Origin of the sequence: Citrobacter sp. CK188 (assembly GCF_030333525.1) — a bacterium.
In the GTDB taxonomy this organism is placed as follows: Bacteria; Pseudomonadota; Gammaproteobacteria; order Enterobacterales; family Enterobacteriaceae; genus Citrobacter_B; species Citrobacter_B koseri.
This window is the reverse complement of the sequence record NZ_JAOWFU010000033.1, coordinates 57,672-114,740: the sequence shown is the minus strand read 5'-3', so window position 1 is coordinate 114,740 and position 57,069 is coordinate 57,672. Positions and strand designations below refer to the sequence as shown.

56 protein-coding genes and 1 tRNA gene (2 of these 57 running past the window's edge) are annotated in these 57,069 nt (G+C 54.2%); 19 read left to right on the top strand and 38 right to left on the bottom strand.

Going from position 1 to position 57,069, the window contains the following annotated elements:
* The 14 genes from agp to OGV67_RS11995 all read right to left on the bottom strand — a co-directional run.
* Positions 1-807: the 5' portion of a bifunctional glucose-1-phosphatase/inositol phosphatase gene (gene agp / locus OGV67_RS12060; protein WP_115614872.1), read on the bottom strand. It extends 435 nt beyond the left edge of the window; only the first 807 of its 1,242 coding nucleotides appear in the window; the start codon lies at positions 805-807; the stop codon falls past the left edge of the window.
* A 121-nt stretch (positions 808-928) separates the two neighbouring features.
* Entirely contained in the window at positions 929-1,414 is a 486-nt protein-coding gene (locus tag OGV67_RS12055; RefSeq protein ID WP_000874189.1) for a hypothetical protein, read from the bottom strand.
* A gap of 24 nt (positions 1,415-1,438) precedes the next feature.
* Positions 1,439-1,924 carry a TlpA family protein disulfide reductase gene (locus OGV67_RS12050; protein WP_012132911.1) on the bottom strand — a complete coding sequence of 162 codons (486 nt, stop codon included), beginning with the start codon at positions 1,922-1,924 and terminating at the stop codon, positions 1,439-1,441.
* Positions 1,911-2,606 carry an ABC transporter ATP-binding protein gene (locus OGV67_RS12045; protein ID WP_000117262.1) on the bottom strand — a complete coding sequence of 232 codons (696 nt, stop codon included), beginning with the start codon at positions 2,604-2,606 and terminating at the stop codon, positions 1,911-1,913. The genes OGV67_RS12050 and OGV67_RS12045 overlap by 14 nt, the downstream gene beginning before the upstream one ends.
* Positions 2,607-2,610: 4 nt before the next feature.
* Positions 2,611-3,741 carry an ABC transporter permease gene (locus tag OGV67_RS12040; RefSeq protein WP_115614873.1) on the bottom strand — a complete coding sequence of 377 codons (1,131 nt, stop codon included), beginning with the start codon at positions 3,739-3,741 and terminating at the stop codon, positions 2,611-2,613.
* Positions 3,731-5,014: an ABC transporter permease gene (locus OGV67_RS12035; RefSeq protein WP_115614874.1), complete on the bottom strand. Its 1,284-nt coding sequence runs from the start codon at positions 5,012-5,014 to the stop codon at positions 3,731-3,733. The genes OGV67_RS12040 and OGV67_RS12035 overlap by 11 nt, the downstream gene beginning before the upstream one ends.
* Positions 5,015-5,016: 2 nt before the next feature.
* Positions 5,017-6,396, bottom strand: a complete 1,380-nt coding sequence (locus tag OGV67_RS12030) for a Fe-S-containing protein (RefSeq protein WP_000119836.1) — start codon at positions 6,394-6,396, stop codon at positions 5,017-5,019.
* A 103-nt stretch (positions 6,397-6,499) separates the two neighbouring features.
* A complete protein-coding gene (locus OGV67_RS12025; RefSeq protein WP_012132914.1) occupies positions 6,500-7,027 on the bottom strand; it encodes an iron transporter in 528 nt (175 codons plus the stop codon).
* Positions 7,028-7,067: 40 nt separating this feature from the next.
* Entirely contained in the window at positions 7,068-8,954 is a 1,887-nt protein-coding gene (locus tag OGV67_RS12020) for an FTR1 family iron permease (protein WP_147294131.1), read from the bottom strand.
* Positions 8,955-9,303: 349 nt separating this feature from the next.
* Positions 9,304-10,119, bottom strand: coding sequence for a Na(+)-translocating NADH-quinone reductase subunit C (locus OGV67_RS12015; protein ID WP_104868812.1), 816 nt, complete (start codon positions 10,117-10,119; stop codon positions 9,304-9,306).
* A gap of 182 nt (positions 10,120-10,301) precedes the next feature.
* Positions 10,302-10,808, bottom strand: coding sequence for a protein disulfide oxidoreductase (locus OGV67_RS12010; RefSeq protein WP_012132917.1), 507 nt, complete (start codon positions 10,806-10,808; stop codon positions 10,302-10,304).
* Entirely contained in the window at positions 10,798-11,421 is a 624-nt protein-coding gene (locus tag OGV67_RS12005) for a DsbA family protein (protein ID WP_115609403.1), read from the bottom strand. Before OGV67_RS12005 ends, OGV67_RS12010 begins: the two co-directional genes overlap by 11 nt.
* Entirely contained in the window at positions 11,418-13,304 is a 1,887-nt protein-coding gene (locus tag OGV67_RS12000) for a cytochrome c biogenesis protein CcdA (protein WP_286465578.1), read from the bottom strand. Before OGV67_RS12000 ends, OGV67_RS12005 begins: the two co-directional genes overlap by 4 nt.
* 48 nt (positions 13,305-13,352) lie before the next feature.
* The gene (locus OGV67_RS11995; RefSeq protein ID WP_047457658.1) at positions 13,353-13,718 is read right to left on the bottom strand and encodes a hypothetical protein; all 366 of its coding nucleotides are present in this window, start codon (positions 13,716-13,718) and stop codon (positions 13,353-13,355) included.
* Between the two features lie 229 nt (positions 13,719-13,947).
* On the opposite strand from OGV67_RS11995, the gene cbpA reads away from it, so the two are divergent.
* The 3 genes from cbpA (at position 13,948) to OGV67_RS11980 (ending at position 16,514) form a co-directional block, all read left to right on the top strand.
* Complete coding sequence (gene cbpA, locus OGV67_RS11990; protein WP_115614877.1) at positions 13,948-14,868, top strand: curved DNA-binding protein; 921 nt, start codon at positions 13,948-13,950, stop codon at positions 14,866-14,868.
* Entirely contained in the window at positions 14,868-15,173 is a 306-nt protein-coding gene (gene cbpM / locus OGV67_RS11985; protein ID WP_047457663.1) for a chaperone modulator CbpM, read from the top strand. The genes cbpA and cbpM overlap by 1 nt, the downstream gene beginning before the upstream one ends.
* A 234-nt stretch (positions 15,174-15,407) precedes the next feature.
* Positions 15,408-16,514: a 4Fe-4S binding protein gene (locus OGV67_RS11980; protein WP_112002286.1), complete on the top strand. Its 1,107-nt coding sequence runs from the start codon at positions 15,408-15,410 to the stop codon at positions 16,512-16,514.
* 33 nt (positions 16,515-16,547) lie between these two features.
* Here the strand turns inward: OGV67_RS11980 and OGV67_RS11975 are convergent, their stop codons facing one another.
* The 6 genes from OGV67_RS11975 to OGV67_RS11950 all read right to left on the bottom strand — a co-directional run bounded on the left by OGV67_RS11975 (position 16,548) and on the right by OGV67_RS11950 (position 22,132).
* Entirely contained in the window at positions 16,548-17,324 is a 777-nt protein-coding gene (locus tag OGV67_RS11975) for an ABC transporter ATP-binding protein (RefSeq protein ID WP_047457671.1), read from the bottom strand.
* Positions 17,324-18,094, bottom strand: a complete 771-nt coding sequence (locus OGV67_RS11970) for an ABC transporter permease (RefSeq protein ID WP_047457674.1) — start codon at positions 18,092-18,094, stop codon at positions 17,324-17,326. The genes OGV67_RS11975 and OGV67_RS11970 overlap by 1 nt, the downstream gene beginning before the upstream one ends.
* Complete coding sequence (locus OGV67_RS11965) at positions 18,091-19,098, bottom strand: taurine ABC transporter substrate-binding protein (RefSeq protein ID WP_049009338.1); 1,008 nt, start codon at positions 19,096-19,098, stop codon at positions 18,091-18,093. The genes OGV67_RS11970 and OGV67_RS11965 overlap by 4 nt, the downstream gene beginning before the upstream one ends.
* 28 nt (positions 19,099-19,126) lie before the next feature.
* On the bottom strand, positions 19,127-19,846 hold the full coding sequence (gene cuyB / locus OGV67_RS11960) for a cysteate racemase (protein ID WP_012132933.1): 720 nt from the start codon (positions 19,844-19,846) through the stop codon (positions 19,127-19,129).
* Positions 19,843-20,856, bottom strand: coding sequence for a D-cysteate sulfo-lyase (cuyA, locus tag OGV67_RS11955; protein WP_200003533.1), 1,014 nt, complete (start codon positions 20,854-20,856; stop codon positions 19,843-19,845). The genes cuyB and cuyA overlap by 4 nt, the downstream gene beginning before the upstream one ends.
* 253 nt (positions 20,857-21,109) lie before the next feature.
* Positions 21,110-22,132, bottom strand: a complete 1,023-nt coding sequence (locus tag OGV67_RS11950; protein WP_115614878.1) for a malate/lactate/ureidoglycolate dehydrogenase — start codon at positions 22,130-22,132, stop codon at positions 21,110-21,112.
* Between the two features lie 242 nt (positions 22,133-22,374).
* Here OGV67_RS11950 and OGV67_RS11945 point away from each other — a divergent pair, with 242 nt between their 5' ends.
* From OGV67_RS11945 to OGV67_RS11935, 3 genes are read left to right on the top strand one after another with little or no spacing between them, the layout of a single operon-like run.
* Positions 22,375-23,382, top strand: coding sequence for an ABC transporter substrate-binding protein (locus OGV67_RS11945; protein WP_114848404.1), 1,008 nt, complete (start codon positions 22,375-22,377; stop codon positions 23,380-23,382).
* A gap of 21 nt (positions 23,383-23,403) precedes the next feature.
* Positions 23,404-24,246, top strand: a complete 843-nt coding sequence (locus tag OGV67_RS11940) for an ABC transporter ATP-binding protein (RefSeq protein WP_101744364.1) — start codon at positions 23,404-23,406, stop codon at positions 24,244-24,246.
* On the top strand, positions 24,218-25,084 hold the full coding sequence (locus tag OGV67_RS11935) for an ABC transporter permease (RefSeq protein ID WP_047457694.1): 867 nt from the start codon (positions 24,218-24,220) through the stop codon (positions 25,082-25,084). The genes OGV67_RS11940 and OGV67_RS11935 overlap by 29 nt, the downstream gene beginning before the upstream one ends.
* Positions 25,085-25,138: 54 nt before the next feature.
* Here the strand turns inward: OGV67_RS11935 and OGV67_RS11930 are convergent, their stop codons facing one another.
* From OGV67_RS11930 to pgtC, 7 genes are all read right to left on the bottom strand, one after another.
* Positions 25,139-26,245 (bottom strand): acyltransferase family protein, encoded by a 1,107-nt coding sequence (locus tag OGV67_RS11930; RefSeq protein WP_286465574.1) that lies wholly within the window; start codon positions 26,243-26,245, stop codon positions 25,139-25,141.
* A gap of 93 nt (positions 26,246-26,338) precedes the next feature.
* Positions 26,339-26,917 (bottom strand): PhoP regulatory network YrbL family protein, encoded by a 579-nt coding sequence (locus OGV67_RS11925; RefSeq protein WP_012132942.1) that lies wholly within the window; start codon positions 26,915-26,917, stop codon positions 26,339-26,341.
* 164 nt (positions 26,918-27,081) lie between these two features.
* On the bottom strand, positions 27,082-29,124 hold the full coding sequence (locus OGV67_RS11920; protein WP_115609408.1) for a TonB-dependent copper receptor: 2,043 nt from the start codon (positions 29,122-29,124) through the stop codon (positions 27,082-27,084).
* 84 nt (positions 29,125-29,208) lie between these two features.
* A complete protein-coding gene (locus OGV67_RS11915; RefSeq protein ID WP_047457698.1) occupies positions 29,209-29,649 on the bottom strand; it encodes a DUF2946 domain-containing protein in 441 nt (146 codons plus the stop codon).
* A 124-nt stretch (positions 29,650-29,773) separates the two neighbouring features.
* Complete coding sequence (gene pgtA / locus OGV67_RS11910) at positions 29,774-31,021, bottom strand: two-component system response regulator PgtA (RefSeq protein ID WP_049008883.1); 1,248 nt, start codon at positions 31,019-31,021, stop codon at positions 29,774-29,776.
* The gene (gene pgtB, locus OGV67_RS11905; protein WP_374189571.1) at positions 31,011-33,005 is read right to left on the bottom strand and encodes a two-component system sensor histidine kinase PgtB; all 1,995 of its coding nucleotides are present in this window, start codon (positions 33,003-33,005) and stop codon (positions 31,011-31,013) included. Before pgtB ends, pgtA begins: the two co-directional genes overlap by 11 nt.
* Positions 33,006-33,016: 11 nt before the next feature.
* Complete coding sequence (gene pgtC, locus OGV67_RS11900; RefSeq protein WP_181899703.1) at positions 33,017-34,249, bottom strand: phosphoglycerate transport regulator PgtC; 1,233 nt, start codon at positions 34,247-34,249, stop codon at positions 33,017-33,019.
* A 394-nt stretch (positions 34,250-34,643) separates the two neighbouring features.
* Here pgtC and pgtP point away from each other — a divergent pair, with 394 nt between their 5' ends.
* Complete coding sequence (pgtP, locus tag OGV67_RS11895; protein WP_024130464.1) at positions 34,644-36,035, top strand: phosphoglycerate transporter PgtP; 1,392 nt, start codon at positions 34,644-34,646, stop codon at positions 36,033-36,035.
* A gap of 135 nt (positions 36,036-36,170) precedes the next feature.
* On the opposite strand, the gene OGV67_RS11890 is transcribed toward pgtP, so the two are convergent.
* Positions 36,171-36,258: transfer RNA gene (locus OGV67_RS11890), tRNA-Ser, on the bottom strand.
* Positions 36,259-36,628: 370 nt separating this feature from the next.
* On the opposite strand from OGV67_RS11890, the gene yccA reads away from it, so the two are divergent.
* Positions 36,629-37,288 carry an FtsH protease modulator YccA gene (gene yccA, locus OGV67_RS11885; RefSeq protein ID WP_012132952.1) on the top strand — a complete coding sequence of 220 codons (660 nt, stop codon included), beginning with the start codon at positions 36,629-36,631 and terminating at the stop codon, positions 37,286-37,288.
* 90 nt (positions 37,289-37,378) lie between these two features.
* Positions 37,379-37,708, top strand: coding sequence for a sulfurtransferase TusE (gene tusE, locus OGV67_RS11880; RefSeq protein WP_012132953.1), 330 nt, complete (start codon positions 37,379-37,381; stop codon positions 37,706-37,708).
* Here tusE and yccX read toward each other — a convergent pair.
* On the bottom strand, positions 37,705-37,986 hold the full coding sequence (yccX, locus tag OGV67_RS11875) for an acylphosphatase (RefSeq protein ID WP_012132954.1): 282 nt from the start codon (positions 37,984-37,986) through the stop codon (positions 37,705-37,707). The genes tusE and yccX overlap by 4 nt on opposite strands.
* 94 nt (positions 37,987-38,080) lie before the next feature.
* Here yccX and rlmI point away from each other — a divergent pair, with 94 nt between their 5' ends.
* Positions 38,081-39,271, top strand: a complete 1,191-nt coding sequence (gene rlmI, locus OGV67_RS11870; protein ID WP_049008455.1) for a 23S rRNA (cytosine(1962)-C(5))-methyltransferase RlmI — start codon at positions 38,081-38,083, stop codon at positions 39,269-39,271.
* Between the two features lie 57 nt (positions 39,272-39,328).
* A complete protein-coding gene (gene hspQ, locus OGV67_RS11865) occupies positions 39,329-39,646 on the top strand; it encodes a heat shock protein HspQ (protein WP_012132956.1) in 318 nt (105 codons plus the stop codon).
* Between the two features lie 60 nt (positions 39,647-39,706).
* On the opposite strand, the gene OGV67_RS11860 is transcribed toward hspQ, so the two are convergent.
* On the bottom strand, positions 39,707-40,120 hold the full coding sequence (locus tag OGV67_RS11860; protein WP_049008447.1) for a CoA-binding protein: 414 nt from the start codon (positions 40,118-40,120) through the stop codon (positions 39,707-39,709).
* A gap of 173 nt (positions 40,121-40,293) precedes the next feature.
* On the opposite strand from OGV67_RS11860, the gene OGV67_RS11855 reads away from it, so the two are divergent.
* Together OGV67_RS11855 and mgsA are read left to right on the top strand one after the other, a co-directional pair.
* The gene (locus OGV67_RS11855; RefSeq protein WP_012132958.1) at positions 40,294-40,956 is read left to right on the top strand and encodes a DUF2057 family protein; all 663 of its coding nucleotides are present in this window, start codon (positions 40,294-40,296) and stop codon (positions 40,954-40,956) included.
* 115 nt (positions 40,957-41,071) lie between these two features.
* Positions 41,072-41,530: a methylglyoxal synthase gene (gene mgsA / locus OGV67_RS11850; RefSeq protein ID WP_012132960.1), complete on the top strand. Its 459-nt coding sequence runs from the start codon at positions 41,072-41,074 to the stop codon at positions 41,528-41,530.
* A gap of 31 nt (positions 41,531-41,561) precedes the next feature.
* Here mgsA and helD read toward each other — a convergent pair whose 3' ends face one another.
* Positions 41,562-43,616 carry a DNA helicase IV gene (gene helD / locus OGV67_RS11845; protein ID WP_200003532.1) on the bottom strand — a complete coding sequence of 685 codons (2,055 nt, stop codon included), beginning with the start codon at positions 43,614-43,616 and terminating at the stop codon, positions 41,562-41,564.
* A 123-nt stretch (positions 43,617-43,739) separates the two neighbouring features.
* Here helD and OGV67_RS11840 point away from each other — a divergent pair, with 123 nt between their 5' ends.
* Together OGV67_RS11840 and yccS are read left to right on the top strand one after the other, a co-directional pair.
* Positions 43,740-44,186, top strand: coding sequence for a YccF domain-containing protein (locus tag OGV67_RS11840; protein ID WP_012132963.1), 447 nt, complete (start codon positions 43,740-43,742; stop codon positions 44,184-44,186).
* A gap of 18 nt (positions 44,187-44,204) precedes the next feature.
* Positions 44,205-46,352, top strand: a complete 2,148-nt coding sequence (gene yccS, locus OGV67_RS11835) for a YccS family putative transporter (RefSeq protein WP_024130467.1) — start codon at positions 44,205-44,207, stop codon at positions 46,350-46,352.
* Here yccS and OGV67_RS11830 read toward each other — a convergent pair.
* Complete coding sequence (locus tag OGV67_RS11830; RefSeq protein ID WP_071258272.1) at positions 46,321-46,944, bottom strand: TfoX/Sxy family DNA transformation protein; 624 nt, start codon at positions 46,942-46,944, stop codon at positions 46,321-46,323. The two genes, yccS and OGV67_RS11830, sit on opposite strands and share 32 nt — an antisense overlap.
* A gap of 216 nt (positions 46,945-47,160) precedes the next feature.
* Here OGV67_RS11830 and sulA point away from each other — a divergent pair, with 216 nt between their 5' ends.
* Both sulA and ompA read left to right on the top strand, forming a co-directional pair.
* Positions 47,161-47,670 carry an SOS-induced cell division inhibitor SulA gene (gene sulA, locus OGV67_RS11825; protein WP_049008471.1) on the top strand — a complete coding sequence of 170 codons (510 nt, stop codon included), beginning with the start codon at positions 47,161-47,163 and terminating at the stop codon, positions 47,668-47,670.
* 355 nt (positions 47,671-48,025) lie between these two features.
* Positions 48,026-49,072 carry a porin OmpA gene (ompA, locus tag OGV67_RS11820; protein WP_047463714.1) on the top strand — a complete coding sequence of 349 codons (1,047 nt, stop codon included), beginning with the start codon at positions 48,026-48,028 and terminating at the stop codon, positions 49,070-49,072.
* A 74-nt stretch (positions 49,073-49,146) separates the two neighbouring features.
* On the opposite strand, the gene matP is transcribed toward ompA, so the two are convergent.
* The gene (gene matP / locus OGV67_RS11815; protein WP_012132968.1) at positions 49,147-49,599 is read right to left on the bottom strand and encodes a macrodomain Ter protein MatP; all 453 of its coding nucleotides are present in this window, start codon (positions 49,597-49,599) and stop codon (positions 49,147-49,149) included.
* Positions 49,600-49,784: 185 nt separating this feature from the next.
* Here matP and OGV67_RS11810 point away from each other — a divergent pair, with 185 nt between their 5' ends.
* Complete coding sequence (locus OGV67_RS11810) at positions 49,785-51,545, top strand: AAA family ATPase (RefSeq protein ID WP_104868827.1); 1,761 nt, start codon at positions 49,785-49,787, stop codon at positions 51,543-51,545.
* A gap of 68 nt (positions 51,546-51,613) precedes the next feature.
* Positions 51,614-52,132, top strand: a complete 519-nt coding sequence (fabA, locus tag OGV67_RS11805) for a bifunctional 3-hydroxydecanoyl-ACP dehydratase/trans-2-decenoyl-ACP isomerase (protein ID WP_012132970.1) — start codon at positions 51,614-51,616, stop codon at positions 52,130-52,132.
* 138 nt (positions 52,133-52,270) lie between these two features.
* Here the strand turns inward: fabA and rmf are convergent, their stop codons facing one another.
* The 5 genes from rmf to OGV67_RS11780 all read right to left on the bottom strand — a co-directional run.
* Positions 52,271-52,438, bottom strand: coding sequence for a ribosome modulation factor (gene rmf / locus OGV67_RS11800; protein ID WP_012905338.1), 168 nt, complete (start codon positions 52,436-52,438; stop codon positions 52,271-52,273).
* Positions 52,439-52,694: 256 nt separating this feature from the next.
* Positions 52,695-53,258: a membrane integrity-associated transporter subunit PqiC gene (pqiC, locus tag OGV67_RS11795; protein ID WP_012132972.1), complete on the bottom strand. Its 564-nt coding sequence runs from the start codon at positions 53,256-53,258 to the stop codon at positions 52,695-52,697.
* Entirely contained in the window at positions 53,255-54,895 is a 1,641-nt protein-coding gene (pqiB, locus tag OGV67_RS11790; RefSeq protein WP_047457720.1) for an intermembrane transport protein PqiB, read from the bottom strand. Before pqiB ends, pqiC begins: the two co-directional genes overlap by 4 nt.
* Before the next feature lie 4 nt (positions 54,896-54,899).
* Positions 54,900-56,153 (bottom strand): membrane integrity-associated transporter subunit PqiA, encoded by a 1,254-nt coding sequence (gene pqiA / locus OGV67_RS11785; RefSeq protein WP_024130471.1) that lies wholly within the window; start codon positions 56,151-56,153, stop codon positions 54,900-54,902.
* Positions 56,154-56,167: 14 nt separating this feature from the next.
* Positions 56,168-57,069, bottom strand: partial view of an ABC transporter ATP-binding protein gene (locus OGV67_RS11780; RefSeq protein WP_115614882.1) — the 3' portion only. Its footprint extends 1,006 nt past the window's final position; the window shows 902 of its 1,908 coding nt (coding positions 1,007-1,908); the start codon falls outside the window, past its right edge; the stop codon is at positions 56,168-56,170.

The window sequence follows — 57,069 nt, the reverse complement described above, 5'->3', positions numbered from 1 at the left end:
ATACCCGTTCTTCAGCTTTGACAGGACTTTCCACTGCTGATCGGATTTAATCTCGCCCCAGGCGACCTGATCCATCGGGAAGCCTTCGTAGTATTGCAGCGTAAACGCATCCACCAGCGAATTGCCAACTTTCAGCGGCCCCGAAACGCCAGGCTCCTCCTGATACTTCGCGCTAAAGGCGTCTTTGGCTTCGGTCAGCGAACACTGCTGTTTTTCTTTGCAGGACGGTGAATCTTTGTAGTCCGTCATCTGCGCCAGCAGTTGATAGCTGTCGTCAAGCTGCATCTGGCTGCGCTCTTTTTCCATCGCCTGCACCGCTTTCTGGCTAAACGCCGCAGAGTCATCGGTGATCACCGGATTAAACGTTGGGTCCATCGTGCCCATTTTTTCCTGATGATGTACCGGAATGTCGCACCCAGGGAAAGCGCCGGTGATAAAGAATTGTGCCGTCGCAACGGTGCGTTGCAGACTGTTGGCATAGGTATATACCGTGTCCGTCGTCGGGCATTCACCTGACGTGACCATCCCCTGCTCCGCCAGCCATTCTCGCATGTAGTGGCCCATATAAATTTCCAGCACACCACCTTTCGTGGTGAGCTGCCCGCCGGGCACATCCCACTCCGGCCACTGATTCGGCGTGGACTGCTCCAGCACGCTGCCATTATTGGCCAACGGCGCGCGCAAGTTGTGTCGGCTCATCATCAACACTTGTTGCAGTTGATAACCTTCCGGCGTTGTCTGCGCTTGCGCGGCGGACGACAATAAAACAGCCCCTGCCACAGCGGCGGCGAGTATCGATTTTTTCATCCCTACAACCTCTTGTTGTTATCAATCCTCATAGAGTGTGACAGAAATATGACATTTTTCCGGGAACGGTTTCGCAAAACGGGAGATTCCAGAAGATAACCGGCAGGTCAGCGTGTTCCGGTTATTCCGAGATAAAAACCTCATACTTAATATTGCGGGCGCAATAAAAAGTGCCGTCCGTCAGATACAGTTCACGAAATCGCGTGTTATCAGAGATGTTGTCCAGCAGGGAACGCTCCGTATCGACAAATTCTTTTTGCACGCGGTAATGAACGGCGTTCTCCGTTTCAAAAGAGACATATTCCGTGGTGGCGTAGGGCTTATTTTTTGATTTCACGTACACGATATATTGCACGGTACTGGCCGTCAGCCCCGTTTTCGCCGCGATCTCTTTGAGACTCAACGTCTCAGAGGCATAAAGCGCCTGAACCTGCGCTATGCGTCGGTGATTATACGCCGTCACCCGAAGACTTAGTTTCAGCCGATAGGCCATATTCCGCACGGCGGTAATATTGGTGTGAAGCAGTTGCGCTATCTGCTCTGTCGTGAGGATGCCCGCGTTTTCCCGCAGAATCGCAAGGCTTTCGTCGTTCCAGATAAATGCCATTGGGTATCTCTCCGTACGCGTCGTTCATCGCGCCGCCAGGCGCGCAAACGTGGCCTCTAACTCAGGCGGCTTACGCATACCCTGGTGTAGCTCCAGAACGCGTCCTTCGGGGTCAATCAGTACGGAGGTCGGCGTGCCGATCACCTGATAACGTTCCTGGGTAATGTTGAGCTGATCGCGCACCACCGGATAGGTTATCTGATGCTTTGCCAGCAGATCGTTAATCCTGACCGTTTCAGGGTCGGTATTGACCGCCACAACCACCACTTTATCGCCCCATTTTTTGCTTAGCGCTTCCAGCGTGTCCATTTCCGCCAGACACCCCCCGCATCCCGCAGACCAAAAATTCAGGTACACCGCCTTTCCTTGCCAGCGCTCAAGGCCTGACTCCTGGCCTTGCAGGTCAAACGCCGCCAGCGCCGGGGCCGGTGCCCCGACCGCCAGCTTTTCTTCTTTACACCCGCTTATCAGGATCGCCGCCGCGAGTAACAGCACATTATGCCAGCGCATGTTGATTGGCCTCCTCACCCAGATATTTACCGTGTTGCAGCCGCAGAATACGGTCGGCAAACTGCCCAAGCGCAGGGTTGTGCGTCACCATCACAATCGTGCGCCCCTGACGATGCAGATCGGTGAGCAGATCCAGCACCCGCTGCTCATTCTCTTCATCCAGGTTGCCCGTCGGTTCATCCGCGAAAATAACCGGCGGTTCGTTGACCAGCGCCCGGGCGATACACACACGCTGCTGCTCACCACCGGAAAGCTGGCTCGGCAGGTGCGTCACACGATGCCCAAGCCCTACCTGCTCCAGCACCTTCCTCGCCGCCGCTTCATCCACCACGCTGTGGTAATGCTGGGCGAGCATGATGTTTTCCAGCGCAGTTAAGAACGGGATCAGATGGAACTGCTGAAATACCAGGCCGATTTTCTCGGCACGAAAGCGACGCCGCCCCTCTTCATCCAGCGCGGCGGCATCGGTGCCGTCAAGAAACACCTGCCCTTCCGTCGCCGTATCAAGGCACGTCAGAATATTCATCAGCGTGGTTTTACCAGAACCAGAAGCGCCCATAATGGCGACAAATTCACCCTGCGCAATGCGCAGATTAATGTCATCCAGGGCGGTAACGTCACCGAACCGTTTGTATAAGTGGCGGGTTTCGATCGCCACCTGAGGGATATGCGTAACGGACATGGCGCTACTCTCCTTTCAGCACTTTAGCAGGCTCGACGCTTACCGCGCGTCGCACCGGAACAATCGCCGCCAGAATGGCGACCAGTAAAGACAACACCAGAGTAATGGGCAACACCGGCAGACGCAGCGAAATGGCGGCATTAAACACCGTTAATCCCAACAGTTGCGCCAGCAAATATCCCAGCACCCAGCCGCACGCCACCGCCGCCAGCGCGATGATGCTGGTTTCCAGCAGAATTTGCCGCACGATATCGCCGTTGCTGGAACCAAGCGCTTTTTGCAGCGCAAACTCGCGCGCCCGCTCGCCGACAATCGCCATCAGCGTGGTATTCACGCACAGCGAAGAGAGCGCCAGAATCACGATCGAGACCAGCCCCATCAGACCTTTAATTTTATCCAGCACCTGCCCTTCGGAAGCAGAGACCTTACGCACCGGACGAATCTCCAGGTCAGGATACTGCGCCTGCAACCGGCTGGCGTAGCTCTCCACCTGGCCGACATCGTTACTGACGCTAAGCAAGCCGTGGCTGATTTTGCCCGGCTGATGCAGCCAGGCCTGCGCCACATCGAGGCTGACGATCAGCATGTTGTCCGTCGCATCGCCAGACTCCACAATGCCTTTAATCTGCAAATTCTTACGCTGATTGTGATCCACCAGCGTGATGCTGTCGCCCGGCTGCACGTTGAGGCGTTCCGCCAGTTTGACGCCGATCATCGCATTACGGTCGTCAAAACTGACGCCAATCCAGCTACCGGTGACTTGCCAGTACGGTACCAGTTTTTGCAGCGACTCGAACCACACGCCAACCATCACCACTTTTTCCAGCTCGGTGCGCGCCATGCCGTACAACCACGGACTGGCGCCATGCACCAGCCCCTGCGGCGCCTGATCGAGAATGCTCTGCAACTCCTGCTGCGGCATACTGGAACCGTGCCCCGGCCCGATGTAAAAATTCGCGCCGAAGGTGCGCAGTTCTTCGCTCATTTTGGTGTTAATGTCGAACCAGACGGCAGAAAGTGCCGTCACAATGGTCGCCCCCACCACCAGCGCGGCAAACACCACGCTGACCCGCTGAAAACGCAGACGCAGCGCCCGCCACACCAGCAGCCAGAGCATGGTACGTTTAGCGGCCATACAGCACCTCCACAGGATACAGTCGGGCGATCCGCCGGGCCGGGAACCAGGTGCCGATCAACGCAATCAGTACCGCAATCACCAGTACGCACGGCACCACAATCCAGGCAAAATTAAGCGGCGCGTCGAAGAGCATGACGCCAATCGCTTTCGCCAGCCCCCACCCGGCAATACATCCCAGCGCACCGCCAGCCAGCCCGCTGGACGCCGCTTCCAGGTAGAACAGCAGCATGATTTGCCACTGTCGCGCACCCAGCGCTTTCATCAAACCGATCTCTTTGGCGCGTTCCATAATGGTGCTGGTCATCAGCGAGGCGATCCCCATTGCGGAAGCCGCCAGCGCCGCGACGGTAACGACCGCCATCAGCAGCTGAATTTTATCAATCACCACCCCTTCAGACGCCGCGACCTGCCATACCGGGCGCACTTCCGCGCCGGAAATCGCCTCTTCCAGCTGATGCGCGATCGACGACACATAGGCCGTGCAATACCAGAGGTCGTACTCTTCGGCATTGAGCGCATCCAGGTTTTCTCGCGCGCGGCGGGACAGTTCGTTTTCCGGCACAGTCAGCGCCGAGACGCGAATCGCCTGCACTTTTCCGGGGAGCCCCAGCAGGTGCTGTACCGTGCTTAGCGGCATCACCAGTTGGTTATCTTCATCGCCACCGCTGGAGAGGATACCGCTGACGGTGACCTGCACTGCTTCGCCTTCGGTACGTAATGTCAGCTTATCACCAGGTTTCCAGCCCATTTGCCGCGCCAGCGCGTGCCCGACTAAGGTCTGCGGCTCTGCGCCTGCGGGTTCCTGCGGCCAGTCGCCGGTCACCTGCCAGTATGGGCTGACCGTTTTCTGCCCCGTCTCATATCCCTCTTCATCAGGAATATCCACTGGCTGACTGAAGAAAGTGCCCAGAATCCGCACCGGTTCTCCCTCCACGCTGGCTTCGCCGCCGAGCATCGGCGCAAACCCGACAATGTTGTTTCGCCAGAAGATATCTTTGATGTTCGGCAGTTCGGATTCATCAAGAAAATCCTGACCGGAAAGCGGATTACTGCTCTCACTAAACAGCGCGGGCAGCGCAGCCTGTCCGGCGGGTTCAATCAAAATGTTCGCGCCATAAGACTTCAGCTCTCTGGACATTTTATCGCCGATATCAATGGACACCGCCAGCAGCGCCGAAATCAGGCTGGAGGCCAGAAAAACGGTGATTATCGCCAACACTTTGCGGCGTAAATTGCGCCCCCAGGATTGTCGTAACATCCGCCACAGCATGATTATTCCTCCCTCATGTCGGCAGGAACAAACTGCTCCGGCGTTTCACGGAAGCGTTCATAGTTAGCCTCTGACGAGAAGAACCAGGTCTTGCCGCCATAGCTGTATTTGTAATCGGCTGAGGTATTGGTCAACGTTGAACCATCGACCGGATCGGTCACTTTAATGGTCATGACCGTTGAGAAGTAGTTCACCCCTGTCGCCAGTTCTTTACCGGGGATCACCAGCTCTTTTTCATCATTGTGCCAGTTTTCAATCGGCACCGGGTTACAGCCACCGGCCTTGCCGATAGACGGAATAAAAATATGCACTCCGCAGGCGACGCAGATGACCTGATTGCCCTCCATGACATAACCCTGATCGCCGCACAGCAGGCAGGCGTCGAACACCACGCCAAAACGCAGCTTGTCGGGATAGCGGTTAATCACGAAGAAGCGCACCGCTTTGCCATCGTCCGCCACCCAGACGAAACGATGCAGTTTACCGTCACGAAGCTGTTCAACCGGCAGGCGCACCATGCCATCGCTCCCCAGCGTTACGGGCACGGCTTCAGAGAGTTGCGGCGGCTGCGAGGCCACTTTATCCCACCACAGCTGGCCTGCGATAACGACCACCGCGCAACCGATTGTGACCAGCCACAGCCGCAAAGCGTTGCGACGCTGCGCCAGCGCCAGACGGTGAGCGATCGGTTCTTCGGTTTCCCGCGTCTGTCGAAAAGCCCGCAACAGCGCCGGAAGCCAGCACAGCGCCAGGGCCAGCAGCAGCGCGGCTCCCGCCCAGTTATACAGCGCCGTGTTATTTGTGACTTTCGCCACGAAACTCAGCAGTGATTTTCCCAGCGGAACAACCTGTAATTTCATCAGCAACAACAGCAGGTTGCCGCTCAACGGCAGCCAGATCATCACCAGTAAAATCAGCGTTAACGGCCAGTACAGGCCACGAATACGCCGCAGCAGCATCGCGCAGAGTACGCCCGCCAGACAGAGGATCGCAAAAGCGAGAACGACGGCCGTCAGGTTTAACAACAGGTCAGTATTCAGCACATGCGTACTGGTCAGCCCGCCCAGATTAGGGTCCAGCGCCCAATGGCGGGCAGCGCCGAAAATCAGAATCCCCTGCCACAGATAGCGGATACGCGTTGAAGCCCACCAGAAACTGAGGACAAACAGCAGCGATACCATGACCTCCGCCCCAACCAGCAGCAGTTGTACCGGTTGGCTGCCGTGAATAAACAGTCCCGCCAGCACGCCGGCAATCAGCCCGGTCAGCAGCGTCCAGGTCAGTGGACGTAAAGAGGGAGGATCGTTTCGACTCCAGAGAACACCGGAAAGAAGCGCAATGCAGAAAAAGACCTGTAGCGTCGTGACGAAAAAGTAACTCATAACTTCGACTCTGTACGGCGGGTTGAATTAGGCGACGGGCATATGATCGGTCTGACCAACGCGCCAGAAGGGGGAATCCTCCAGGCGCGTTGGTTAGTCGGTTTTAGTTCAGACCGACATATTTAAACTCGTAGCTCACATCAAACGGTTTCCACCAGCGGCCTACGCCTGTTTCGCTGTCAGTATGGCGATGCATCCCGGCTTTTGACGGCGGTTCAATGTGGTAGGTCACTTTATAGTTGCCCACGCCCATCATTTTGATGTTCGCGCCATAGTGCGGGCCATCGCTGGCAACCATCGGCATGAAGGTGCCTTCCTGTTTTTCGCCCGTGTCATTGTTGACCAGGGTGTAGCTGATGGTCAGGTACGGGATCCATTCCCCTGCGCCAAAGCCGTTTTTATTGCCTTCTACAGCGTGGATATCCGCTTCAAGGTGAACATCGGCTTTTGCTGCCGGTAAGCCCATGCCGCGCGGTTCCATATCAATCGGTTGCAGGTAAACGGCCGCCAGCTCCATTTCATTCATGGTGACAGGCTCGCCTGCCGGGTACTCTTTAAAAGCAAACGCGGCTGGCGCAGTGAAAATACTGGCCATCACTGCGCTGGCGATCAGGGTTTTCTTCATGGTCATCAAACGTATCCTCTCGTCTAAAACAACGGCTATACAACGATTATGGGTTATTTTTTATCGTCTCCCCGGGAACCGCGCTTTTGCGCCGCATCACCCACAGCGCCACCAGCGCCGCGAGCAGCAATACGACCTGCGGTAACAACGTTTCCACGTAGGGATAAATCCCCAGCCAGCTGATTTCAGGGAAGCCGTTAATCAACGTAGGCTGGAACAGTTTGCCTTCCACCAGTTCCAGAACGCCTTTGCCCGCAAAGACGAAGGCCATCAGATACATGAAACTGCCGGTAAACATAAAGAAGGGTTTCAGCGGCAGGCGCACCACTGAGTAACGCATTACCAGCCAGGCGAGCAGCAGCACCACGCAGCCAATCACAAAACCGGCGCCAATCGCCATATGGCCGGACACGGTGTTTGCATCGCCAATCAGAGCGTAATAGAACAGCACCGTTTCCGCCCCTTCGCGGTACACCGCCAGGAAGCTGGTCAGCCATAGTCCGACCAGGGAGCCTCGCGACAGGGAATGAGACAGTTTGCCTTCCAGCCAGGCTTTCCAGTGGCGCGCTTCCACTTTGGACAGCAGCCAGTAACTCATAAAGAACAGCATCACGACGGCAATCAGCATCGTTATGCCTTCCAGCAGTTCACGGCTGGCGCCGGAGTTAGTAAACAGCATCTGGAAGATAGCGGCGGTGATGACGCTGGCGATCAGCGCCACAATTACCGACTGACGAATAAGCGGCAGCTTATCCTGATGATTGTTTTTCACCATGTAGGCCACGATTGCCGCCACAATCAGCAGCGCTTCCAGCCCCTCGCGCACGATGATCATCAGACTATAGAGCAGCAGACTCCACTGGGTTTCTTCGCCTTCGCCCAGCATCGTCACGGCTTTTTGCAGATCCTGCGCCAGCGCGCTGGCCTCTGCATTCAGGCGCTCAACCGGCTGACCGGCCTTCATCAGACTGACCAGGCGGGTAAAATACGCCTCCAGCGTGGTTTTAAATGCCGAATCGCGAGAGCCGATTTTGTTTTCCATGCCGCTGGCTTCGAAGCGGTCGAAGTAGGTATCCTGGATATCCAGAATCGCATTCTTCGCATCGCCGCCCTGATAGCGCGCTATCGCGTCCTGAATGCTCTGGTTAATTCCCGTCGTCACCTCAGCCCAGTCGGTGCGGTTATTTCCCTCGTCCGCCGCCGGAATGTTGTCTGCGCTTTGCGCTGCGGCAACCTGCTGATCGTCACGGGTGGTTGGCAAGCCGGGTAAGATATCCTCGATATCCTGTAGCAGCATAGTGACCTGATAGGAGACATCGTTGAGATGGTCAGGTTGCGCGGTCAGCGCAATCAGGGATGAGAATTGTTGGTTAATGGAGGCGGCATCTTTTGCAGAACGGTTTTGTCTGAGGGACATCTCCATCTCAGAGTTTTTAAAGCCCTGATAGTGCGCCTGTTGAACGTGCTGACTGGCAACGCTGTAATTCCCGGCCTGATATTCAGTGACCGCCTGCGCCAGCAGATCGTCGATCGTCCTGAAACTCTCCTGCCAGTGAACGGCAATGTCGTCTCTGGACAGCGCGTTGTGCTGCTCTTCGGCCACCAGACGATGTCCGCCATCCAGCACCGGTTCCACTTCGCGCAGTGCGGCTTTCAGCCAGTCAATGCGCGCCTGGACGTCAGCGAGCGGTTTTTTCTCGCCAATCATTCGACGGATCTCGCCGAATGCGCTCTCCATCTCGTAACTTTTGCGCGCGGAAATGTTGATGCGGATCGGCCCTTCCAGGTTCTCGAACACCTCAAAATAGGCCATTTGTACCGTGCGGCGCGCCTCGTCGGTATGCTGTTGCTGATAAAGTTCCGCTGTTTTATCAAGACGTTGCTCGATATCTTCAATCAAAGGCGCATAATTCGTCGACGCCCAGACACTCATGCTTATAAACAAGCCAAAGAGAGTAACCAACAAAGAGTTACGGAAGTTACGCACGTGCACACCGCCAAAGAATACAAATGATAATTATTATCATTATATCTTTTTGTCGCGTTGTACATGACCTGGATCATAAAAATGTCAGCAGACGACAAGTTATGTAAACTTATTTCATCAAATCGTGATGAACACACACATTATGCGTTGATAAAAGGGACGTTATCTCCCTGTTTTTCTCATGGAATTAACGGCAAGGCAGGCGCGGTAACAGAGGAATAAATTCCCCTGCCGACAGTGATGTTATTCATTGTCGGCAGGCAGAAATAAAACGCGTTATTGCGTACAGCAATATTCAAAGATTAAGGTTATTTCGATCGCTGGCAAGACGCTGTAAGAATTGACCATATCCCTGCGGCCCCATCCAGTAGTTAATACTTTTCTCAACGCCGGTTGATGTCAACGTCGCACCGGAAATACCGTCAACGGTATATTCATCGGCATGTTCAGGTTTATCCTGTACTATTTTCAATGCAGGATGTCCGCTGTTATCTAATAATCGTTTCCCTGGCCACTGTTTGCGCCAGCTGGCGTCTTCCACCCTAGCCCCCAGAAACGGCGTTTCCCGTTGCTGATAATAATACAGATTTCTCACCGTACGACCGTCCAGCCCCAGAGCAAGAAACGCATGCATCATGGATTTCGCGCCCTTACCGGTAACCGGAATGATAACCTGCTGAATTTCATTATTTTTATCTTTCACAAAGAACACATCCGCCACCGTACAGCGCTGACGAACCTGCGCTGGGTCGCGTTCAGGGGCAAGTTTTTCACACTTCTGGCGCGCGGCGTCCGCGCTGCTGTCAGCCACCAGTTCGCCGGAATCTAAATTGACATGGCGTTGAATAATATAACGATGATAGAGCGTTTCGACTGATTTTTTATCCTGGGTCTCTGATTTCATCAGGCCCGCAGCGTGTAAAATCGCCGCCTGTTTTTCCTCCCCTGTCGGCTCCGTCATTTCTCCCTGGAACAGCATAAACCATGCTGCTGCCGCAACAAAAATAAGGACACAAAGCACCATCATTGATGCAACAATAATTTTACCCTTGCGCATTGAATTGTTATCCCTGTCAAAATGGAAATCGAAAAAATCGCCTGAACGTATCACAGACTTTCATTCAATTAAAACAGATATGCCATTATCAATTCAGGTTTGCAACGTCAGGCAGCGGTAAAAAATAATAATTGGCATCAGCAAAAAAACAGTAAAAATAACAAAAAACACGCTCTCCGCTCGTTTTACACATCCTGACAATGGGTTAAAAAATGCCGGGTTTCCCCGGCACACTATCAAAACATGGCTGCCCGCCACAGACGTAACTTCATGCCCCAGTAGCTGGTCCAGCCGCTGGTCGTGGTTACCACCTGCCCCTTCGACACCACCACCAGCGTTGGCGTGACGCTGATTTCCCAGTTTCGTGATATCTCACCGCCGCTATCATTCACGACGGGGAACGTCACCCCTTTACGCGATAACCAGCGGGAAACCTCCCCGTCATTACCGGAACGCAGCGCGATGGTCATGACGTTCTCCCCTTCCGACTGCAAACGGGCGACATCCGGCGTAGTGAAACGGCAGATACCGCACCAGCTCGCCCAGAAGTAGAGCAGCACCGGGCGTTCTTCACTGATCGACGCCAGCGTTACGGTTTCCCCGTCCAGCGTATGCAGCGGCGTGCTGTCAAACATGGCCGGCATCTGCGGAGAACGCCAGACATCCAGCAGGATTATCACGCCAGCCAGCAGAACCAGTAAGATCGCGCCTTCACGCAGCCAGCGGCGCAGTTTACTGAGCATGGGCCACCGCCAGTTTTTCTTTCACCACTGCCTCAAGGGTCTCCCACGATACCGCACCGGGGATCATCTCGTCGCCAATGATGGTTGCCGGCGTCCCCTGAACGCCAACCAGCCGGGCAAGTTGCAGATTGGTGCTCAACGTCTCCATGCTTTTCTCATCCAGCGTAACCGGCGTGGCGGCGGACTTTTCCTGCGCCTGTTTAATACTGGCGGCGGTGTGGTAGCCCTTTTTCTGCATCAGTTTCTCATGCAGCGCTAAAAACTGCTGCGGATGCTCACGCCAGGTGGTTAACGCGGTACGCGCCGACAGTACCGAGCTTTCGCCCTTAAACGGCAGCGGCTTAATCACTACCGCGACCTGCGGATACTTTTGCACGATCTTCTCCAGCAACGGATCAAGCTGCTTGCAGTACGGACAGTTGTAGTCCGTAAAGTTGACGAGCGTCAGCGTCGCCTTCTCCGCGCCTATCCGTGGGCTGGCAGGATCGTTAAACAGCGCTTCCTGGATCAGCGCTTCAATTTGCCTTTCCTGCTCCGGCGTAAACGGCGCGGGTTCTTTCGCCGCGCTCAGACCGGTAAACAGCGCTAACAGCATAATCATCAGATATTTCATGGCGTAACTCCTTTCGCATCGCGCAACGTTTGCAGCACCGCATCGCGCGTCAGCAGCGTGGGCAATGACTGACCCTGCGGTAAACCGGGGCCATAAATCTGGTTAAACGGCACAGCCACCTGGCCGCGTTTTTTCAAAAAGTTGGTGATGTCATCCGCAGGCAGCGTCCAGTCGCCGCGCAATGCGACAACATCCGGCTGTTGCAGCGCATCCTGTATCTCTTCTCGCTGTAACACGTTGTACTTATTGACCTTGCAGGTAATGCACCACTCAGCGGTAACGTCAATGAATACGCGTTTGTGCTGCGCAAGCGCGTCCTGGATCGCCTGTTCGCTCAACGGCTGCCAGACGACGCGCTCTTTCGCCGGGCTGCTTGTCGCGTATCCCAGATGCGGCAGCAGGAGCGTCGCCAGCCAGATTGCCGAACCGAGCATCATAACGCCCAGTACGCGCCGCAATCCGTTCATCCAGCGTCCGGGACGCGGCAGGCGCAGCGCCAGACCAGGGCGTAGCGCGACAAACAGCCACGGCAGGCTCATCCCCACCCCGAGCGCCAGAAACAGCCCCCATAACACCGGGAAGGAGGCCGTCAACGCCACCGCAACGGCCGTCCCGAGAAACGGCGCGCTGCACGGCGTCGCCAGCAGCGTGGCAAACGCGCCCTGCCAGAAATGACCGGCCATCCCGTTGCCGCCGTGGGTGGCAAGTCGGGTCGTCATCGCGGAAGGCAGACGGAATTCAAACAGCCCGAACAGGCTGGCGCTGAAGATCAACATCACCAGCACCATAAACCCGATAAACCACGGGTTCTGGAACTGAATGCCCCACCCGAGCGCCTGATGGGTCAGCCGCAGAACGGTCATTAGCATCGCCAGCGCCATAAAAGAGGCAATAATCCCGGCAACCGACGCCAGAAACTGCCGCCGTATCCGCTGACGACTTTTCTCTTCGACGAGCAGAATCGAGCCGAGCTTCATCCCCAGCACGGGCAGCACGCAGGGCATCAGGTTGAGAATTAACCCACCCGCCAGCGCCATCAACATCACCTGCCAGAGCGGCAGTTCGGCGCTATCGGCCATTTTTGCCGTCGTACTGCCGATCGCCAGGGTACTTTCCTGAGCCACGCCGTCATTCGCCAGTACCAGCGTGACCGTTTGACCACGCAAATCGGGCGCCCCTTCTCCCCAGCCATCGCTGACAGGAACCGTCACCAGCAGTTTTTCGCCCTCAACACGCAGTTGCGGCTTGCCAAAATCAGCGTTATCAACGGCGTCGAGAAACAATGCTGGCGATGACCAGCCTCCGGCACGCGTGGCTTCAACCACCAGCTCTCCTGGACGAGCGCCCACGCTGAGCGTCTGCGTCAGCCCCCGGGAGAGCGGGATCTGCCCCATCGCCTGGGCATAGTCATGCGCGAACGCCGGGTCATGCGCCGAAGGTTTGAGGGTAAAGGGGTAATCGGTCAACAGGCAGACATTGCTGCAAGTAGACAAGGTCAGCACGCCGCTGAGCATCGCGGGTGACGGACCGCGAACCGCCATCGGGAAGGTCACGCGGTGGTGATAACCCTGAGTGGTCATACCGGCGACGTCAAAGCGCGACGGCGTCGGCCAGAACCAGTCAACCGCAGGTATATTTTCTTTCCAGGCAATGGCGGGCGCCACGCCCCCTTCCCCCGGCGAACGCCAGTAGGTTTTCCAGCCGTTTTCCAGTTTTACATCCAACAGTAGCCGGGTTTCGCCTTCCGGGGACGTGTCCGCGCGCAGGCGGACGCTGGCATGGTCGTTATCCGGCGAGCGCAGCCAGCCGCTTTCTGCCGCCCACGAGACGGGCAGCCATAGCAATAACAGACAGCACAAAGTCTGCCTGAAAACAGTGATCATATTTTTTCTCCGTGAACAGGTAATTAACAGTCAGCAACGGCCAGACTGTCATTCACGGAATACGCAGAAGCGTAGATGGACTCTGAGTGTGGGAGGCGAGATTGCTCGCGGTGGAAAGAATGGCAGGCGTACGGCGCGTACGGGCGCCAGCAGGGACAACAACAGACACAGCGCGAGAATCGCCCCTTCAAACAGCACGGGCGGCGCGGCAAGCAATGATTTCGCGCTGAGTTCGCATGGCGTCACGGGCGAGGCATCATCAGCAGACGAGCTATCCGCCTGAGTGACGACCGCCGTCGCGGCTGGCGCCATCTGCAAGGCGTGCAGACCCGCCATGCGCTGCGCGGTGCACACTATCACCACAACACATGCCAGGCAGAGGAACCACCATCCCAGTTGTTGACGTTTCGCCATGACATCCTCACTGATTGACGCGAGTTATCTTAGCCACTGACAAGGTTTTAGCAACCTTTGCGCTGTAAAGTTATGTCGGCGTCGCCCCGCTCATTACAGGCGAAACGCATTAGTTTTAATAATGATTTTGCTGTTTTCATACGCATCTTTCGGGTTTACCCTACACTTAACAACGATGACTTTTCCGGGGATTCCCTGCCGTATGTATTGATTTACGCGAGATAACGCTATGGAATTAAAGGATTATTACGCCATTATGGGCGTGAAACCGACGGACGATCTCAAGACTATCAAGACCGCCTACCGCCGACTGGCCCGCAAATACCATCCTGATGTCAGCAAAGAGCCTGATGCCGAAGCCCGCTTTAAAGAGGTGGCGGAAGCATGGGAAGTGCTGAGTGATGAACAGCGCCGCGCCGAATACGACCAGTTGTGGCAACATCGCAACGATCCGCAGTTCAACCAACAGTTCCAGCAGGGCGAAGGCCAGAGTTATAACGCCGAAGATTTTGACGACATTTTCTCGTCCATCTTTGGGCAACACGGCCGACAATCCCGCCAGCGTCAGGAGACGCGCGGCCACGATATTGAGATTGAAGTGGCGGTGTTCCTGGAGGAAACCCTTGCCGAACACAGCCGTACAATCAGCTATAACTTGCCGGTGTATAACGCGTTCGGTCTTGTGGAGCGTGAGATCCCTAAAACGCTGAATGTGAAAATTCCCGCAGGCGTTGGCAACGGCCAGCGCATTCGGCTGAAAGGCCAGGGAACGCCGGGGGAAAACGGCGGGCCGAATGGCGATCTGTGGTTAGTGATTCATATCGCGCCGCATCCTCTGTTTGATATCGTCAATCAGGATCTGGAGATTGTGGTTCCTCTCGCCCCGTGGGAGGCCGCGCTGGGCGCGAAGGTCGCCGTACCAACGCTAAAAGAGAAGATTCTGCTGACCATCCCGCCAGGCAGTCAGGCCGGGCAGCGCCTGCGCATCAGAGGCAAAGGCCTGGTCAGTAAAAAACACACGGGCGATCTGTATGCTGTGATCAAAATCGTGATGCCGCCGAAACCCGACGACAGTGCCACAGCCCTGTGGCAGCAACTGGCGGACGCGCAGTCCTCCTTTGATCCACGCAAAGAGTGGGGGAAAGCATAATGGCTAACGTAACCGTCACCTTTACAATTACCGAATTTTGCCTGCATACCGGGGTTTCGGAGGAAGAGCTTAACGAAATTGTCGGGCTTGGGGTGATCGAGCCCTGCGAGAACGAAACCGCATCCTGGTTATTTGACGATCATGCGGCGATCGTCGTGCAGCGTGCTTTACGTTTGCGCCAGGAGCTGGCGCTGGACTGGCCGGGCATCGCAATGACGCTGACCTTGCTGGAAGAAAATGACCGGCTACGCCAGGAAAACCGCTTGCTGATACAGCGTCTTTCCCGCTTTATCAAACACCCATAAAATAATAAACGGGGGTTGGCACACTGCCCACCCCCTTATTTTTATCACCGCTATACGGTAAAAAACATTTCACCTTCACGCTCCTTAATATAATCCTTTATAGGTACTTCGACATCCATCGTCATTATTATTCCGTGGCAAAAGCCGTTAATCCGATATAAATCAAATCCTGCCCCCGGGAACCGCCGTAGCATAGTGGCATTCTGAATACATGTTCACAGGGAAATAAAGATCATGGGTGGGATGAAAAGAACGCGCTGGCAGCGTCGACCAGGCACCATCGGCGGTAAATTGCCGTGGAATGACTGGCGAAATGCATCAACCTGGCGCAGGGCGACACAATTTCTGCTCCTGCTGATCAATATTTATATTGGCATCACATTCTATTTTTGGGTCCGGTATTACGAAACTGCCGCCGCCAGCGTTTACGTCCCCAGACCCGGTGGTATTGAAGGCTGGCTTCCTGTCGCCGGTTTGATGAACATCCGATACACCTGGGAAACCGGTCTGCTCCCTCCTGTTCACGCCGCCTCCATGCTGCTTCTGGTTGCATTTATCGTCATCAGCCTGCTGCTAAAAAAATCTTTTTGCTCATGGCTGTGCCCTGTTGGCGCGTTGTCAGAGCTGATCGGCAAACTCGGAGAAACGCTCTTTGGGCCGTCGATTACCCTGCCCCGCTGGCTGGATATTCCCCTGCGCGGTCTGAAATATCTGTTATTGAGCTTTTTTCTTTATATCGCGTTATCCATGCCTGCACAGGGTATTCAGATGTTCCTGATGTCAGCTTATGGCATTATTATCGACGTTAAAATGCTCGATTTTTTCCGCAATATTGGAACAACCACGCTTATCTGCGTCATATTTTTCGCCGTCGCCAGCTTATTTATTCGTCATTTCTGGTGTCGTTATCTGTGCCCTTACGGCGCTCTGCTTGGTCTGTTTTCGTTTTTTTCTCCCTTTAAAATCCGCCGCAATGCCGACAGCTGTATTGATTGTGGAAAGTGCGCTCAAAATTGTCCCTCCCGTATCCCGGTAGACAAGCTGATTCAGGTCAGAACCGTTGAATGCACAGGCTGCATGACCTGCGTGGAGTCCTGCCCGGTTGCCTCAACGCTCAACTTTTCACTACGCACGCCTTCTGGCGCGCCGGAAGGAAAACGCGAGGCGATAAAACCGTTATGGCGACAGGCCGCGCTCTCGGGCGTCGCCATGACAATATTGATACTCGGGATACTTTTTGCCGCTATCGCGATTGCGATGTATGCCGGCGCCTGGGATAGCCCAGTGCCGGAGCATCTTTACTTCCGCTTAATTCCCCAGGCGAGGATGATTGGGCATTAGTTAAGAAATAACGCGCCCACGCTGGTGGTGTTTTCATCCTAAATGGCGCTTCGCCTCCTGGCGCACCCGGTGCAGTACGTGATGTTTGATCCCACTGTAAGCCGGGTGTTCAGCCAGGGTTTCGATATCGCGTTCGCGGCCAAAAGGCAGGATAACCTCCTCAACGATTTTTCCAGGCTTCGCCGACATAATCAGAATACGATCGGCCAGAAACAGCGCCTCTTCTACGTCGTGAGTCACAAACAGCAGCGTGGTGCCGGTGGCAAGCCAGGCATCGCGCAGGAGTTCCTGCATCATCAGACGCGTTTGCGCATCCAGCGCGCCGAACGGTTCATCGAGTAGCAACACTTCCGGCTCCGGCAGCCATGCGCGGGCCAGCGCCACGCGTTGTTTCATCCCGCCGGAGAGTTGCCAGGGCGCATGATGTTCAAAGCCTTTCAGCCCTACCCGCGTCAGCCAGTCCAGCGCCTGGGCGTTGACCTCATTTTTGTGGTATTTCCCCAGCCGTGGGCCAAAGGTGACGTTTTCCAGTACCGACAGCCAGGGAAACAAGTTTGGCTGCTGGAAGATCATTCCCCGGTCTGGCCCTGGCAGCTTCACTGTCTTTCCGCCTGCCGCCACGCGCCCGCGATCCGGCTTGTTGAATCCGGCGACCAGATTCAGGATCGTGGACTTCCCGCAGCCGGACGGCCCCAGCAGAACAACAAATTCCCCTTTCTCCAGAGACAGGCTGATATCGTCCAGCACCGTGAACGGCTGCGGTTTTGCCGCAAAAGAGAGCGATACGTTTTCCAGTGTAATAGCACTCATTACTCTTTCCCCGCCCAGGGCACAAAAAAGCGTTGCAGCCCCAGCAGCAATAAATCCAGTAAATAGCCGATACCGCCGAGCAGCAGGATCCCCAGCATCACGATATCGGTTCGCAGATACGAGCTGGCGTTAATCACCATCCAGCCGAGACCCGAACTGGCCGCCACCATTTCCGCCGCGATGAGCGATGTCCAGCCGATCCCTATCGACAGCCTGACGGTGGTAAACAGTTCCGGCAGCGCATCCGGCAACACCACGCGCAGAAAAATCTGTTTGCGCGACGCGCCGAGCGTTTGCGCCACACGAATGCGTGAGCGGCCAATACGATCGACCGCAGCAGATGCCCCCACGACCACGCTCAGGAAGGTGGCGATGAAGATCAGAAAGAACTTCGACGCCTCACCGATCCCCAGCCAGACGACCGCCAGCGGAATAAGCGCAATCTTGGGTAGCGGGCGCAAAAACTGCACGAACGGATTCAGTACCGCCGCCAGACCTTCCGACAACCCCATCAGCAACCCCAGAGGGATGCCGATGATAATTGCCACAGAAAAAGCGCTTAAGGCCCGGGCCAGGCTGACTGCGACATGCTCCCACAACGGCACCTGACGATAACCATCAGCCAACAGCTCTTCGGTTGTCAGACCGATATCCTGTAGCGACGGCAGCAGCAGCGGGTCCACCCATTGCCGCATCGTCGCCACTTGCCAGACGATAAAGAAAATAGCCACCGAAACGACGCTGATGGCGATGTGATAACTCAATCTCATTGCGCTGCTACCGCCGCGTCACGGATGTAGCGGGAGTTAATGGCGCTGTCCCAGTTCGCCGGGATATCACGTTTGCGGATCTCGCCAATCCCCGCCAGGAAGTCAGAGGTTTTGGTCAGCGCTTTACCAATACCGCTGTCAGTCGTCTGGGTTCCATTGCCAAGCCAGTCCGCCGTACCCTGCTGCGTCAGGGTTGGGTATTCCAGCCCACCCAACGTATTCACGGCAGTCGTCACCGGCGCGCCCACCTCTTTCGCCACAATCGCCGCCGCGCGTTCCGGGTCTTTCTTAAACTCATCAACTTTTTCCTGGTGAACGCGCAGGAACGCGCTGACGGTTTGCGGATACTGCTCGGCAAAGGCTTTACGCACGACGTAGTTGTTGTAAATCAGGTAGCCGTCCTTTTGCAGATCTTTGGTCGCGAATACCTGATGCCCGCCGGAGGCTTCAAGTTCCTGAGCAAACGGCGCCCAGACATAGCCCGCGTCGATATCACCGCGTTTCCAGGCCGCGACCATTTCCGCCGGACGCAGCGGCAATAAGGTTATTTTGCTGCGATCGAGATGGTTAACGCTGATGGCGGCTTCAAGCGCATATTGCGCCGTCGAGTTTGGCGGATAGGCTACGCGTTTGCCTTCGATATCGTTAATACGGGTAATGCCGTCTTTACCAATTAAACGCTCGTAGCTGGCAATCACCCCGGAGACGCCGACAATCTCCACCGGCAGTTTTCTGACAATGCCTGCCGTTGCCGGGCTGGAGCCGAAATTGGCAATATCAATCGCGTTGCTGGCAAAATAATTTAACGCGTCCGCACCGGACGCAAATTGCACCCATTTGACCTTGCTGTGTAAAGCGTTATCCAGAGAACCATCGGCTTTTGCCAGCATCAGCACCTGAGAACCGCCGCTGTATGCCACGCGGACTTCTGCGGGTGTTTCGGCAAAGCTGGTATTGACCCACAGGCCACCCGCTGCAAGTAATACGCAGAGACTTTTTTTCATTTAATTTATCCTTTAAATAATAACGTTATTAATGCCATGCTTCGCGCTGCGTTAACCATAACCGGGCACACTGTTGCGCTAGCGCTTCTGCGGGATCAATCGACACGGCTAAATGCGGGGATGTCACCTCCGCCAGCGCAACCGGCACTTCCGTACAGGCCAGCACCAGCCTCTCTGCGCCGCGATCGCGCAATGCCTGAGCCTGTAAACTCAGCAGCTCACCGCCGGTACGCAGTTCGCCGCGTTTTACCGCATAGCACCCCGGCACAAACCACTGCCGTAGCTCCTCTGGCGTCGGCTGCACGCTTTCAATCCCCATAGAGGCGAAACCGTGCTGGAACCAACCGGCATCCAGCGTGCCCTGCGTGGCGATAAGCCCGACCCGGCGGGGCTTCTCTTTCCCTTCAAATACCGCCAGCGTGGCGTCCACAATATGCAGCAACGGCGCGTCGCTGTGCTGCGCCAGCGCCTCATACCAGTGGTGCGCCGTATTACAGGCGATCACAATGTGGCTGGCGCCCGCGCGGTTCAGTTGTTCCACACCGAGCAAGAGCTGCGGCAACGGCGAAGGCCCTGTTCCCGCCAGCGCCTGTTGGCGATCCGCAATTTGCGGCACATTCCACACCACATGGGGAATTTGCTGTTGATCGCTGCTGGCGGGCGTTGCGCGCAGCAATTTATGCATCAAATCAAGCGTCGCCAGCGGCCCCATGCCGCCAAGAATCCCCAGCAGAAAAGGTGTGCTCATGATGACAAAGAATCTGCGATGACCTGACGATAGCCAAACAGACCTGCGCTTCCTCCCGTATGGATAAACACCACATTCTCATCCTTGCGGAAATGGCCTTGACGGATCAGATCAATCAATCCGGCCATACCTTTACCGGAATAGACAGGGTCGAGCAGAATCCCCTCGTGCTGCGCCAGCAGTTGCAGCGCTTCAAGCATCCCCTCGGTGGGCAGACCATAGCCTTCGCCCACATAATCACTGTTGGCGACCACCGCCTCACGCGGCAATTCACCCGGCACGCCGAGCAGTTCCCGGGTCTGCTGCGCCAGACGCCAGACGTTGTGTTCCTGTTTATCACGCGGGGCGCGTACGCTAATCCCGAGGAGAGGAATGCCGCTGTGCGTGGCGGTTAAACCCGCAATCAGGCCAGCCTGCGTGCCTGCGCTGCCGGTGGCATGGACGATATGATCGATACGCAGCCGTAACTGGCTGGACTGCCAAAGCAACTCTTCCGCGCAGGATACGTAACCCAGCGCCCCGATTGCGTTCGAACCGCCACCGGGGATGACATAAGGGGTATGGCCCTGCGCACGCAGGCTTTCCGCATGGTGCTCCATTGCCTGCTGCATATCCGTACCGCCGGGCAAATGGGCAATAATTTTGCCGCCAAGCAAACCGTCCAGCAGCACATTGCCAGATTGCTGATACTCATCACCCAGCGTCGTGACGCGTTGTTCGAGAAAAATATGCGCTTCCAGACCCAGTCTGGCCGCCGCCGCGACGGTCTGACGCACATGGTTAGACTGCGTGGCGCCCTGGGTAATGATAATATCCGCCTGTTTCGCCTGGGCGTCGCCGAGCAAAAACTCAAGTTTGCGGGTTTTATTGCCGCCAGTGGCAAGGCCGGTGCAATCGTCTCGTTTTATCCAGATATTTGGCCCCCCCAGCAAGCGTGAAAGTTGAGTGAGAGGCTCCAGTGGAGTCGGGAAATAGCCAAAATGAAGCCGGGGAAAACGCGCCAGATGCATAATAACTCCTGTAAAGAATAACGACGCCGCACATTAAAATTCGGCAGCGAGAGTAAGAAAGGTTCGTGGAATATAAGAATGACTATATTGATTTTCTCACTCACGGCTTACCAAGTTTTTCAGCTATGGATATGAGGAAAAAAGATAAAACAAAAAACGATCGCTTTATTTATTCGCCAGCATTCATTAACTGACCATCATGCCGATCCGTTTAAACAAATAACCAAATATGTCTTTTGGTGCGCAGGCACGCTCAGGTATTTAATGCTTCCAGGGCGACAAACGCCTGCCAGCTGACGTCATCAATCCAGATGCCCTCTTCCTGGCGCCGGGCATACGCGCGCAATTCCGGTTCTCCGGGGATCTGCACATCGCGCCCTTCCTGCCCGCTACGAACCCAGTCAACCTGCGCTAACAGCGCCTGTGAGTAATGTTCCTCCTCGCCTAACCGCGCGGGGTCAAATAGAATCGACAGCATATTGTTGATGATTCCGGCACGCGGCGGAATCTGCTGGCTTTCGGTCTCGCCGCCGGTCAGCGCAGCGCCGAGTAAGCTACATATTAGCGACAATCCCGCGCCTTTATGGCCGCCAAAAGGCAGCAAAGCGCCGAGCGGCTCAGTCATTAATGCGGCAGGGTCGGTCGTGGGTTGCCCGTTCGCATCTACCGCGCATCCTGCCGGGATGGCGCGCCCTTCATTCCAGGCGATGCGCGCTTTATTGCCCGCAATGGCGCTGGTCGCGAAATCAAGGATAACCGGAGGGCGGTTCTGTAGCGGTACGCCCACGCAAAAGGGGTTTGTACCAAGCCTGGCGCGCAGCCCATCGAACGGCAACACGGCCGACGGCGCCGCCACGTTAGCAAAATGGATCGAGACCAGCCCGGCGCTCGCCACCTGCTCTGCCCATGCGCCGATCCGCCCAAGATGGTGGGTATTAGACAAGCCAATTATTGCCACCCCAAACTGGCGCACACGCTCAATACCCACGCTCATGGCCTGTTCGCCCAACGCCTGGCCGAAGCCATGTCCCCCATCAAAAGAGACAATCGGCCCGGCATCAGACAAGGTGGTCAGCGTGGCGCCAGGGTTCAAATCTCCCGCCAGAATGGCCCGTATATAGCGAGGCAACAGAGTCACGCCATGCGAGTCGTGGCCTTTTAGTGAGGATTCGACCAGGTTATCCGCTACTTTTTGCGCGATATCAGATCCCGTACCCGCCCGTACCAGATAGCGTTGTAAAAGCGAACGTAAGTGATAATGTGAAAATAATGGCATGATTCTACTCACGGACATTGCCCCTGCAATGGCAAGGGCTATTAAAGAGGTGAGTCCGACTATAGCGAGGATGTATTTGTTACATAACCATGAATAATGACTAAGCTTTTCCGCTTATTAACTAACACACCATGAATATCGTTATTCATTTTCCTGATATTCATTGCCATTTAAATCATTTCCTTTCCCTCTCGCCTCTGCCCATGATTTTTTGCTGAGAAACACCTTTCTGGGGAACAGATATGAATAAAAGAAACAGGGTATTTGCCTGGACGCTGGCGTTTTCCACCCTTGGCGGAGTCAGCCAGTCGGCATTTGCGGAAGGGAACATTAGTATCGCGCAGCAATTTGGCATCGGTTATTTAATTCTTGATGTGGTGCGAGACCAGCAGCTTATCGAAAAAGAGGGGCAAAAAGAGGGGCTGGATATCAAGGTAGAGTGGCGCACGATTTCAGGCGCAACCGGGATGAATGAAGCGTTGCTCTCTGGCGCTCTGGACGTTGCGTCAGCAGGCGTTCCCCCGGTACTCACCCTATGGGATCGCACCAAAGGTAAGCAAAATGTGAAAGCGATAGCCTCGCTGGGATCGATGCCCAATTATTTATTGAGTAATAACCCGGCGGTAAAAAGCATTAAAGATCTGACCGAAAAAGACCGTATTGCCGTTCCGGCGGCTGGGGTCGGTTTTCAGTCTCGTACATTACAAATCGAGACGGCGAAATTATATGGCGACCAGGACTTCAAACGCTTCGATAAGATTAGCGTCAGTTTACCGCACCCGGACGCCAGCGCAGCCTTAATTGCTGGTGGCTCGGAAATTACCACGCATTTTTCCAGCCCGCCGTTTCAGTATCAGGCGCTGGAGCACAGCAACGTGCATAAAGTGCTCAGTTCCTATGATGTGCTGGGTGGGCAGGCGACATTTAATGTTCTCTATACCACCCAGAAATTCCATGATGAAAATCCAAAAACCTATAAAGCGTTTTATCGCGCCCTCAGTGAAGCCGCAAATATCATTAACCGTGACAAAAATGCGGCTGCCGAAACGTATATTCGCGTCGAGAAATCACGGCTGCCCTTACCGCTGGTACAAAAAATTGTTAACGATCCAGAAATCAGCTTTACGGTTTTCCCTGAGCGTACTGGCGTATATGCCGAAAAACTCCATGAGCTTGGCGTACTGAAAAATAAGGCCGATTCCTGGAAAGACTATTTCTTTAACGAAGCATGGGAAAACCCAGGCAGTTAAACCGCGACACCGGAGGCTCTGATGGTCACTCAGCAAATCGACGGCCCGCTGCTACAGGTCAGCAATGTTGATATTGAATACCGTACCCGTGAACGGCAAGTGCGCGCGACGCATGATGTCAGTTTTGATGTCTGGCCTGGCGACCGCTTTATTTTGCTTGGGCCGTCAGGCTGCGGGAAATCAAGCCTGTTGAAAGCTACAGGCGGTTTTCTCGCCCCGCGCAGCGGCCACATTTCACTTGCGGGAACGCCGGTTAGCGCTCCCGGCCCGGAACGCATGATGGTATTCCAGGAGTTCGACCAACTGCCGCCGTGGAAAACCGTGCTGGAAAACGTCATGTTTCCTCTGCTGGCCAGCCGGAAAGCCAGTCGTTCACAAGCAAAAGAGACGGCGCTGCATTTTCTCCACAAAGTCGGGCTGGCAGAATTTGCCGACGCTATGCCCCATATGCTCTCCGGCGGGATGAAGCAGCGCGTCGCCATTGCGCGGGCGCTGGCGATGAAACCACGCATCCTGCTGATGGACGAGCCCTTTGCTGCGCTGGATGCGCTGACCCGACGCACAATGCAGGAAGAACTGCTTGCGCTCTGGGAAGAAGAGCGCTTTACCCTGCTGTTCGTCACCCATTCGATTGAAGAGGCGCTGGTGGTGGGCAGCCGTATCCTGGTGCTTTCGCCGCATCCAGGGCGCGTCAGGGCGGAGCTTAACTGTCATCAGTTCACGCTTAATGATTTCGGCAGCGAGGCGTTTCAGCACGCCGCGCGTCATATTCACCATCTGTTATTCCCGACAATCGGGAACAGTCCGTCTCACTCATCCGGCGAGGAGCCAGAGTATGTCCCAGCCACCGTACATTCGTCCTGAATTCGAACGCGAATTACCGCCGCTGCGCAATCTGCCGGTGGAAACGCCGCTGCCTTTAAGCCAGCGCCTGTGGAATCAGACGTGGCTGCGCAAGTGTCTGATTGTCGCCCTGGTGCTGGCACTATGGGAGATCGCCGCACGAATCCAGCAAAACGATCTGATGTTGCCCGGGGTACTTCAGACGTTGCAGGCGTTTAGCGAAGACATGCGCAATGGCGAACTGCCGGAAAAAATCGTCAACTCACTCAGTACCCTGCTGAAAGGGTATCTGGCAGGCAGTGCGCTGGCGCTGATTGCCAGCGCGCTGGCCGTGACCACCCAGTTTGGCCGCGATCTGCTCAGCACATTAACCGCGATGCTAAATCCGCTGCCGGCAATTGCGCTGCTGCCGCTGGCTTTGCTGTGGTTTGGTCTGGGGAATGCCAGCCTGATATTTGTGCTGATACATTCAGTGATGTGGCCAATCGCGCTGAATACCTGGTCCGGCTTTAGCAGCGTACCGGAAACGCTACGCATGGCGGGGCGCAACTACGGCCTCAGCGGGCCACGCTATGTGATCACGATTCTTATTCCGGCATCGTTGCCCGCTATCCTGTCCGGGCTCAAGATCGGCTGGGCGTTCGCCTGGCGCACGCTGATTGCCGCCGAACTGGTATTTGGCGCATCCAGCGGCGAAGGAGGCCTGGGCTGGTATATCTTCCAGAATCGCAATGAGCTGTTCACCGACCGGGTATTTGCAGGACTGTTAACGGTAATTGCGATTGGCCTGCTGGTGGAAGGCGTGGTATTCGCCAGTCTGGAAAAGATCACGGTGAAACGCTGGGGGATGCAGCGTTAACCCCTCCCCGCGTTCTTTGCAGCCGGACGTTGTCCGGCTTAGCGCGAAATGGTCTTAGTTCCCTTTTTGCTTTTCACGTAGCCACGGCGTTCTGGCGATCAAGACCTGCTCACACTTTACCGATAGCGGTTTCATGAAAGACGACAGCCTTTCGATGCAAATCAGAATCCCAAAATACAGCATCACCGCCTGGGTCGCATTCAGTACCGACATATCGATATTGGCGCTGACAAATATCACCACCACATGCTGCAACAGCATAATAATGTAGGCCCGCGACGCCAGGCTGGATAACCCCTGCCGGAAGCGATCCAGATTAAACAGGGGATGAATCAGCGGGTATCCCGCCAGCAGAATGAAGAGGAATGCCGCAGCAAACAGCAGGCTTGAGGGTTTCAGAGGAAACAGCACTTCCCGAACCGGTAGCTGATCGATATGCGCCACAATCACCCCGGTCACCACCAGCAGCAGGCTGACTGACGCCGCCTGAAGACGGTAGCGCGTGAACCACGGCTGAAAGTGTATGAACAGCATCCCGAAGGTAAAATCACTCACCCGAACCTGTGCTGACCAGTAAGGGTTCACGATGCTTTTATCATATGCCAGTAGCGTAACGACGACCGCCGCCAGCATCGTACAGACAGGAAAACGGACAATGGCCCAGTAGGTCACCGGAGAAACGGCGTACAGCAGGATAATACAGCCAATAAACCACTCTCCGGTGAAGTACGCGGTATTAATGTCGTAGACACCGTGCAGATAATGGTCAAACCCGAGAACGGAAGGCAGCAGCGAGTGAAATGCACGCTTCCCGGCGAGCACGTCAGCCAGCGGATTGCCTGGATAGAGGAAAAACACGCTCAGGATGAGGAACAGGATCGCCATTGAGAAATAAGCGATGTTGTAGGGAAGCAGGATCGAATAGACGCGTTTCAGGTAATACTCCTGCACAGAGTATTTACGCAGCGACAGGTAAGCCAGCGCGCCGGATATCATGAAGAAGAAAGAGACGCCCAGCCGCCCTATTCCTCCGGTCAGGTATTCGCGCGGGAACGTCAACACGGTACTGGTATCGAACATGTAGCTGTAATGCGAGGTGACAACCAGCAGTACAGCCAGAATGCGGAGAATATCAAAAAAATAATTACGTGTTGTTTGCATACTCTTTCTTGTTAACAAGCCAGCAGACAACATGACAAAGGTCCGGTTGCATACTGGGAAAATGACCAGGCCTGTTCAAGGATAACGTGTAGATTACGCTTGCGTGATACTTTGCAGATCCCTCAGCATCCTTCTGAGGCACTTAAGTTTGTTTTTATCCCGTATAACGCTCCAGAACTTGCTCAACTGAAAGAGCGTCTTATCCCCAAAGCCGTCAATAACTTTGAAGCGGTACTCCTGACGAGCATCGTCCCAGGCATAAACAATATTTTTGCAATGCAGCGAGTTGATAATGACGTCTGTATGAATAAACCACGCTAAAAAAGCGTTGAGCTTACTGAATTTCTCTGCGTCCAGTTCGTTGTGCTTTGCAAGGTCATACAATGTTCTGGCAATGTTGCCCTGTTGGTCATGCTCTTTGACGATAACCTGCCCAATCCCTTTATCCGTCTCCACTAGCCCTTCAATTTTCTGGATGAAGAGCGAGTCGGTTTCGTCGCGCGGCTTGCACTCTTTGACGTCCCGATAGACTTCACGAAGCTTACTTTTATATTTGGGAATGCTCGGGATGACGACTTTGATCAGTAGTTGATGATTGTGCGGATGCTGAAAGACGTAACGATCGTTCCCTCTGGCCAGTAAATCATTTTCGGTCAAGGTAAGCTTTTTCATACAGTGTTGACTCATAAAAGAAAAAAACAGACTGGCCCATGCAAACGAAGAGATGGCGTTACGTCATGTCCTGGTTACAGCCGAGACAGTTTAATGTTAATAACCTAAACGGCAGGTCAATGAGTCATGAAGTCGGCGGACGGTTCACGTCCGCCGGAAGGCTATCAAAACGTCACGTTCACTTTGCCCCAGAATGTTCTTCCCGGTTCATTCACTGACGTATTCGCGGAGTAACCAAAGCTGCTGTTACCGGCAAGGTTCAGATGTTCGCTGTAGGCTTTATCAAACAGGTTATCAACGCCCGCGCTGAGTTTCACAGACTTGTTCAGCCGGTAGGCCGCATTCGCGGAGAAGATGGCGAACCCCGCGCTGCTATCAAAATCTTTACCCACGACGTTCCCTTCGTTAATCGCGACGCGATGCTGGCTGCTGACCAGACGCAGCAGACCGGTACTGCTCCAGTCGCCGCGTTCCCATGTCAGACCCAGGCGCGCTTCAAGCGGCGGTATCTGCGGCAATGGCTGATGGTCATCGGTATTTCGCCCCCAGGAATAAGCAAGGCTGGCATCGGTTTTCCATGTTTCGGTCAATTGATAGCCGATGCCCGCTTCTCCCCCCATGATGGTCGCATTGACGTTATCAACCTGACTTATACGGGGATGATGAGGGTCGTAACGGAACAGAATAAAATCATTAACCCGGCCAATATAGGCAGAAACCCAGCCGTTAAGACGCTTACCGGTATACTGCGCGCCAATATCAAGCTGAGTCGTCTTTTCCGTTTTGACGTTATCGAAAACATCTGCCGACCCGCCAGGGCCATAGGTGGGAGAAAAAAGCTCCCAGTAGTCGGGGAAACGCTCGGTATAGCCGATCCCCGCGTAAAACATCACGGGCATCTCCGCCAGATTATGCTCAACGCGCACAAACCCGGCCGGTAGTAGATCCGTGCGCTGCGAGGAGCCGGTGTCAGTGAAATTGTCCACCAGCACGCGATCAAGACGCGCGCCGCCTGTCACTTTGCTTTGCTCCGTCGCAAGCCAGGTCAATTCACTGAATAAACCATAGTCGTGAAAACGGGCGTCTTTGTCCCAGCGATCATCGTCTTTACTGCGATGCGTGCTCAGTTGCGTATCAACGCCGCTGCGTAACTCATAGTCTGACCACAACCACGTTCCCATCATCCGTCCGCCAACGGTACGGCGATCCAGCTGCATTGCCATTGGCATACTCATCGAATGCATGGCAGAACCGTGTTCCATTGCCGAACCCATGCTTCCTGACATATTCATGCCGGGAGCGCGCAGCGAGTAGTTATCCATAACGTGATTCGCATAGTTGTAGTAGATATTTGCTTCTAACTTATCAAATACCTCGCCGATGCCGGATTTTTCAAACCGCATCCCCAGGCTTTCACGCCTGAACCGGGAACCGTCCATACTGCGCCCGGCATAGCGGGCTTCACCGTCGCCTTTACCCGCCGTCATTTCCAGCAGCGTGTCTTTGTCTGGCGTCCAGCCCAGCGCCATATCGCCGTTCCATTTATCCCATTTCGACGGCACGCGGTCGCCATTGCCATCTTTGTAGTCACCCGCCCGGGATTTGTTGCCGATAAGCCGTAAATAACCGTCCTCACTTCCCAGACTGATGTCCGCATTTTCATCCCAGCGGTTATTCGAGGCGGCAAGGACGCTGGCCGTCCCCTGAATACCGGGTTTATCAAAACGCGGCTGTTCCCGGTCAAAGCGGAGGGTTCCCGCAGAGTTGCCCGGCCCCCAGAGCACGGTTTCCGGCCCCTTTATCAGGGTCAGCACATCAAAACTTTCCGGGGAGATATAAGAACTCGGCGCATCCATACGTGCCGGGCAGGCTCCCGGCATTTCGCCGTTATCGGTCAAAATTCGCAGACGAGAGCCAAACATCCCGCGAAAGACCGGATCGCCGTTTGTCCCACCATTGCGAATTTGCGAGAACCCAGGGATCGTTTTCAGATAATCAGAGCCATCGCTGGCGGGAACGGGCTGACGAGGCGTTTTTGGCGACGTGACGATTTCCAGCGGAGAAGCGACCGGCGCGGTCACAATCATTACCGAATCATCCGCCATTTTTGCATGATCGTGCTGTTCGCTTGCCCACGCCGCCTTTGCGGTCAGCGCGATCAGAACCAGAGAGGCCAGAGGAGTAAGCCCGAAGTATTGCCGTTTCATAACATTCCTTACTGTTTTTCAGGCGCAACGACGCATTGCCCGTCAAAAGGGCAAAACGCTACGCAATGTCTGTTTTTTTATTGTTTAAAACGAAAACGGAAATACAGCAGGCGGCGCGCGAGCGCGCTGAGGCGCCCACGGGCGGAAGATAACGGAAAGGTGTAATGGCCGTACCGAACAACAGATAACAAACAGCAGCAACAGCCAGAGCAAGAACACCAGCGCAAACTGGACAAACGGCAGATGTACCAGCAACTGGCAGTACCCGCAGACGATCTCTTCCACGGGCGACATCGCTTTGCCAGACATCATCTGGTGAGCGACCGAAAGAGAAGGCTCACACGGCGCAGAAGCCGCCATGTCATGGTGCGAGTCTGACGACATCATCACCATTGAGTGCGACGAGTGCTCACAGTCGGCCTGGCGGGCAATTGATTTTGAAATAACGGGCGCAATAAACAACATGGCGACGGCAAATAATGCCAGCCATGCTGTTATTCGGTTGATTCGCGTTCGCCCGTGCAAAACGTTACCCGGAGTTGAGGTGTTTGTCAGATTGTAACTGATTTACATTCGCAATATCACAACTAATTACAGGGGAACAGGTGATTCATAGCCCCACACATCACATCTCGCTCCCCTGACCTCGCTAAAACTTATAGTGTTCTTTACTCAGGCCATATTTCTTCATTCTGAGATAGAGCTTTTTACGGGGAATTTGCAGGTACTCTGCCACTTCGTTAATGCGCCCCTGATGGATATTCAGCGCTTCGGTGATGATCTGCCGTTCAACGTCTTCAACCCGCTGGTCAAGCGGCGTCGGCTCACCGACGTGCATCTGTGGATTCGCCGTTTCCGCGAGCGGCAATACCCCCACGGCAAACAGTTCGGCGGCGTTCGCCAGTTCACGGACGTTGTTCGGCCACACCCGGCGCATCATTCCCTTCAGCAGGTCGTTATCCACCTCCGGCACCGGATGATTCAGCCGCTGACAGGCTTTCTGCAAATAGTGATGGAACAACGGCCCGATATCATCAGGTCGCTGTGACAGGGGCTGACAGGCGATTTGCGTCATGGCAAAACAGTAATAAAGCTCCGCTACAATCTGGTTGCTGGCCGCCAGTTCCACCAGCGAAGCGTTGCCGATACCGATCAGGCGAAAAGGCCGCCGCTCCAGACTCTGCAACTGCACCAGTTGATGCTGCTGTTCGCGGGTCAGATTCTCCGGGTGACTTAATACCAGCGTCCCGCCCTGAACCTGCGCGATAAGCTCATTAAGTTTTTGGGCACTGGCAGGGGTCAGTTCGCAGTAAATAAAAGGGCCCCCGGCGTTACGCCCCAGCTGGTGCAAATAGCGCGCGCCGGTCATGCGGCCGGTTCCCGGTTCGCCGTAAAGCCAGACCGCAATATCCGTTTCTGCCAGTTGCTGTAAGCGCTGACGATACTGATGCGTCCATTGGCTGCGCCCAATTAGCTCAACCTGCAACTTCTGCTGGCAGTACTGGCGACGCGCTATCACCGATTGCCTATGGCGTAACGCCGCCTCAACCAGCGAGAGTAACTTGCCCGGGTCTACCGGCTTTTGCAGGAAGTCCCAGGCCCCTTTTTTCACCGCATCCACCGCCATAGGCACATCGCCATGCCCGGTGATAAGCAGAATCGGCAGTTGCTCGTCATCCTGATGAAACAGCGTCATCAAATCGATGCCGGAGCAGCCAGGCATGCAGACATCGCTCAACACGATACCGGGCCAGTCCTTCTGCACCCACTCCCGCGCATCAAAGGGATTATTGCAGACACAGACGCGATAGCCCGCCTGCTCAAGCAGCTGTGTATAGGCATCAAGCACATCAGCATCATCATCAATCAGCAGAATCGAACATTCATTACTCAACATCTTTTACATCCGTCACATTGAATTGCAGCACCACGCAGGCATTTCGCGTCAACGTGGACGCCAGGCGCAACGCGCCTTCCATTTGCGTCATCAGCGAAACACAAATCGAAAGCCCAATGCCCAGCCCCACATCTTTACTGGTCGTAAACGGCTTCAGTAATGAGGGTAGCAAGGCCGCAGGCCAGCCGGGGCCATTGTCGGCAATCAACACGCACAGCGTGTCGCCCTGAATTTGCCAGCTCACCGTAATTGCCGCCGCGTTCGGGCAGGCGTCGAGCGCATTCGCCAGCACGTTCACCAGCACCTGCTGGATGCGTACTTCATCACCGCTGACCCAAACGGTTTCATCCGGTATCGCGAGCGCCCCCTGCTGAGGCTTATGGCGCATAGCCAGCAGTTCCCACGCCGCCGTAAACGTCTGGCGTAAATCAACCGGATGCAGCGGCGTTTCCAGTTCAGCACGACGGGTAAACTGGCGCAGCGAGCGGATAATCGCGTCAATGCGGTTAATCAGCCCTTCCGCTTTGCTTAACGTCGTTCGCGCCTGTTCCGTCTGCCCCTGTTCAATCGCCCGCCCCGCCGTAAACAGATACATCGACAGCGCATTCAGCGGCTGGTTGATCTCATGCGCCAGCGTGGTCATCGTCTGCCCGACCACCGCCAGTTTTGCCGTCTGGATCAGCTCGTCCTGGGTGGCGCGCAAATCGGCCTCAATCGCTTTTCGCTCGGCGATCTCCTGCTCAAGTTGCTGTTTTTGCGCGTTAAGCTGACCCAGCGTGTGGCGAAGCAAACCCGCAATGCGCCCCAGCTCATCCCGCCCATACACCGGAATCGTGGCATCCGTCCGCCCTAAACCAATCTGCACCACCGCCTGATTCAGCGCGATAAAGCGTTTCACCAGCCGCGAACGGATAAAATAATGGTTCAACACCCACGCCAGCAGCAGCGCCAGCAGCGTCGCCACCAGAATCAACCCGCCGCTAACGCGGACAATCTGCTCCATACGCTGATTAAACATCTGCATTTGCTGGTGACTGCTGCCAAGCTGGGCCTCAAGCAGCGTCCTGAAGCGCCCCAGCGTCGCTTCTCTGGCACGGCTGGCATCCACTAACGCTTTTTGCGCGGCGACATAGTCGCGCATGGTGTCCGGCATTTTATTTTTCACCATGCCAATTTCCAGCAGCTCATCAATGGTTTGTCGCAGGGTGATCGTGCTCGGCCAGTCATTCAGCGCACGAATATTTTCATCCGCCGTTTTTTTCAGGTTTTCGAGATAGCGGATATGCGTCTCAACCAGCATGCCATCATCATTTCCAGACTTCAGTTCATTGAGCCTGTCGCGCAGGTCGTCAACAATTTGATTCTCGATGCGCGCCAGCGTATAGACCTGCTGCTGCTCGTTCTGTACTTCACGGGAGCGTTTCAGGTACTGCGCCGCATCGCCTTGCCGGGCTTCAATCTGATCCAGCAGCGTTCCCTGCTGCCAGGTGAAATCCTGCACCAGAGAATTCAGTTCGGTGGTGAAATCGTCGTGCAGCCAGTCAATACGCGCAGACAGCTCCCCCACCTTTTCACGTACCAGAAACATGTTGTAGAGCACGCGATCCAGTTCCGCCAGCAGCGCGCGGCTGTCCTGCAAAATCACCGCCAGCTGCTGGCGTTCTGCGGGTGACAGCCCCTGGCTCAGCCGCTCGATTCTATCCAGATGTTGAATAATCTGGTTGCGCAGTTGCAGGCGCACCGTAGTGTTCGGCGCCAGCAAAAACTCATTCAACTGATCCACCACCAGATTGAGATTCCCTTCAATCAGAAAAGCAGAATGGATGCGGGGAAAATATTCATCCAGCGAATAGCGTATTTGCGAGCTTTGCTCATGCCATGAATAGAGGCTGACGCTGCTGACTATCAGCGTCAGCAACGCGCCCATCAGGAAAGCGCCCCGTAAACTGCTGCTGATGCTGATTTGCCGCAGACGTTGCAGCATTGACCCGCCCTTCATTTCAGTTCTTCCAGTTTATTGATCGCCTGACGCTGGTTGTTGAGAAACCAGATCTGCCACTCCATCATTTGCTGCTCAGCAAAGCTCTTATTGTCGAACTGTGCCAGCCAGGCTTCATCTTCGCTGCTTGCCGGATCGACCGGCACACGGGTTAACAGCGCGCGTATTTCAGGCAACGGACGCTTAAGACGGGCTTCCGCGCTGTGCAGCGCTCGCCAGGCATCTTTCAACTGGGCGAGACGAAAGCTGATTGCCGTATCAAACATACGCTGAACCAGACGCTGACGTTTCAGGATCAGCCGATAATTTAACGGCGGTTGATTCATCAGCACCGCCTGTTGCGCTGCCCGTGGGTTTCCTGCCGCCAGCGGCGTAACCGGATATTTCCCCGTATTGGCGTCAGCGAGGATCCGCTGCCCTTCCGGGCTTAGCAGATAGCGAATAAAACGCCGCGCTTCGCTGGCATGCTGGCTGTTTTTGAGTACCGCGACATAGGTGGGCGAAACGGCCGACTGCGGAAAGTAGGTAAAGGCCAGATGAGGATCGCTCAGCAGCAGATTGGCATAGTTATCAATCACCGGGCCGGCCACGCCCAGCCCGCTTTTTATTTTATCTGCCACGCCAAAGCTGCGTGATGAAATCGTCACGAGGTTTCCTGCACTCGCCAACAACGTTTCCCATCCCTGCGCCCAGCCTTTTTGTTGCAACAGCGCCTCCACCATCAGGTGGTTGGTATCCGAGCGCGATGGGCTGCTCATCAACAGCGCCCCCTGATATCTGGGGTCGGTCAGGTCGTCCCAGCCCGTTGGCGAAGGCAGATGCCGTGCAGTCAGCGCCGAGCGATTAATCAGCAAACCGAATCCCGAGATAGCCACGGCAACGGAGGTTGAACGGATCGATTCCGGCACCAGATGTTGACTGACTGACGGCGCACCGTTGAACGGCGCCAGTTTTTGATGTTCCTGAAGATGCTGAAGCAACATCGGCGACGAGGTCAGAATCAGATCAACGTTTTCCGCATTTGCCGTATCAAGCAACTGTTCCAGCGAGGCGCTGGTGCGATTGAGCGTGCGAATCATCACCGACCCCGGCTCCGTCTGCCAGCGCTGGATAATCCACGCGGTGGCGCTGGGGGAAAATGTTGTCGCCATCACCAGTTCATTGCTTTGCGCCGCACAGGGTCTGAACAACGCGGTCAGCAGCAGCAACGCGAACGTTTTGCTAACCATCCCGCCCCGACGAAGAAACATGTTTGTGATCCCGTTCATAAATATTGAGATATCGAAAAAATAGCGTTGAGACAAAACTTACCCGTTTGTGACGATTAGCGGATGAATAACCACTATCGTAAAAATATTCGTGCTGGCATCCGAAAATACCAGCAAAGATTACCAGATAATGAATGTGGAATTTGTTAATATCCGCACAAGCCAGACATAAAATCAGCGCCTGATTAATTACGCCGCATTTCACTCATTCAAAACGTGTCGAAAATAACCTTTCAATTCATCATTTTGAGTCAATTTTGACACATTTCATCGACTTGAGTTTCATCGCCGCTTATTTCACTCTTCATGCCGAATACTCCTGATGTTCATACCAATATAAAATACAGGTGACGACATGTTATCAATATTTAAAACAGGGCCATCGGCGAATAAAGTTCCTGCTGAGAAAATTCAGGCAACTTATGGTCGATACCGTATGCAGGCGCTGCTTAGCGTATTTCTGGGCTATCTGGCGTACTATATTGTGCGCAATAACTTCACATTATCCACGCCTTACCTGAAAGAACAGTTAGACCTGAGCGCCACGCAGATCGGTTTGCTCAGCAGCTGTATGCTCATTGCGTACGGAATCAGCAAAGGCGTCATGAGCAGCCTCGCAGATAAAGCCAGCCCGAAAGTCTTTATGGCCTGCGGCCTGGTGCTGTGCGCTATCGTAAACGTCGGATTGGGGTTCAGTACCGCATTCTGGATCTTCGCTGCGCTGGTTGTCCTGAACGGCCTGTTTCAGGGGATGGGCGTCGGCCCCTCTTTTATCACTATCGCTAACTGGTTCCCGCGTCGGGAGCGTGGACGTGTGGGGGCGTTCTGGAACATTTCGCATAACGTTGGCGGCGGGATTGTCGCCCCGATCGTAGGTGCCGCGTTTGCAATCCTCGGCAGTGAACACTGGCAGAGCGCCAGCTACATTGTTCCGGCCTGCGTGGCGGTGGTTTTCGCCCTGATTGTACTGCTGCTTGGTAAAGGCTCGCCGCGTGAGGAGGGCCTGCCTGCGCTGGAAGAGATGATGCCGGAAGAGAAAGTGGTGCTGAAGACCAGACACGCCGTAAAAGCGCCGGAGAACATGAGCGCATTCCAGATCTTCTGCACGTACGTGCTGCGTAACAAAAACGCCTGGTATGTCTCCCTTGTGGACGTGTTCGTCTATATGGTGCGCTTCGGCATGATCAGCTGGTTGCCTATCTACCTGCTGACGGTGAAACATTTTTCCAAGGAACAGATGAGCGTCGCCTTCCTGTTTTTTGAATGGGCGGCCATTCCTTCTACCCTGCTGGCCGGCTGGCTCTCCGACAAACTGTTCAAAGGGCGTCGGATGCCGTTAGCCATGATCTGTATGGCGCTGATCTTCGTCTGCCTGATCGGTTACTGGAAAAGTGAATCTCTGCTGATGGTGACGGTTTTCGCGGCGATTGTTGGCTGCCTGATTTACGTCCCGCAGTTTCTGGCCTCCGTCCAGACGATGGAAATTGTTCCCAGCTTTGCCGTAGGTTCAGCCGTTGGCTTACGCGGATTTATGAGCTACATCTTTGGCGCCTCGTTAGGCACCAGCCTGTTTGGCGTGATGGTGGATAAAATGGGCTGGCACGGCGGTTTCTATCTGCTGATGGGCGGGATCGTCTGCTGCATTCTGTTCTGCTATCTCTCTCATCGCGGCGCGCTGGAACTTGAGCAACAGCGTAAGAACACTCAGCAGGAAGACGCCTCTTTAACACTGGCCGACGCACAATAATCACCTACACCAGGGAAAAGAAAACCCCGGATAGCTTTTGTTATCCGGGGTTCGGCATGATCTGAAAGAAGCGGGATACGATATTCTTTGACACAAAAACAAAGGGGCTACCTTTCGGTAACCCCTTGTTTAATCTGGCGGAAGCGCAGAGATTCGAACTCTGGAACCCTTTCGGGTCGCCGGTTTTCAAGACCGGTGCCTTCAACCGCTCGGCCACACTTCCTGAATGAGGCGCACTATAAACATCCCGATGCGCCGTGTAAAGCCCGAATGTGTTCGTTTGCCTGAAAAACAGGCAAAAAGCTGTTAATAGCCTGAAATAACAACAAATTGACCATTTATTCAGCATAAAAAAGAGGCCCGGCGGCAAATGTTCCGTTGCGCCTCTTTTATTATGCGCTCATCATCAACCTTTACTGCCGCCTCTTCTCCCCCGTCACGTTTTATGTCGGGTGGGTTTCGCGACAACGCCTGAAATAACATGCTTAACCTGTTAGAGATCAAATGCGTAAAGATGGGTAAAACCGCTGTGTGATTATCAGCGGTTTTATTATCCTCTTTCGCTAACTACATCTGTCATAAGAGAGTGACTCATGGATCGTATTATTACTTCTTCACGCGACCGCACATCGCTACTCAGCACCCATAAAGTGCTGCGCAATACCTATTTCCTGCTGAGCCTGACGCTGGCGTTCTCTGCGATCACCGCCACCGCCAGTACGGTGCTGATGCTGCCGTCTCCAGGTCTCATTCTGACTCTGGTAGGCATGTACGGTCTGATGTTCCTGACCTATAAAACGGCGAATAAACCCACCGGTATCCTGTCGGCGTTCGCCTTTACCGGCTTCCTGGGCTACATTCTTGGCCCGATTCTCAATGCCTACCTCTCAGCGGGTATGGGCGATGTTATCGGCATGGCGCTGGGCGGTACGGCACTGGTCTTCTTCTGCTGCTCCGCTTATGTCCTGACAACGCGTAAAGACATGTCCTTCCTGGGCGGTATGCTGATGGCGGGTATCGTTGTGGTGTTGATTGGCATGGTTGCGAATATCTTCCTGCAACTGCCTGCGCTGCATCTGGCCATCAGCGCGGTGTTTATCCTGATCTCTTCCGGGGCAATCCTGTTCGAGACCAGCAACATCATCCGTGGCGGTGAGACGAACTACATTCGCGCAACGGTCAGCCTGTATGTCTCTCTGTACAATATCTTCGTCAGCCTGCTGAGCATTCTGGGCTTCGCCAGCCGCGATTAAGATATAAGAACGCATTAACCAGGCCCCGCTTATGCGGGGCTTTGTTTTTTGGTAAACTGGCGCCAGTTTGACTAACGCTGTGAAGAATTTATGTTGATCTTTGAAGGCAAAGAAATCAGTACGGATAGCGAAGGCTATTTAAAAGAGACGGCGGAATGGAGCGAGCCTCTGGCAGTCGCGATTGCTGAAAAGGAAGGTATTACCCTCTCTCCTGAACACTGGGAAGTGGTGCGTTTTGTGCGTGATTTCTACCTGGAGTTTAATACGTCTCCGGCCATCCGTATGCTGGTGAAAGCAATGGCGAATAAGTTTGGCGAAGAAAAAGGCAACAGCCGCTACCTGTATCGCCTGTTTCCGAAAGGCCCGGCAAAGCAGGCAACGAAGATTGCTGGCCTGCCTAAACCGGTGAAATGTATTTAATAGCGGATACGGAAACCTGTTAACTCCTCGCCAGGGCGATGTGGCTCACTCAGAACCCTGTCTACCCTGGCGCTACGCGGCCCGCCATCCTTCAGCCACTTCATCAGTTTGTCCACCTGTTCACTTTCGCCACAGGCCACCACCTCCACGCTTCCATCATCCAGATTGCGCGCATAGCCCGTCAGCCCCAGACGCTGCGCTTCATGCTGCGTGGTATAGCGAAAACCAACGCCCTGAACCCGACCGTGTACCCAGGCGATTATGCAAACTTTCGACATTGTTGTGCTCCTTATCATCGCGGGGCGCGTTGCAAATCCTCGCAAAACTCAGGACAATGGCGCCCATTTCTTTGATTCGACAGAATAGCAAATTATGAGTGTACGTTTAGTGTTAGCCAAAGGGCGCGAAAAATCTTTACTTCGTCGCCATCCGTGGGTCTTTTCCGGTGCCGTAGCCCGAATGGAAGGTAAAGCCAGCCTCGGTGAAACCATCGATATTGTTGACCATCAGGGTAAATGGTTAGCGCGCGGCGCCTATTCTCCCGCCTCGCAAATTCGTGCACGCGTCTGGACATTCGATCAGGCGGAATCCATCGACATTGCGTTCTTCACTCGTCGTCTGCACCAGGCGCAACAGTGGCGCGACTGGCTGGCGAAAAAAGACGGGCTGGACAGCTACCGTCTGATCGCCGGTGAATCCGATGGCTTGCCGGGCATCACTATCGACCGCTTCGGTAACTTCCTGGTTCTGCAACTATTGAGCGCAGGTGCGGAATATCAACGCGCCGCGCTGATCAGCGCATTGCAAACGCAGTATCCCGAATGTGCGATCTACGACCGCAGCGACGTCGCCGTGCGTAAAAAAGAAGGGATGGAACTCACCCAGGGGCCTGTCACTGGCGAACTGCCGCCGGCCCTGCTGCCCATTGAAGAGCATGGCATGAAGCTGCTGGTGGATATTCAGGGGGGTCATAAGACAGGCTATTACCTCGATCAGCGTGACAGCCGCCTGGCGACACGTCGCTATGTGGAAAACCAGCGCGTGCTGAACTGCTTCTCCTATACCGGCGGTTTTGCCGTGTCGGCACTGATGGGCGGTTGCCGTCAGGTGGTGAGCGTTGATACATCGCAGGAAGCGCTGGATATCGCGAAGCAAAACGTTGAGCTGAACAAACTGGATCTGAGCAAAGCCGAGTTTGTGCGTGACGATGTGTTCAAACTGCTGCGCACCTATCGCGATCGTGGAGAGAAATTCGACGTCATCGTGATGGACCCACCGAAGTTCGTCGAAAATAAAAGCCAACTTATGGGGGCCTGTCGCGGCTATAAAGATATCAACATGCTGGCTATCCAGTTGTTGAATCCGGGCGGCGTGCTGTTGACGTTCTCCTGTTCCGGCCTGATGACCACAGATTTATTTCAGAAAATCATTGCAGATGCCGCAATAGATGCCGGTCGTGATGTACAATTTATAGAGCAGTTCCGTCAGGCTGCCGATCATCCGGTGATCGCTACCTACCCGGAAGGGCTGTATCTGAAAGGGTTTGCCTGTCGCGTCATGTAACTTGAAAAGTGGAATGTTACCCTCATATTGAGAGTATCTATTTCCCGGGAGGTGACTATGATTGCCAGCAAATTCGGTATCGGCCAGCAGGTCCGCCATTCCCTGTTAGGTTACCTCGGAGTGGTCGTGGATATCGACCCGGAATATTCGCTTGATGAACCGTCACCTGATGAGCTGGCGGTTAACGACGAACTTCGCGCCGCTCCCTGGTATCACGTGGTGATGGAAGATGATGAAGGCCAGCCTGTACATACCTATCTGGCTGAAGCCCAGTTAAGCAGTGAAACGCAAGATGAGCATCCCGAGCAACCCTCGATGGATGAACTGGCGCGCACTATTCGCAAACAGCTGCAAGCGCCGCGTCTGCGCAACTGATTCAACGTAAAATGCCCGATAGCGCGACGCTTATCGGGCTTACACGCTATGTCTGAGCCCTTATTTCGCCAGCCCTAAACGCGGAATCTCTATTGCCGGACAGCGATCCATCACGACTTTCAATCCCGCATTTCGCGCCAGCACGGCGGCCTGCTCATTAATTACGCCCAGTTGCATCCATAAGGTCCTCGCGCCAATGGCGATAGCTTCCTGCGCGACGCCCCATGCGGCTTCTGAATTACGGAAGACATCAACCATATCGACCCTTTCCGGTATGTCCGTCAGCTTCGCATAGCCTTTCTGCCCCAACAACGTGGTTCCGGCCACCTTCGGCGAGACAGGAATAACGTGGTAGCCCTGGTCGAGTAAATATTTCATCACACGGTAACTTGGGCGCTCGGGCTTATCACTTGCCCCCACCAGCGCGATGGTACGCGTGGACGTCAAAATGCCAGCGATATCGGTCTCTTTCATCATCTTTCTCCAGGCTGTTTTGCAAAGTGTACGACAAACCTGACATTGCAACCATTCATCCCATACGGACGTATGAGAGCAAAAGCTAAAAATATGTCTATATGTTAGTAAACATGATTAGCGAAAAATTTTGATACATTATTAACCGGGCGGTTTTTGGACAGGAGAACCCTATGAAAACCGGCATTATAACCATGTTATTCGTTCTGTATTTGCCGGTAACCGCCTTTGCCACGACCCTTCGTCTTTCAAATGACATTGACCTTTTAGTGTTAGACGGCAAAAAAGTCTCCAGTTCATTGCTGCGCGGCGCGGACAGCATCGAACTGGACAACGGCCCTCATCAGCTTGTGTTTCGCGTTGAGAAGACCATTCGCCTGTCCAGCCACGAGGAACGACTCTACATTTCTCCCCCGCTGGTGATCAGCTTTAACACGCAACTCATCAGCCAGGTCAATTTTCATCTTCCGCATCTGGAAACCGAACGAGAAGCCGCGCATTTTTCCACCACGCCGCGTCTGGAACTGCTGGACGGCGACGCAATGCCGATTCCGGTCAAACTGGATATTCTGGCAATCACCTCGACCGCCAAAATCATTGATTACGAAACCGAAACCGAGCGCTACAACAAAGCCGATAAACGCGCCTCCTTGCCGCAGTTCGCCACGATGATGGCCGATGACAGCACGCTGCTTTCCGGGATCTCTGAGCTGGACGCCGTTCCGCCGCAGTCTCAGGCACTCACGGAGCAGCGACTCAAATACTGGTTCAAACAAGCCGATCCGCAAACGCGTAATAACTTCCTGCAATGGGCGGAAAAACAACCGCCCTCCTGACATTTTATGTCGACGCTGGCGAGTATGACGAGTCGGCGCGCATTTTTTTCGTCTTTCTCTTGCAGCGTCAAGCGCTTCCAGTACTCTGTAGCAAGGTTAACTACGGAATTGAACTATGGAACTGACGACTCGCACCTTGCCTGCGCGCAAACACATTGCTCTGGTGGCGCACGACCACTGCAAACAGATGTTAATGAGCTGGGTGGAACGCCACCAGCCGCTGCTGGAAAAGCACGAGCTTTATGCCACAGGCACAACCGGAAACTTAATTCAACGCGCCACGGGTATGAACGTTAACGCGATGCTGAGCGGCCCGATGGGCGGCGATCAGCAGGTCGGCGCCCTGATCTCTGAAGGGAAGATTGATGTGCTGATTTTCTTCTGGGACCCGCTCAATGCCGTTCCGCACGATCCAGATGTGAAGGCGCTCCTGCGTCTGGCTACGGTGTGGAACATTCCGGTCGCCACCAACGCGTCTACGGCTGACTTTATTGTCCAGTCTCCCCATTTTAACGATGCCGTGGATATCCTGATCCCGGATTATCAACGTTACCTGGCTGAACGCCTGAAATAACGCTCCCACAGGCGGCACAAGCCGCCTGCTCTTAAGGCTTCCTCGCCACCGGCACGTCCAGATGCTTAAGATCGTCCACAAAGCGCGACGGATTCTCTTTGTTAAATAACAACCAGACCCGATGCCGGGCGCGCGTCAGCGCCACATACAGCAGTCGCCGCTCTTCCGCATCCGGGAAATCCTCCACCTGCGGCAGTAATGCTTCTTCCATAATCGACTCGCGCGCAGGCGCCGGGAAACCATCACTGCCTTCCTGTAACCCGACAATAATCACATAGTCAGCCTGCTGACCCTTACTGGCATGGATGGTCATAAAATCCAGTTGCAGCTTAGGCCAGCGGGTCGCCGCTTTTTCAAGACTGGCTGGTTTCAGATGGTGGTAGCGCGCCAGCACCAGAATGCGCTCATCCTCTTTCGCATATCCTGAAAGCTTATCCAGCAAGGCATCCAGCTGGTTTTCATCCAGTAACGTTACCGCTTTCTTATCGCCCGCCGTCAGACTGTTAAGCGGCTTTTTGAGCTGATGCGGATTTTGTTGGATAAAACGATTGGCGATTTCGCCAATGCGCCCGTTAAAACGGTAGGTTGTATCGAGGTCACAGCGATCGCCCTCGCCAAAAGTGTGATGAAACGCGGTCGTTAAAGAGAGCTGCGCCCCGCTGAAACGGTAAATCGCCTGCCAGTCATCGCCAACGGCAAACAGCGTGGTATGCGAATTTTGTTTGCGCAGCGCCGCCAGCAATGCCGCACGCTGCGGGGAGATATCCTGAAATTCGTCCACCAGAATATGTTTCCAGGGACTGATAAAACGCCCCTTTTCCAGGATAACGATCGCCTGGTGGATAAGCCCGGAGAAATCGACGGCGTTTTCCTCTTTCAGCGCGCCTTTCCACGCTTTCAGCAACGGCGCCATCAATTTGATGCGCTTACTGAACAGATCGCGAATCTCCTCAGGCGCACTGGCGATCATCTCAGCCTGAGCGCCGCCATGCATTCGCATCAGGCTCACCCAACGGTCCAGCCGGGAGGCCAGACGGCGCTGTAGCTTTTCATCATCCCAGAAATTGCCCTCAGGCAGCGGCCATTGCATTTCCTCTTCCAGCCACTGCCGCCACCCTTTCGCCTGCGCTTTTTTCTCGCTGCACTGCTGACGCCAGGTTTTGATAAACAGTTTATGTCGCGCGGCAGCGTCATTTTCCAGTTTGCTGATGGTCGGGACTTTCTTACTCCCCTGCTGAATGATATGCAGCGCCAGGGCGTGGAACGTACGGGCGGCGATCGCGTCCGTATGCAATCTTTCACGAATGCGTTCGTCCATCTCCTCTGCGGCCTTGCGGCCAAAGGCCAGCAGCAGAATTTGCTCAGCCGCCGCTTCCCCCCTGGCTAACAGCCAGCCTGCGCGCGCGACCAGCACAGACGTCTTACCGCTCCCGGCTCCCGCAAGCACCAGCAAAGAATGTTCACCATTGACCACTGCTCTGGCCTGCGCCGGATTCAGCGGCGAGGACTCAATGTTCTGGAAGAAGTCGGCATATTCCGTCAGCATCACCTCGGTATAGGCCTGATTGTGCTGCTGGCGGCATCCCTCGATATCGTTCAACCATGCCAGACAGCTACGCCAGACATCGCGGCAGTTCTCAAACTCCTCCAGGCGATTAACCGGCAGCGGTAACGCAGCAAAAGCGCGGCGAATGTGTTGCTGTAATCCTGACGTTTGCTCGCGCGTTAACCACCGTTTTTCTCCGGTTCGCTCGGCAATAAGATCCCGTTGTTCCTGTAAAACCCGGGCCGCCACCTCGCTCATCTCCTGGCTCCAGCGCTGCCAGTGCGCATCCAGGTAGTGATGAAAACGCTGCGTCTCTACCCATTCAGTACCGTGCAGACGCACCACTTTGTCATCCGGGAGGACAAACTCAAGCTCCCCCCACACCAGTCCCCGTTTACAATGAATAGCCAGTAACTGATTGAATGGAATAAGATACTCGTGGCGATCGCCCGAGACTTTAATACCGGCATTGAGAATAACGGCCCGATCGTACGGGTGTTGCGCCAGACGTTTTCCAAGAGAAGTTGCTTTCAGTTCCATGACTCAGCGAATCCAGACGAAGAGTATTTCTTGTCAGTGTAACCGCCAGAGAAAACGTGCTCCAGCCCAAAAAAACGTTACAATTGCCTGCAATCACAGAAAACCAGAGTTAGCCGAGGGTTTATGCGTACTGTTCTGAATATTTTAAATTTTGTATTGGGTGGTTTTGCCACCACTCTGGCCTGGCTGCTGGCCACGCTCGTCAGCATCGTGCTCATTTTCACATTACCGTTAACCCGCTCATGTTGGGAGATTACAAAACTTTCGCTGCTTCCCTACGGCAATGAGGCCGTTCATGTCGACGAGCTGAACCCGGCAGGGAAAAGCACGCTGTTGAATACCGGCGGTACGGTACTCAATGTTTTCTGGCTGATCGTCTTTGGCTGGTGGCTCTGCCTGATGCACATCGCCTCCGGCATTGCGCAATGCATTACGATCATCGGCATTCCCGTCGGCATCGCGAATTTTAAAATCGCCGCCATTGCGCTCTGGCCGGTAGGACGTCGCGTGGTTTCCGTAGAGACAGCTCGCGCGGCGCGTGAAGCCAGTGCGCGTCGCCGCTTTGAGTAATCAGGACTGATGGCCTTTATGTTAAGTCCCTTGCTCAAACGCTATACCTGGAACAGCACCTGGCTGTATTACGTTCGCATTTTTATCGCGCTATGCGGCACAACGGCCCTGCCCTGGTGGCTGGGCGATGTCAAACTCACCATACCGTTAACGCTCGGTATGGTCGCCGCCGCCCTGACCGATCTGGATGATCGTCTCACCGGGCGTCTGCGCAATTTAATCATCACATTAATCTGTTTTTTTATCGCCTCCGCTTCCGTGGAACTGCTCTTTCCCTGGCCGTGGCTGTTCGCGATTGGATTAACGCTCTCTACCAGCGGATTTATTCTGCTCGGCGGTTTAGGGCAGCGTTACGCCACCATTGCTTTCGGGGCGCTGCTTATCGCTATTTACACGATGCTGGGCACCTCGCTTTACGACCAGTGGTATCAACAGCCCATTCTGCTCCTTGCTGGCGCCGTATGGTACAACCTGCTGACGCTGACCGGGCATCTGCTCTTCCCGATTCGCCCCCTACAGGATAATCTGGCGCGCAGCTACGAACAGCTTGCACGCTACCTGGAGTTGAAGTCGCGCTTGTTTGACCCGGATATCGAGGATGAAAGCCAGGCGCCGCTGTATGATTTAGCGCTGGCCAACGGACAACTGATGGCGACGCTGAATCAGACGAAAGTCTCTCTTCTTACTCGCTTACGCGGCGACCGGGGGCAACGGGGAACCCGTCGCACGCTGCACTACTATTTTGTCGCGCAGGATATTCACGAGCGTGCAAGCTCATCGCATATTCAGTATCAGACGTTGCGCGATCATTTCCGCCACAGCGACGTGATGTTCCGTTTCCAGCGCCTGATGTCGATGCAGGGGCAAGCCTGTATGCAGCTCTCACGCTGTATATTACTGCGTACGCCTTATCAGCATGATCCACACTTTGAACGCGCGTTTACCCATATTGATGCGGCGCTCGAACGTATGCGCGCCGCTGGAGCATCTGCTGACTTACTCAAAACACTGGGCTTTTTATTGTCCAATCTGCGGGCGATTGATGCGCAACTGGCGACGATTGAATCCGAGCAGGCGCAGGCAATGCCGCGCAGCGAATCAGAAAACCTGCTTGCCGACGACAGTCCTCACGGATTCAGTGATATCTGGCTACGTCTGAGCCGTAACTTCACTCCCGATTCAGCGCTATTTCGCCACGCGGTGCGTATGTCGCTGGTGCTCTGCGTCGGTTACGCGCTGATCCAGATTACCGGCATGACTCACGGTTACTGGATCCTGCTCACCAGCCTGTTCGTCTGCCAGCCTAACTATAACGCCACGCGGCACCGGCTGGCGCTGAGGGTCATCGGGACGCTGGTCGGCGTCGCCATTGGTATACCAATCTTGTGGTTTGTCCCCTCGCTTGAAGGCCAGTTGATACTGCTGGTCATCACCGGCGTCCTGTTTTTTGCTTTTCGAAACGTACAGTATGCCCATGCGACGATGTTCATCACCCTGCTGGTGCTACTCTGTTTTAACCTGCTGGGTGAAGGCTTCGAAGTTGCCTTGCCGCGCGTGATCGATACGCTGATCGGCTGTGCGATCGCGTGGGCCGCCGTCAGCTTTATCTGGCCCGACTGGCGCTTTCGTAACCTGCCGTGTGTCCTGCAACGGGCCACGGATGCGAACTGCCGCTACCTGGACGCGATCCTTGAGCAGTATCATCAGGGGCGTGATAACCGGCTGGCCTACCGCATTGCCCGCCGTGACGCCCACAACCGTGATGCCGAGCTGGCCTCGGTGGTGTCGAATATGTCCAGCGAACCCGATGTCACTGCCGAAACTCGTGAGGCGGCGTTTCGGTTACTCTGCCTCAATCATACCTTTACCAGCTATATCTCTGCTCTGGGCGCGCATCGCGAACAGCTCACCAACCCGGATGTTCTGGCGCTGCTGGATGATGCTGTGTGTTATGTCGATGATGCGCTTCACCATCAACCCGCCGATGAACAGCGCGTTCACCAGGAGCTGGCAAGCCTGAAAGAGCGGATTCAGCACCTGGAGCCAAAACCAGACAGTAAAGAACCCCTGGTGGTGCAACAAGTCGGCCTGCTCATTGCATTACTGCCTGAGATCGGTCGTTTACAGCGGCAAATCACGCCGTCGCCTTCTGGTGCTCCGGCGTAAGCGACTGCGCCCACTCAGCAAGCTCCTGGCGGCGTACCGCCGGGAGCGCCGCTTCATGTACGCCAGCGATTGCCCCTTCTAACGCATAGAGAGTTTTCACCGTCAGCAGCTTATTGCTCTCTCTTAGCCGCAGCCAACACATTTTTGCGCCGAGTATCCGCAATGTGTTTTCATCATTAATTCCGGCCTCATGCAGAAGGTTCTCCAGATGAAACGTCACGTTTGGCAGATTCTTCAATCGACGTTGTGAAAAACGGGTACGTTTTTCTTTTATGGCTGCATCCAGCGAATACTGCGATAAAAGCACCAGCTGTTGTTGATCGCGCCATAAGCTTTCATCCACCCGGTAATAATTCAACATAACGGGACGGCCACGTTTCATAAATGTTAACCAGACGGGGGAATGCTTCACGCAGTACGCGACGCTTTGCTCACAGGCGCGCAGGTATAGCTCTCCCTCAGCCACCATCGCAAACACCGTATCCTCGATTGTCAGGCTGTAGCTACCAAACAGCGAACGATAGTGAACCGTGCCCAGAGAGGCTAAATATTCTTGTGATTTATAGATCTTGTCATAGGAACGTAATTTCATAAAATCCCTTTTAAATCATAAAGTAAAAGAATGATTTGCAGTAACAGATCCGTTAATGACGAAAATAGGCAACTTATTCTCAGTGAGCAAGATGAATTTCATTTTTACGGCGACAACAGATAAAAATTGCGAGTCTGTTTCCGAAAATAGGGTTGATCTTTATTGGCGGCAGGGTTACTGTATATCCATACAGTAACTCACAGGGCTGGATTGATTATGTACACTTCAGGCTATGCAAATCGTTCTTCGTTGTTCTCTTCCACTGCGGGCAGCATTGCGCGCGTCTCTTCAGAGAACACCACCGCCGGGCTTATTAGCGAAGTGGTCTATCGCGAGGACCAGCCCATGATGACGCAATTACTGCTTTTACCGCTGCTGCAACAATTAGGTCAGCAATCACGCTGGCAACTCTGGCTGACGCCGCAACAAAAGCTGAGCCGGGAATGGGTTCAATCTGCGGGGCTGCCTTTAACAAAAGTGATGCAGATTAGCCAACTTTCTCCATGCCATACGCTGGAGTCGATGATTCGCGCATTGCGGACGGGCAACTACAGCGTCGTTATCGGCTGGCTGGCGGATGAGCTTAGCGAAGAAGAACACACCCGGCTTGTGCAAGCGGCAGATGAGGGAAATGCGATGGGATTTATCATGCGTCCTGTGAGCGCACACGCTCATGCCACGAGACACCATTCCGGGCTAAAAATTCACTCAAATTTATATCATTGAGTGAAATTAGGATTTATCCTGGAATTTTTTTTCTGCTCTTTCATCTGCTCTGAAGCTTAATACTTTTTGTGTGTGAATGCTTGTCAGAAGCGGTTTCCGCGATTTTTGCTGAGCGATTTCTCAGCAGGAAATGTTAAATATTATGTATACAAGCCTTTTTTTTTCATATGCCTGACGGAGTTCACACTTGTAAGTTTTCAACTACGTTGTAGACTTTACATCGCCAGGGGTGCTCGGCATAAGCCGCAGATATCGGTAGAGTAACTATTGAGCTGATCCCCCGGTGAAGGATTTAACCGTGTTATCTCGTTGGAGATATTCATGGCGTATTTTGGATGATAACGAGGCGCAAAAAATGAAAAAGACAGCTATCGCGATTGCAGTGGCACTGGCTGGTTTCGCTACCGTAGCGCAGGCCGCTCCGAAAGATAACACCTGGTACACTGGTGCCAAACTGGGCTGGTCTCAGTTCCATGATGTTGGCAACAACCAGATCGACAACAACGGCCCGACCCATGAAAGCCAACTGGGTGCCGGTGCGTTCGGTGGTTATCAGGTAAACCCGTACGTTGGTTTTGAAATGGGTTACGACTGGTTAGGTCGTATGCCATACAAAGGCAACACTCAAAACGGTGCATTCAAAGCTCAGGGCGTTCAGCTGACTGCTAAACTGGGTTATCCGATCACTGACGATCTGGATGTCTACACCCGTCTGGGTGGTATGGTTTGGCGCGCAGACGCTCAGAACAACACTGGCTTCAAAGATCACGATACCGGTGTTTCCCCAGTATTCGCTGGTGGCGTAGAGTACGCTGTAACGCGTGACATCGCTACCCGTCTGGAATACCAGTGGACTAACAACATCGGCGACGCAAACACCGTTGGCGGTCGTCCAGATAACGGCCTGCTGAGCGTTGGTGTTTCCTACCGTTTCGGCCAGCAGGAAGAAGCAGCTCCGGTTGCTCCAGCTCCGGCACCGGCTCCAGAAGTACAGACCAAGCACTTCACTCTGAAGTCTGACGTTCTGTTCAACTTCAACAAAGCAACGCTGAAACCAGAAGGCCAGCAGGCTCTGGATCAGATGTACAGCCAGCTGAGCAACCTGGACCCGAAAGACGGTTCCGTCGTGGTTCTGGGCTTCACTGACCGTATCGGTTCCGACGCTTACAACCAGGGTCTGTCCGAAAAACGTGCTCAGTCTGTTGTTGATTACCTGATCTCCAAAGGTATCCCGGCTGACAAAATCTCCGCACGCGGTATGGGCGAATCCAACCCGGTTACTGGCAACACCTGTGACAACGTGAAAGCTCGCGCTGCACTGATCGACTGCCTGGCCCCGGATCGTCGCGTTGAGATCGAAGTTAAAGGCGTTAAAGACGTTGTAACTCAGCCGCAGGCTTAAGTTTCCGTCTAATAAAAAACCCCGCAGTGCGGGGTTTTTTTCGTCTGAAACCAGAAGAAAGAAGAAACGAACCGCTACTCTTTCCCCAGTAATGCCTGCAAATCCTGCTTCAGGGTCGACATCTTGCTGGCGTATTTCTCTTTATGTTCCGCATCTTCAATCAACTGCACAATCGTTTCTGAAAGCGTTTTGCCACGTCGCTGCGCGAGTCCCGCCAGACGCTGCCAGACAATAAACTCCAGATCGATAGACTTCTTGCGCGTATGTTGATGCTCGGCATTAAAGTGTCGTTTACGCCGTGCTCGTATGGTCTGCTTCATACGGTTTAACAGCGCAGGATTCATATGCTCTTCAATCCAGGCATTTACCCGAACCGGTTCATTTTCGAGGGTTAGCAACAAATCAACGGCTTCTTTGGCAGCACTGGCTTCCACGTACCGGGTAATCAACTCCCCTTCGCGGTGCTTCTTCACCAGATACTTCCATTTCCAGCCGCTTTCAAGGTTTTCAAGTTGTTGATATTTCATTGCGCTCTCAACGTTACCGTGTAACTCCTATCAGAATATCAGTTTTTTGGGTATCTGAAGAAAAGAATATCCAGCCTGTGAACTCTCACGCGTCATCCTGCACGTTTACATTCGCTTTCCGCGTGTGCAGCGTTGCCTGTTACGGTATAATCGCGTTTTTTACAACAGACTAAAAAACCTCAACTTTGACCATTACGAAACTTGCATGGCGTGATCTGGTTCCTGATACCGACAGTTATCAGGAAATATTTGCACAGCCACACTTTACTGACGAAAGCGCCACCCTACTCAGCGATACTCAACCGCGACTGCAATTTGCGCTGGAACAACTTCTCCAGCCCTGGGCGTCGTCCTCTTTTATGCTGGCGAAAGCGCCGGAAGAGCCCGAGTATCTCACTCTCCTTTCTGATGCGGCCAGAACGTTGCAAGCCGATGCCGGTCAGCTGACCGGGGGCCATTACGAAATTTCGGGCCACACCATCCGTTATCGCGCAGCAGAAAAAGCAGAAGACAATTTTGCCACGTCGGCGCAGGTTGTCAGCGCTGACTGGGTTGAAGCCGAACAGCTGTTTGGCTGTCTGCGCCAGTTTAACGGCGAAATTACGCTGCAACCGGGTCTGGTGCATCAGGCTAACGGCGGCGTTCTGGTGATCTCCTTACGCACCCTTCTGGCGCAGCCGTTGCTGTGGATGCGTCTGAAGGCGATTGTCAGCCATAACCGATTCGACTGGGTCGCGTTTGACGAGTCGCGTCCGTTGCCGGTCTCTGTGCCGTCTATGCCGCTCAAGCTGAAAGTCGTGTTGGTCGGCGAACGTGAATCGTTAGCCGACTTCCAGGAAATGGAGCCGGAACTGGCTGAACAGGCGATTTACAGCGAATTTGAAGATAATCTGCAAATAGTGGATGCCGAAACCATGACCCAGTGGTGTCAGTGGGTTCAGCACACGCTTAAACGCAATAATCTGCCAGCGCCAACGCCTGATGCCTGGCAAGTGCTGGTACGCGAAGCCGTTCGCTACACGGGAGAACAGGACACGCTTCCACTGTGTCCGCTATGGATTTCCCGCCAGTTCAGAGAAGCCGCGCCGTTGTGCCAGGACGGGACATGCAGCGCCGAACAGCTCGCTCTGATGCTTGCCCAACGCGAATGGCGTGAAGGCTATCTTGCGGAGCGCATGCAGGACGAAATCCTGCAAGAGCAGATCCTGATTGAAACGGAAGGCGAGCGCATTGGTCAGATTAACGCTCTTTCCGTCATTGAATTTCCCGGCCATCCGCGCGCGTTTGGCGAGCCTTCACGCATCAGCTGCGTCGTTCATATTGGCGACGGTGAATTCACGGACATCGAGCGAAAAGCCGAGCTTGGCGGTAACATTCATGCCAAGGGGATGATGATCATGCAGGCTTTCCTGATGTCGGAACTACAGCTTGAACAGCAAATCCCGTTCTCCGCCTCGCTAACCTTTGAACAGTCCTATAGTGAAGTGGATGGCGACAGCGCCTCAATGGCAGAACTGTGCGCATTGATCAGCGCTCTGTCCAACGTGCCGGTTAATCAAAATATCGCGATTACCGGTTCCGTCGATCAGTTTGGACGCGCCCAGCCTGTTGGCGGCCTGAATGAAAAAATTGAAGGCTTTTTCACAATTTGTCAGCAGCGTGAACTGACGGGTAAACAAGGCGTTATTATTCCGGCGGCTAACGTGAGACACCTCAGCCTCCAGCCTGCGCTGTTGCAGGCCGTGGAAGAAGAGAAATTCAGCATCTGGGCGGTAGACGACGTAACAGACGCACTGCCGCTTCTGCTTAATCTGGTGTGGGATGGCGAAGGTCAGACAACATTGATGCAGACCATCCAGGAACGTATTGCCCAGGCTACACAACAGGAAGGACGTCATCGTTTTCCCTGGCCGCTACGTTGGCTAAACTGGTTTATACCGAACTGATCGGACTTGTTCAGCGTACACGTGTTAGCTATCCTGCGTGCTTCAATAAAATAAGGCTTACAGAGAACATGGTAGATAAACGCGAATCCTATACAAAAGAAGACCTTCTTGCCTCTGGTCGCGGTGAACTGTTTGGCGCTAAAGGCCCACAACTGCCGGCACCAAACATGCTGATGATGGACCGTGTCATCAAAATGACAGAGACTGGCGGTAACTTCGACAAAGGTTATGTTGAAGCTGAGCTGGATATCAATCCAGATCTCTGGTTCTTCGGATGCCACTTTATCGGCGATCCGGTTATGCCGGGCTGCCTGGGTCTGGACGCAATGTGGCAGTTGGTTGGATTCTATCTCGGCTGGCTTGGCGGCGAAGGTAAAGGCCGTGCGCTGGGCGTAGGTGAAGTGAAATTTACCGGTCAGGTTCTGCCAAGCGCGAAGAAAGTGACCTACCGTATTCACTTCAAACGTATCGTTAACCGTCGTCTGATCATGGGTCTGGCGGATGGCGAAGTTCTGGTTGATGGCCGTCTGATCTACACCGCCAACGACCTGAAAGTAGGTCTGTTCCAGGACACGTCAGCGTTCTGATCGCGGACATTTCCAGGTCTGATAAGCGTTGCCACAAGCACGGCGTGCCGGATGGCAGCGTAACCACGTTATCTGACCTGCCTGTAAAAAGGCGAAACCTCCGCACTGCGGAGGTTTCTTTTTTCTAAAGAGACAGAATCAGGCCATTACTACCCTGTCCGCCATGGCTTCTCGCCAACCTCCCAGCCAGTGCGACCTCTGATTCAGCGTCTGATAGGGACACATTTCTTTTGAGCGTCCGGCAATGCCGGCCTGATATCCACGTTGATGTGCCCGTTCCAGGCGATCTCGTTTTTGTCTCTTCATGCCTCGTTTCCCTCATCTTCATGTCTGGTGGAAAAGAAAACAGTGATTACGAAATGTGCAATCACAGTAAACGAATACCGCGAAAAAGTTGTCCCGTCAATGCGCAAAATTCACGCCATTGTCATATTTGTGAGCTACTCAATAAATCATTTGTACAAAAATTGTGAGCCAGAACAGCTATTTTCACCGGGCAGAAAAACAAAAAAACCGCCCCCGGCGACGTGCCGAAAGCGGTTAAATTTACAATATTTTTAACTTATGGTATTTGCTTCAGCGCCTGAGCGATAGCGGCGGCTTCCTGATTCCAGGCGGCTGCCAGCACCTTGACCATTTCGTCATACCCGTCCTGCTGCTGCGCGGTTTCGATGTGGAATGGGCGCTTAATCAACTGCCCCTGATGGTTCAGTAGCCACTCCCCACTTACGATAACTTTGCCATCATAACGGCCATGAAATCCCGTCACCGTCACGTTAAGCGTATCCTGCACGCTGCCCAGCGGCTGTGAGGCAACCACCCAGCCCGGAAGCTGGGCGCTCAGATTCGCCACCAGCGTATTGCGCAACTGCTGGTCCAGCGGGCTGGCCCAAAGATTGTTACTCGCAATCACGTACTGCACATCACTGGTTTGATACACCACGCCGTTGCCCGCCAGGTAGTCCGGCACCGAAACCTGTTCCACCCACAATAAGCGGTTTCCCTGGCTTGCCGTACTCTGTACGCCCCCTTGCGCGACGGGTAGCTGGTAGTAGCTCTTGTTTTCTCCGCTACTGCTACATGACGTTAACCAGAACGCCATCATCACCACTAGCCACTTTTTCATTGTTTCGCCCTCTTCGGCTCTGGATCTTTCTTGTCCTTCGCTTCAAATACCAGCGCGTTGCTCTTTTCGTTCAGCGTTTTCAATACCGGTTGCAGTTCACGGAGAACCTGATCAAGACGCTGCATATCCGCCACCATCTTGTTATACGCCGCGGAGCCTGGCTGGAAGCCCTGCATGCTGCGGTTCAGTTCGCGCAAGGTGTTCTGCATATCCGCCGGAAGCTGCTGCATCGACTGGCTGGAGGTAATCTTGTTCATATTATCCAGCGTGGTTTGCAGATGCTTCATCGTCCGCTGGCTTTCCGACAGCGTATTGGTCGCCTGTTGAATCATCGGGTTCAGCGGCAGGTTATTAATTTTATCCAGCGCTTCCATCAGACGCTGCTGGATTTGCGCCAGACCGCCGCTTACCGTCGGGATGATCTGATAACCGTTAAACTCATGAATGCCCGTAATTGGCGGCTCTTTCGGATAGAAGTCCAGATCAACATACAGCGCGCCAGTCACCAGGTTGCCCGTTTTCAGTGAACCGCGCAGGCCGCGTTTGAGCAGTTCGGCCAGATGCGCGCCGACATCCGTCTCTTCGCCCAATTGTGCTTTCAGGCGTTCCGGCTCAATGCGTACCAGCACCGGAATACGGTAGTCAGTGTTAAACACCTGACGCATATTCGGCGCAAAGAAAGGCACTTTGCTGACCGTCCCCAGACGAATTCCGCGAAACTCCAGCGGTGCGCCCGGTTGCAGGCCGCGAATCGAATCTTTGAAGAACATCAGATAGTCGATGTGGTCGGTATACAGCGAATCCTGAATGCTTCGCTGATCGTCATACAGGCTGAAAGCGGTTTTTTCCGCAACCGGCTGCCCCAGTTCAAGCCCTTCCGGCACGTCAAAGCTCACGCCACCGCCAAACAGCGTGCTTAGCGATCCCATTTCAACCCGCATACCGGCAGAAGTCAGATCCACCGCAATACCGCTGTCCTTCCAGAAACGGACGTTGCTGGTCACCAGGCGATCGTTTGGCGCATTAATGAAGAGTTGATAGCTGATGGAGCGTTTTTGCGGATCGAAGGTGCTGGTTTCAACCGAGCCAACGCGGTAACCACGGAAAAGCACCGGATCGCCCGGACTGAGCTGCCCGGCTTTTTTGCTGTCTAGAATAACGCGGATGCCTTTCGCATCTGGCGGCGCCAGAGGTGGGGAATCCAGCAACTGGTAATCCTCCAGCCTGTTACCTTTCGTCCCCGGCTGCAACTCAATATAAGCCCCGGACAGCAACGTGCCTAAGCCGCTGATCCCTTCACGCCCGACCTGCGGTTTCACCACCCAAAAGACCGAATCTTTGTGCAGCAGTTTTTCCATGCCGGAATGCAGTCTGGCTTTGATCTCTACATGCGTAAGATCGTCGGTCAGCGTCGCGCTTTCCACCACCCCCACATCCACGCTACGGCTCTTGATGGTGGTCTTACCGCCTTCAATACCTTCGGCATTCGTGGTGATCAAGGTGACTTCAGGCCCCTGATGGCTGTAGTGATAAAACAGCACCCATGCCCCAATCAGCGCAGTGACGATAGGGAATATCCACACGGGAGACCAGTTTTTTACCTTCTGCACTTTGGCTTCCCCATTTTTAGATTCCATACTGTCAGGACTCCTCATGGCCTGGTTCAGGTTCACGATCCCACGACAGACGCGGATCAAAGGTCATCGCAGAAAACATTGTCATAATGACGACTAAAGCAAACATCAATGCACCCATCGCTGGATAAATATTCATTAACCCCCCCATGCGCACCAGCGCAGAGAGTACGGCAATTACAAACACATCAATCATTGACCAACGTCCAACAAATTCCACCACCTCATAAATCAGGTGCATTCTTTCACTGTCGCGTTTGCCATGCCCTTTCGCATCCCAGCACAGCCAGGCAATCGCAATCATTTTTAGCGTTGGCACCATAATACTGGCAATAAAAATAACCGCCGCCACCGGATAAGACCCTTCACTCCAGAGCAAAACGACCCCGGCGAGGATCGTAGAAGGCATCTTTGATCCCAATAAATCGGTGATCATGATCGGCATGATATTCGCGGGCAGATAAAGCATGATCGACGTAAATAACAGGGCCAGCGTCCATTGCAGGCTGTTTTTGCGTCGCACATGACCCTTTGCATGACAGCGCGGACACACTAATTCATTCTCCGGGAGAATGGCCGTACAACAGGAGCAGGAACGCAGTCCCTGGCGAATGCCGGTAACGCCAGGTTTCAGCGGCTGCGCCAGCACAGGCATCGGCGTAATATCGTCCCATAACCAACGGCGATCGACGCACTGAAACGCGCGCAATTGCAGGATGCAGAAAAAACACCACGGAATAAAACTGCTTCCAACCCCGATATCCCCGTAAGCCATCAGCTTAACAAAACTGACCAGCACGCCTGCGAGGAAGATCTCCGCCATTCCCCAGGTTTTTAGCTGGAACAGCACGCGCGCCAGAACCTTTTTCACACGTAGCGGCAATTCGACGCGATTCACAAGCAATAATATCGTTACCAGACAAAAAGCCGGAACCAGCTGGACAAACAGCAAAAAGAAGGTGCCAAGGCTGGCGTAATTTTCCGAAAACATGACGCCGGGGATCTCAAGCAGCGTGACTTCGCTCCTCACACCCGCGACGTTCATATTCACGAAAGGGAAAAGATTGGAAAGCAGCAGCATAAACAACGCCACTAACGAATAGGCGGTAGGACGCTGCCTTGGCGCGTCCCACTCGGTCGTCAGCGTTGTGCCACATCTTGGACATGCCGCTTTCTGCCCATGCTCAAGGTGGGGCAACGCCACCAGCATGTCACATTGCGAGCATAAAATGTGCTTCGCAGCATGATGATGTTCGCACATATGCGCTCCTTTAATTATGCGCCATTCTTCAAGGCTTCAAGATACTCCCAGCGCTCAAAGGCTTGTTCAAGTTCCTGCTCTGCGTGACTCAAATCGGCCAGAACTTTTTGCGTATGATCATGCGGTTGGCTGAAAAAGGCGGCATCCGCCACCTGCGCCTGCAACGCTTCCAGTTTGGCCTCCAGCTCTTCCAGTAACTGGGGGAGCTGTTCCAGTTCGCGTTGCAGTTTATAGCTTAGTTTGTTACTGCCGCGCTTTACAATTTCTGCTTTCGGGGCAACCACTTCCTCAGTTTTCTTGACGACGGGTTGTTTAAACGCCAGATGCTGTTCCTGCTGACCACGCGCATCATGGTATCCGCCGACATAGCGACCAATCTTACCGCCGCCCTCGAAGATCCAGCACTCGGTCACGGTGTTATCCACAAACTGACGGTCATGGCTCACCAGCAGGACAGTTCCCTGATAGCCGTCAATCAACTCTTCCAGCAACTCCAGCGTTTCAACGTCCAGATCGTTGGTCGGTTCATCGAGAATCAGCAAATTGCTGGGTTTCAGGAACAAACGTGCCAGTAAGAGGCGGTTACGTTCTCCGCCAGACAGGGCGCGAACCGGCGTCATGGCGCGCTTAGGATGGAACAGGAAGTCCTGAAGATAGCCCAGCACATGACGCGGCTTACCGTTAACCAGCACCTCTTGCTTACCTTCAGCAAGGTTATCCATCACGGTTTTATCGGGATCCAGTTCCGCGCGATGCTGATCGAAATAAGCCACTTCCAGCTTCGTGCCGATATGAATACGTCCGCTGTCCGCCTGAAGCTGGCCCAGCATCAGTTTCAGCAACGTGGTTTTCCCGCAGCCGTTAGGGCCAATTAAAGCAATCTTGTCGGCACGCTGCACCTGCGCGGAGAAATCGT

Coding starts and splice junctions, on each gene's coding strand:
- OGV67_RS12035 (WP_115614874.1), bottom strand. CDS start 5,014: ATGCTGTGGCGGATGTTACGACAATCCTGGGGGCGCAATTTACGCCGC.
- rlmI (WP_049008455.1), top strand. CDS start 38,081: ATGAGTGTACGTTTAGTGTTAGCCAAAGGGCGCGAAAAATCTTTACTT.
- OGV67_RS11975 (WP_047457671.1), bottom strand. CDS start 17,324: ATGAGTGCTATTACACTGGAAAACGTATCGCTCTCTTTTGCGGCAAAA.
- OGV67_RS11945 (WP_114848404.1), top strand. CDS start 22,375: ATGAATAAAAGAAACAGGGTATTTGCCTGGACGCTGGCGTTTTCCACC.
- sulA (WP_049008471.1), top strand. CDS start 47,161: ATGTACACTTCAGGCTATGCAAATCGTTCTTCGTTGTTCTCTTCCACT.
- OGV67_RS11920 (WP_115609408.1), bottom strand. CDS start 29,124: ATGAAACGGCAATACTTCGGGCTTACTCCTCTGGCCTCTCTGGTTCTG.
- yccA (WP_012132952.1), top strand. CDS start 36,629: ATGGATCGTATTATTACTTCTTCACGCGACCGCACATCGCTACTCAGC.
- OGV67_RS11830 (WP_071258272.1), bottom strand. CDS start 46,944: ATGAAATTACGTTCCTATGACAAGATCTATAAATCACAAGAATATTTA.
- OGV67_RS12000 (WP_286465578.1), bottom strand. CDS start 13,304: ATGATCACTGTTTTCAGGCAGACTTTGTGCTGTCTGTTATTGCTATGG.
- OGV67_RS12055 (WP_000874189.1), bottom strand. CDS start 1,414: ATGGCATTTATCTGGAACGACGAAAGCCTTGCGATTCTGCGGGAAAAC.
- rmf (WP_012905338.1), bottom strand. CDS start 52,438: ATGAAGAGACAAAAACGAGATCGCCTGGAACGGGCACATCAACGTGGA.
- pgtC (WP_181899703.1), bottom strand. CDS start 34,249: ATGGTTAGCAAAACGTTCGCGTTGCTGCTGCTGACCGCGTTGTTCAGA.
- ompA (WP_047463714.1), top strand. CDS start 48,026: ATGAAAAAGACAGCTATCGCGATTGCAGTGGCACTGGCTGGTTTCGCT.
- pqiB (WP_047457720.1), bottom strand. CDS start 54,895: ATGGAATCTAAAAATGGGGAAGCCAAAGTGCAGAAGGTAAAAAACTGG.
- cbpA (WP_115614877.1), top strand. CDS start 13,948: ATGGAATTAAAGGATTATTACGCCATTATGGGCGTGAAACCGACGGAC.
- OGV67_RS11860 (WP_049008447.1), bottom strand. CDS start 40,120: ATGAAAGAGACCGATATCGCTGGCATTTTGACGTCCACGCGTACCATC.
- OGV67_RS12045 (WP_000117262.1), bottom strand. CDS start 2,606: ATGTCCGTTACGCATATCCCTCAGGTGGCGATCGAAACCCGCCACTTA.
- tusE (WP_012132953.1), top strand. CDS start 37,379: ATGTTGATCTTTGAAGGCAAAGAAATCAGTACGGATAGCGAAGGCTAT.
- cbpM (WP_047457663.1), top strand. CDS start 14,868: ATGGCTAACGTAACCGTCACCTTTACAATTACCGAATTTTGCCTGCAT.
- OGV67_RS12025 (WP_012132914.1), bottom strand. CDS start 7,027: ATGACCATGAAGAAAACCCTGATCGCCAGCGCAGTGATGGCCAGTATT.
- OGV67_RS11840 (WP_012132963.1), top strand. CDS start 43,740: ATGCGTACTGTTCTGAATATTTTAAATTTTGTATTGGGTGGTTTTGCC.
- OGV67_RS11995 (WP_047457658.1), bottom strand. CDS start 13,718: ATGGCGAAACGTCAACAACTGGGATGGTGGTTCCTCTGCCTGGCATGT.
- fabA (WP_012132970.1), top strand. CDS start 51,614: ATGGTAGATAAACGCGAATCCTATACAAAAGAAGACCTTCTTGCCTCT.
- OGV67_RS11935 (WP_047457694.1), top strand. CDS start 24,218: ATGTCCCAGCCACCGTACATTCGTCCTGAATTCGAACGCGAATTACCG.
- pgtP (WP_024130464.1), top strand. CDS start 34,644: ATGTTATCAATATTTAAAACAGGGCCATCGGCGAATAAAGTTCCTGCT.
- OGV67_RS12040 (WP_115614873.1), bottom strand. CDS start 3,741: ATGGCCGCTAAACGTACCATGCTCTGGCTGCTGGTGTGGCGGGCGCTG.
- helD (WP_200003532.1), bottom strand. CDS start 43,616: ATGGAACTGAAAGCAACTTCTCTTGGAAAACGTCTGGCGCAACACCCG.
- yccS (WP_024130467.1), top strand. CDS start 44,205: ATGTTAAGTCCCTTGCTCAAACGCTATACCTGGAACAGCACCTGGCTG.
- pqiA (WP_024130471.1), bottom strand. CDS start 56,153: ATGTGCGAACATCATCATGCTGCGAAGCACATTTTATGCTCGCAATGT.
- OGV67_RS11950 (WP_115614878.1), bottom strand. CDS start 22,132: ATGCCATTATTTTCACATTATCACTTACGTTCGCTTTTACAACGCTAT.
- OGV67_RS11970 (WP_047457674.1), bottom strand. CDS start 18,094: ATGAGATTGAGTTATCACATCGCCATCAGCGTCGTTTCGGTGGCTATT.
- matP (WP_012132968.1), bottom strand. CDS start 49,599: ATGAAATATCAACAACTTGAAAACCTTGAAAGCGGCTGGAAATGGAAG.
- OGV67_RS11965 (WP_049009338.1), bottom strand. CDS start 19,098: ATGAAAAAAAGTCTCTGCGTATTACTTGCAGCGGGTGGCCTGTGGGTC.
- pqiC (WP_012132972.1), bottom strand. CDS start 53,258: ATGAAAAAGTGGCTAGTGGTGATGATGGCGTTCTGGTTAACGTCATGT.
- OGV67_RS11855 (WP_012132958.1), top strand. CDS start 40,294: ATGAAAACCGGCATTATAACCATGTTATTCGTTCTGTATTTGCCGGTA.
- OGV67_RS12010 (WP_012132917.1), bottom strand. CDS start 10,808: ATGCTCAGTAAACTGCGCCGCTGGCTGCGTGAAGGCGCGATCTTACTG.
- OGV67_RS12030 (WP_000119836.1), bottom strand. CDS start 6,396: ATGAGTTACTTTTTCGTCACGACGCTACAGGTCTTTTTCTGCATTGCG.
- OGV67_RS11925 (WP_012132942.1), bottom strand. CDS start 26,917: ATGAAAAAGCTTACCTTGACCGAAAATGATTTACTGGCCAGAGGGAAC.
- cuyA (WP_200003533.1), bottom strand. CDS start 20,856: ATGCATCTGGCGCGTTTTCCCCGGCTTCATTTTGGCTATTTCCCGACT.
- OGV67_RS11980 (WP_112002286.1), top strand. CDS start 15,408: ATGGGTGGGATGAAAAGAACGCGCTGGCAGCGTCGACCAGGCACCATC.
- OGV67_RS12050 (WP_012132911.1), bottom strand. CDS start 1,924: ATGCGCTGGCATAATGTGCTGTTACTCGCGGCGGCGATCCTGATAAGC.
- OGV67_RS12005 (WP_115609403.1), bottom strand. CDS start 11,421: ATGAAATATCTGATGATTATGCTGTTAGCGCTGTTTACCGGTCTGAGC.
- yccX (WP_012132954.1), bottom strand. CDS start 37,986: ATGTCGAAAGTTTGCATAATCGCCTGGGTACACGGTCGGGTTCAGGGC.
- OGV67_RS11930 (WP_286465574.1), bottom strand. CDS start 26,245: ATGCAAACAACACGTAATTATTTTTTTGATATTCTCCGCATTCTGGCT.
- pgtB (WP_374189571.1), bottom strand. CDS start 33,005: ATGCTGCAACGTCTGCGGCAAATCAGCATCAGCAGCAGTTTACGGGGC.
- OGV67_RS12020 (WP_147294131.1), bottom strand. CDS start 8,954: ATGAGTGTCTGGGCGTCGACGAATTATGCGCCTTTGATTGAAGATATC.
- OGV67_RS11940 (WP_101744364.1), top strand. CDS start 23,404: ATGGTCACTCAGCAAATCGACGGCCCGCTGCTACAGGTCAGCAATGTT.
- cuyB (WP_012132933.1), bottom strand. CDS start 19,846: ATGAGCACACCTTTTCTGCTGGGGATTCTTGGCGGCATGGGGCCGCTG.
- pgtA (WP_049008883.1), bottom strand. CDS start 31,021: ATGTTGAGTAATGAATGTTCGATTCTGCTGATTGATGATGATGCTGAT.
- hspQ (WP_012132956.1), top strand. CDS start 39,329: ATGATTGCCAGCAAATTCGGTATCGGCCAGCAGGTCCGCCATTCCCTG.
- mgsA (WP_012132960.1), top strand. CDS start 41,072: ATGGAACTGACGACTCGCACCTTGCCTGCGCGCAAACACATTGCTCTG.